The sequence below is a fragment of the Paraburkholderia fungorum genome (assembly GCF_003610895.1).
In the GTDB taxonomy this organism is placed as follows: Bacteria; Pseudomonadota; Gammaproteobacteria; order Burkholderiales; family Burkholderiaceae; genus Paraburkholderia; species Paraburkholderia fungorum_B.
This window is the reverse complement of record NZ_MCAS01000034.1, coordinates 56420-114090: the sequence shown is the minus strand read 5'-3', so window position 1 is coordinate 114090 and position 57671 is coordinate 56420. Positions and strand designations below refer to the sequence as shown.

45 protein-coding genes, 1 pseudogene and 2 riboswitches (1 of these 48 cut by a window edge) are annotated in these 57671 nt (G+C 62.3%); of the genes and pseudogenes, 23 read left to right on the top strand and 23 right to left on the bottom strand.

The genetic code is table 11. The annotated features are described in order from the left end of the window. Positions 1-35 precede the first annotated feature (35 nt). Genes BCY88_RS27120 through BCY88_RS27105 form a run of 4 tightly spaced genes read left to right on the top strand, consistent with a single transcriptional unit; the run spans position 36 to position 3535 of the window. Positions 36-800 (top strand): substrate-binding periplasmic protein, encoded by a 765-nt coding sequence (locus BCY88_RS27120; RefSeq protein WP_120347238.1) that lies wholly within the window; start codon positions 36-38, stop codon positions 798-800. Between the two features lie 34 nt (positions 801-834). Further along, positions 835-1491 carry an amino acid ABC transporter permease gene (locus tag BCY88_RS27115; protein ID WP_120347237.1) on the top strand — a complete coding sequence of 219 codons (657 nt, stop codon included), beginning with the start codon at positions 835-837 and terminating at the stop codon, positions 1489-1491. Next, positions 1488-2234: an amino acid ABC transporter ATP-binding protein gene (locus BCY88_RS27110; protein ID WP_120347236.1), complete on the top strand. Its 747-nt coding sequence runs from the start codon at positions 1488-1490 to the stop codon at positions 2232-2234. Before BCY88_RS27115 ends, BCY88_RS27110 begins: the two co-directional genes overlap by 4 nt. Positions 2235-2242: 8 nt before the next feature. Further along, positions 2243-3535, top strand: a complete 1293-nt coding sequence (locus BCY88_RS27105) for an NAD(P)/FAD-dependent oxidoreductase (RefSeq protein ID WP_120347235.1) — start codon at positions 2243-2245, stop codon at positions 3533-3535. Between the two features lie 49 nt (positions 3536-3584). Here BCY88_RS27105 and BCY88_RS27100 read toward each other — a convergent pair whose 3' ends face one another. Together BCY88_RS27100 and BCY88_RS27095 are read right to left on the bottom strand one after the other, a co-directional pair. Next, the gene (locus BCY88_RS27100) at positions 3585-4376 is read right to left on the bottom strand and encodes an SDR family NAD(P)-dependent oxidoreductase (RefSeq protein WP_220669699.1); all 792 of its coding nucleotides are present in this window, start codon (positions 4374-4376) and stop codon (positions 3585-3587) included. 133 nt (positions 4377-4509) lie between these two features. Further along, a complete protein-coding gene (locus BCY88_RS27095; RefSeq protein ID WP_120347234.1) occupies positions 4510-5409 on the bottom strand; it encodes an SDR family oxidoreductase in 900 nt (299 codons plus the stop codon). Between the two features lie 102 nt (positions 5410-5511). Here BCY88_RS27095 and BCY88_RS27090 point away from each other — a divergent pair, with 102 nt between their 5' ends. Further along, positions 5512-6366, top strand: a complete 855-nt coding sequence (locus BCY88_RS27090) for a helix-turn-helix transcriptional regulator (RefSeq protein WP_120347233.1) — start codon at positions 5512-5514, stop codon at positions 6364-6366. A gap of 33 nt (positions 6367-6399) precedes the next feature. Here BCY88_RS27090 and BCY88_RS27085 read toward each other — a convergent pair whose 3' ends face one another. Continuing rightward, positions 6400-7305, bottom strand: coding sequence for a LysR family transcriptional regulator (locus BCY88_RS27085; protein WP_120347232.1), 906 nt, complete (start codon positions 7303-7305; stop codon positions 6400-6402). 110 nt (positions 7306-7415) lie between these two features. Here BCY88_RS27085 and metE (BCY88_RS27080) point away from each other — a divergent pair, with 110 nt between their 5' ends. After that, positions 7416-9707, top strand: coding sequence for a 5-methyltetrahydropteroyltriglutamate--homocysteine S-methyltransferase (metE, locus tag BCY88_RS27080; RefSeq protein ID WP_120347231.1), 2292 nt, complete (start codon positions 7416-7418; stop codon positions 9705-9707). 51 nt (positions 9708-9758) lie between these two features. Here metE (BCY88_RS27080) and cobF read toward each other — a convergent pair whose 3' ends face one another. Together cobF and BCY88_RS27070 are read right to left on the bottom strand one after the other, a co-directional pair. Continuing rightward, positions 9759-10523 carry a precorrin-6A synthase (deacetylating) gene (cobF, locus tag BCY88_RS27075; protein ID WP_120347230.1) on the bottom strand — a complete coding sequence of 255 codons (765 nt, stop codon included), beginning with the start codon at positions 10521-10523 and terminating at the stop codon, positions 9759-9761. Between the two features lie 88 nt (positions 10524-10611). Next, complete coding sequence (locus BCY88_RS27070; RefSeq protein ID WP_120347229.1) at positions 10612-11535, bottom strand: LysR family transcriptional regulator; 924 nt, start codon at positions 11533-11535, stop codon at positions 10612-10614. A 143-nt stretch (positions 11536-11678) separates the two neighbouring features. On the opposite strand from BCY88_RS27070, the gene metE (BCY88_RS27065) reads away from it, so the two are divergent. Both metE (BCY88_RS27065) and BCY88_RS27060 read left to right on the top strand, forming a co-directional pair. Next, a complete protein-coding gene (metE, locus tag BCY88_RS27065; protein WP_120347228.1) occupies positions 11679-13958 on the top strand; it encodes a 5-methyltetrahydropteroyltriglutamate--homocysteine S-methyltransferase in 2280 nt (759 codons plus the stop codon). A gap of 18 nt (positions 13959-13976) precedes the next feature. Continuing rightward, a riboswitch (cobalamin riboswitch) is annotated at positions 13977-14173 on the top strand. Positions 14174-14498: 325 nt separating this feature from the next. Then, on the top strand, positions 14499-16430 hold the full coding sequence (locus BCY88_RS27060) for a TonB-dependent receptor domain-containing protein (protein ID WP_120347227.1): 1932 nt from the start codon (positions 14499-14501) through the stop codon (positions 16428-16430). Positions 16431-16549: 119 nt separating this feature from the next. Here the strand turns inward: BCY88_RS27060 and lpxA are convergent, their stop codons facing one another. Beyond that, positions 16550-17344, bottom strand: a complete 795-nt coding sequence (gene lpxA, locus BCY88_RS27055) for an acyl-ACP--UDP-N-acetylglucosamine O-acyltransferase (RefSeq protein ID WP_220669698.1) — start codon at positions 17342-17344, stop codon at positions 16550-16552. A gap of 390 nt (positions 17345-17734) precedes the next feature. On the opposite strand from lpxA, the gene BCY88_RS27050 reads away from it, so the two are divergent. The 3 genes from BCY88_RS27050 (at position 17735) to BCY88_RS27040 (ending at position 23664) form a co-directional block, all read left to right on the top strand. Further along, positions 17735-19240, top strand: coding sequence for an efflux transporter outer membrane subunit (locus BCY88_RS27050; protein WP_120347226.1), 1506 nt, complete (start codon positions 17735-17737; stop codon positions 19238-19240). 206 nt (positions 19241-19446) lie between these two features. Beyond that, positions 19447-20598: an efflux RND transporter periplasmic adaptor subunit gene (locus BCY88_RS27045; RefSeq protein WP_120347452.1), complete on the top strand. Its 1152-nt coding sequence runs from the start codon at positions 19447-19449 to the stop codon at positions 20596-20598. Positions 20599-20610: 12 nt separating this feature from the next. Then, positions 20611-23664, top strand: coding sequence for an efflux RND transporter permease subunit (locus BCY88_RS27040; RefSeq protein ID WP_120347225.1), 3054 nt, complete (start codon positions 20611-20613; stop codon positions 23662-23664). A gap of 142 nt (positions 23665-23806) precedes the next feature. Here BCY88_RS27040 and argH read toward each other — a convergent pair whose 3' ends face one another. Both argH and BCY88_RS27030 read right to left on the bottom strand, forming a co-directional pair. Then, a complete protein-coding gene (gene argH / locus BCY88_RS27035) occupies positions 23807-25327 on the bottom strand; it encodes an argininosuccinate lyase (protein WP_120347224.1) in 1521 nt (506 codons plus the stop codon). A gap of 240 nt (positions 25328-25567) precedes the next feature. Next, positions 25568-26983: a Na+/H+ antiporter NhaC family protein gene (locus tag BCY88_RS27030; protein WP_220669697.1), complete on the bottom strand. Its 1416-nt coding sequence runs from the start codon at positions 26981-26983 to the stop codon at positions 25568-25570. Between the two features lie 326 nt (positions 26984-27309). Between BCY88_RS27030 and BCY88_RS27025 the strand changes: the two genes are divergently transcribed. Beyond that, on the top strand, positions 27310-28218 hold the full coding sequence (locus tag BCY88_RS27025; RefSeq protein WP_120347223.1) for a LysR substrate-binding domain-containing protein: 909 nt from the start codon (positions 27310-27312) through the stop codon (positions 28216-28218). A 25-nt stretch (positions 28219-28243) separates the two neighbouring features. Here BCY88_RS27025 and BCY88_RS27020 read toward each other — a convergent pair whose 3' ends face one another. Then, a complete protein-coding gene (locus BCY88_RS27020) occupies positions 28244-29047 on the bottom strand; it encodes a lipid II flippase Amj family protein (protein WP_120347222.1) in 804 nt (267 codons plus the stop codon). Positions 29048-29164: 117 nt separating this feature from the next. Here BCY88_RS27020 and BCY88_RS27015 point away from each other — a divergent pair, with 117 nt between their 5' ends. Beyond that, positions 29165-30466 (top strand): UDP-N-acetylglucosamine 1-carboxyvinyltransferase, encoded by a 1302-nt coding sequence (locus tag BCY88_RS27015; RefSeq protein WP_120347221.1) that lies wholly within the window; start codon positions 29165-29167, stop codon positions 30464-30466. Between the two features lie 18 nt (positions 30467-30484). Here the strand turns inward: BCY88_RS27015 and BCY88_RS27010 are convergent, their stop codons facing one another. Continuing rightward, a complete protein-coding gene (locus tag BCY88_RS27010) occupies positions 30485-31798 on the bottom strand; it encodes an MFS transporter (RefSeq protein WP_120347220.1) in 1314 nt (437 codons plus the stop codon). 466 nt (positions 31799-32264) lie between these two features. Between BCY88_RS27010 and BCY88_RS27000 the strand changes: the two genes are divergently transcribed. Next, positions 32265-32513, top strand: coding sequence for a DUF1488 family protein (locus BCY88_RS27000; RefSeq protein WP_259461525.1), 249 nt, complete (start codon positions 32265-32267; stop codon positions 32511-32513). Positions 32514-32729: 216 nt separating this feature from the next. Further along, positions 32730-32957 carry a hypothetical protein gene (locus BCY88_RS26995; RefSeq protein ID WP_120347217.1) on the top strand — a complete coding sequence of 76 codons (228 nt, stop codon included), beginning with the start codon at positions 32730-32732 and terminating at the stop codon, positions 32955-32957. 143 nt (positions 32958-33100) lie between these two features. Here the strand turns inward: BCY88_RS26995 and BCY88_RS26990 are convergent, their stop codons facing one another. Together BCY88_RS26990 and BCY88_RS26985 are read right to left on the bottom strand one after the other, a co-directional pair. Continuing rightward, entirely contained in the window at positions 33101-34138 is a 1038-nt protein-coding gene (locus BCY88_RS26990) for a threonine aldolase family protein (protein ID WP_120347216.1), read from the bottom strand. A gap of 108 nt (positions 34139-34246) precedes the next feature. Continuing rightward, a complete protein-coding gene (locus tag BCY88_RS26985) occupies positions 34247-35056 on the bottom strand; it encodes an AraC family transcriptional regulator (RefSeq protein ID WP_120347215.1) in 810 nt (269 codons plus the stop codon). A gap of 260 nt (positions 35057-35316) precedes the next feature. On the opposite strand from BCY88_RS26985, the gene BCY88_RS26980 reads away from it, so the two are divergent. Beyond that, positions 35317-36447, top strand: coding sequence for a ParB/Srx family N-terminal domain-containing protein (locus BCY88_RS26980; RefSeq protein ID WP_120347214.1), 1131 nt, complete (start codon positions 35317-35319; stop codon positions 36445-36447). Between the two features lie 50 nt (positions 36448-36497). Here the strand turns inward: BCY88_RS26980 and BCY88_RS26975 are convergent, their stop codons facing one another. From BCY88_RS26975 to BCY88_RS26945, 7 genes are all read right to left on the bottom strand, one after another. Further along, entirely contained in the window at positions 36498-37151 is a 654-nt protein-coding gene (locus BCY88_RS26975) for a response regulator transcription factor (protein WP_259461524.1), read from the bottom strand. A 37-nt stretch (positions 37152-37188) separates the two neighbouring features. Continuing rightward, positions 37189-38124 carry a S1C family serine protease gene (locus BCY88_RS26970; RefSeq protein ID WP_120347213.1) on the bottom strand — a complete coding sequence of 312 codons (936 nt, stop codon included), beginning with the start codon at positions 38122-38124 and terminating at the stop codon, positions 37189-37191. A 189-nt stretch (positions 38125-38313) separates the two neighbouring features. Then, a complete protein-coding gene (fhuB, locus tag BCY88_RS26965) occupies positions 38314-40371 on the bottom strand; it encodes a Fe(3+)-hydroxamate ABC transporter permease FhuB (RefSeq protein ID WP_120347212.1) in 2058 nt (685 codons plus the stop codon). Then, positions 40361-41380: an ABC transporter substrate-binding protein gene (locus tag BCY88_RS26960; RefSeq protein WP_120347211.1), complete on the bottom strand. Its 1020-nt coding sequence runs from the start codon at positions 41378-41380 to the stop codon at positions 40361-40363. The genes fhuB and BCY88_RS26960 overlap by 11 nt, the downstream gene beginning before the upstream one ends. After that, positions 41377-42201 carry an ABC transporter ATP-binding protein gene (locus tag BCY88_RS26955; RefSeq protein WP_120347210.1) on the bottom strand — a complete coding sequence of 275 codons (825 nt, stop codon included), beginning with the start codon at positions 42199-42201 and terminating at the stop codon, positions 41377-41379. The genes BCY88_RS26960 and BCY88_RS26955 overlap by 4 nt, the downstream gene beginning before the upstream one ends. Before the next feature lie 57 nt (positions 42202-42258). After that, entirely contained in the window at positions 42259-44001 is a 1743-nt protein-coding gene (locus BCY88_RS26950) for a cyclic peptide export ABC transporter (protein WP_120347209.1), read from the bottom strand. Between the two features lie 47 nt (positions 44002-44048). Beyond that, a complete protein-coding gene (locus tag BCY88_RS26945; protein WP_259461523.1) occupies positions 44049-46202 on the bottom strand; it encodes a TonB-dependent siderophore receptor in 2154 nt (717 codons plus the stop codon). A gap of 223 nt (positions 46203-46425) precedes the next feature. Here BCY88_RS26945 and BCY88_RS26940 point away from each other — a divergent pair, with 223 nt between their 5' ends. Beyond that, the gene (locus tag BCY88_RS26940) at positions 46426-47217 is read left to right on the top strand and encodes an AraC family transcriptional regulator (RefSeq protein ID WP_120347207.1); all 792 of its coding nucleotides are present in this window, start codon (positions 46426-46428) and stop codon (positions 47215-47217) included. A 102-nt stretch (positions 47218-47319) separates the two neighbouring features. On the opposite strand, the gene BCY88_RS26935 is transcribed toward BCY88_RS26940, so the two are convergent. Continuing rightward, positions 47320-47682, bottom strand: a complete 363-nt coding sequence (locus BCY88_RS26935) for a translation initiation factor Sui1 (RefSeq protein ID WP_120347206.1) — start codon at positions 47680-47682, stop codon at positions 47320-47322. Between the two features lie 145 nt (positions 47683-47827). After that, positions 47828-47932: riboswitch (SAM-I-IV-variant riboswitch) on the top strand. A 44-nt stretch (positions 47933-47976) separates the two neighbouring features. Here BCY88_RS26935 and BCY88_RS26930 point away from each other — a divergent pair. Then, complete coding sequence (locus BCY88_RS26930) at positions 47977-48366, top strand: hypothetical protein (RefSeq protein WP_120347205.1); 390 nt, start codon at positions 47977-47979, stop codon at positions 48364-48366. Positions 48367-48391: 25 nt separating this feature from the next. Beyond that, positions 48392-49462, top strand: a complete 1071-nt coding sequence (locus BCY88_RS26925) for a helix-turn-helix domain-containing protein (RefSeq protein ID WP_259461522.1) — start codon at positions 48392-48394, stop codon at positions 49460-49462. A gap of 106 nt (positions 49463-49568) precedes the next feature. Here BCY88_RS26925 and BCY88_RS26920 read toward each other — a convergent pair whose 3' ends face one another. Together BCY88_RS26920 and BCY88_RS26915 are read right to left on the bottom strand one after the other, a co-directional pair. Continuing rightward, on the bottom strand, positions 49569-50252 hold the full coding sequence (locus tag BCY88_RS26920) for a class I SAM-dependent methyltransferase (protein ID WP_220669696.1): 684 nt from the start codon (positions 50250-50252) through the stop codon (positions 49569-49571). Positions 50253-50276: 24 nt separating this feature from the next. Then, positions 50277-51173 (bottom strand): NAD(P)-dependent oxidoreductase, encoded by an 897-nt coding sequence (locus BCY88_RS26915; protein ID WP_120347203.1) that lies wholly within the window; start codon positions 51171-51173, stop codon positions 50277-50279. A gap of 299 nt (positions 51174-51472) precedes the next feature. Here BCY88_RS26915 and BCY88_RS26910 point away from each other — a divergent pair. Continuing rightward, a pseudogene (locus BCY88_RS26910) lies at positions 51473-52441 on the top strand (D-2-hydroxyacid dehydrogenase family protein); the annotation flags it as partial. Positions 52442-52786: 345 nt separating this feature from the next. On the opposite strand, the gene BCY88_RS26905 reads toward BCY88_RS26910, so the two are convergent. After that, complete coding sequence (locus BCY88_RS26905) at positions 52787-53443, bottom strand: GntR family transcriptional regulator (protein WP_120347201.1); 657 nt, start codon at positions 53441-53443, stop codon at positions 52787-52789. Positions 53444-53475: 32 nt separating this feature from the next. Here BCY88_RS26905 and BCY88_RS26900 point away from each other — a divergent pair, with 32 nt between their 5' ends. The 3 genes from BCY88_RS26900 to BCY88_RS26890 all read left to right on the top strand — a co-directional run. After that, on the top strand, positions 53476-54633 hold the full coding sequence (locus BCY88_RS26900; protein WP_120347200.1) for a pyridoxal phosphate-dependent aminotransferase: 1158 nt from the start codon (positions 53476-53478) through the stop codon (positions 54631-54633). A 337-nt stretch (positions 54634-54970) separates the two neighbouring features. Next, entirely contained in the window at positions 54971-56368 is a 1398-nt protein-coding gene (locus tag BCY88_RS26895; protein WP_120347199.1) for a glutamine synthetase family protein, read from the top strand. A gap of 24 nt (positions 56369-56392) precedes the next feature. Beyond that, a protein-coding gene (locus BCY88_RS26890) for an aldehyde dehydrogenase family protein (RefSeq protein WP_120347448.1) crosses the window boundary here: on the top strand, positions 56393-57671 show its 5' portion. Its footprint extends 113 nt past the window's final position; 1279 of the gene's 1392 nt are visible here — the first part of the coding sequence; the start codon lies at positions 56393-56395; its stop codon lies beyond the right edge, outside the window.

The window sequence follows — 57671 nt, the reverse complement described above, 5'->3', positions numbered from 1 at the left end:
TTCGATCGGCCGTCGTCAACTCGTGGAGAGACCTCATGTTCCAGTTCGCCAAACGCTTTGCCAGTGTCTTTGCAACAGGATTGCTGCTCGCCGGTGCCCCGGCCTTGTCGGTGGCCGCCCCCACTTACGAGATTGGAGCGACGGCCACCGGCGTGCCGTTCACCTTTCTCGATGTGAAAAGCAATTCGATTCAGGGTCTGCTGGTCGATGCGATTACAGCAACGGGCAAGGCTGCCGGCTTCGACGTGAAGATCCAGCAGACCACCTTCTCTTCATTGATTCCGTCGCTGACCACGAAGAAGATCGACATCATCTCGGCGGCCATGCTGAAAACACCGGCGCGCCAGCAAGTCGTCGATTTCTCCGACACCGTGTACTCGTATGGCGAAGGTCTGATCGTGCGCGCCGACGATAAAGGCCAGTACACCTCAATGGACGATCTCAAAGGCGAGGTGGTCGGCGCGCAGGTCGGCACCGCGTTCGTCGACGCGTTGAACAAGAAAGGCATCTACAAGGAAGTGCGGACCTACGATTCAGTCGCCGACATCATGCGCGACGTCGCACTCGGGCGCATCAAGGCAGGCTTCGGCGACCAGCCGATTCTGGCCTACCAGCTTCAGCACAATCCGAATCCGCAATTGCGTCTTGTCGCGGGATACCAACCGTCGGTGAAAGGCCAGTTGTGTTTCGTCGTGCGCAAGGGTGACACGGCGATGCTGGAGCAATTGAATACCGGCATCAAGAAGATCAAGGCGGACGGCACGCTCACGCAGATCATCAAGAAGTGGCAGGTGGAATGACGTGACGTCGTTTTCAGAATAAGGACGGTTCGCCATGTTCTTCCAGAACGCCATCGAGTTTCTGCCGATCCTGCTGAAAGGCGCGGTCGTCACGATCGAGATCACCTTTTGCTCGTTCATTCTGAGCACCTTGCTCGGCCTGGTACTCGCGCTGATGCGCGTGTCCCAGAACCGCATCGTATCGAACGCCGCCGCGACTTTCATCAATGTGATTCGCGGGCTGCCGATCATCGTTCAGCTCTTCTACATTTATTTTGTGCTGCCCGATCTCGGCGTGCAGTTGTCGGCGTTCCAGGCGGGCTTCATCGGTCTCGGCGTCGCCTATTCGGTGTATCAGGCGGAAAACTTCCGGGCGGGCATCCAGGCAATCGATCACGGGCAGATCGAAGCGGCGCAGTCCATCGGCATGCGCGGCGCGATGATCATGCGGCGTGTGGTGTTGCCGCAGGCGTTCCGGATCGCCTTGCCGCCGTATGGCAATACGCTCGTGATGATGCTTAAGGACTCCTCGCTCGCGTCGACGATCACCGTCGCCGAAATGACGCGCGCCGGGCAGCTTATCGCGTCGTCGACGTTTCAGAACATGACGGTATTCACGCTGGTGGCGCTGCTTTACCTGGCGCTCAGCCTGCCGCTCGTCTACGGCTTGCGGCGAATCGAACGCCGCCTCGGATTGAAGGGAAAACGATGATCAAGGTCGACGCGATTCACAAGCGCTTTCACGATCAGCACGTGCTGAAGGGCGTGAGCCTGAGCGTCGAACGCGGCCAGGTGGTGTGTCTGATCGGCCCGTCCGGATCCGGCAAATCAACGTTGCTTCGATGCATCAACGGACTGGAACGGCATGACGCCGGCACGATCACCGTCGAAGGCAACGTCGTCGACGCGAAGTCGAAACAGATCCACAACTTGCGTGCGCAGGTCGGCATGGTGTTTCAGCGCTTCAATCTGTTTCCGCATCGCACCGCGCTGGAGAACGTGTTCGAAGGTCCCGTGTTCGTCAGGAAGGAAGCGCGTGCACAAGCCCGCGAACGGGCGCGGCATCTGCTCGACAAGGTCGGTCTCTCGCATCGGATGGACGCTTACCCGGCCGAAATGTCGGGCGGCCAGCAACAGCGCGTGGCGATTGCACGCGCGCTGGCCATGGAACCGAAAGCGATCCTGTTCGACGAGCCGACCTCGGCACTCGACCCGGAACTGGTGGGCGAAGTACTCGGCGTGATGCGCCAGCTTGCCGACGACGGCATGACCATGATCGTCGTCACGCATGAAATGGGCTTTGCGCGCGAAGTGGCCGACCGGGTGTGTTTTCTTCATGACGGCACGATCCATGAAGAAGGGTCGGCCGCCGATCTGTTCGAACGTCCGCGCAATCCTCGCACACGCGAGTTTCTCGGCAAGATGCCCGCGCTTACCGAAGCATCCCGGATCTGAATACCACTATGAGCCTGGTTGAAGTTGCAAAACCGCTGCCCCCTTCTCTCTGGGCGGCAACGGCGGAACCCGCTATCGACGCGCCACCGCTCGATAGCTCGGTCACGGTGGATGTGGCGATCGTCGGCGCCGGTTACACGGGTTTGTCGACCGCCTTGCATCTGGCGGAACAGGGTCTACGCGTGTGCGTGATCGACGCCAACGAGCCCGGCTGGGGCGCGTCCGGCCGCAATGGCGGCCAGGTGATCCCGGGCCTGAAATACGATCCCGACGAGCTCATCCGGCGCTACGGCCCACGCGATGGCGCGGCGCTCGTGCAGATGGCGGGCGGCGCCGCGGATGCGGTGTTCGACCTGATCGAACGCCACGGCATTCAGTGCCATGCAAAGCGCGCCGGCTGGATTCAGCCGACCCATTCGAGCAAGCTGCTCGGCACGCTGCACGCCCGGGCGAAGCAGTGGGAATCGCGCGGCGCGCCAGTCGAACTGCTCGACCGTGCGCAGATATCGAGGCGGCTCGGCACGGGCGCATTCGTTGGCGGCTGGGTCGACCTGCGCGCGGGCAGCGTGCATCCGTTGAGCTACGCGCGCGGCCTCGCGCGTGCGGCGCAAACCGCAGGCGCGGCGATCCACGGCGGAACCCGTGCCGCGAGCGTCGAGCGTGGCCCGGCAGGCTGGCGAATTCGCACGGCGCATGGTCCGCTCATCGATTCGAAGCAGATCCTGCTGGCAACCAACGGCTACACCGATGGACTGTGGCCACGCCTCGCCCAATCGGTGATCGCGGCGAATAGCTTCATCGTCGCAACGAAACCGCTGCCCGCCGATGTCGGCGCCACGATTCTGCCGGGCGGCGAAGTGGCCTCCGATTCGCGCCGCCTGCTGCTCTACTTCCGCAAGGATGCGCATGGGCGTTTGCTGATGGGCGGACGCGGACCGTTTCGCGAGCCTCGCAACGCGGCGGACTGGGCTCATCTCGAGCGTGCCGCCCAGTTGATGTTTCCGCAATTGAAGGACATCGGCTACGAATACCGGTGGGCCGGCCGCATCGCCATTACACGCAATTTTTTGCCGCACGTGCATCTGCCGGCAGAAGGCATGACGATCGCGCTCGGTTACAACGGACGCGGCATTGCGATGGCGACGACCCTGGGCAAGCATCTGGCCGCGTTGATCGGCGGGACGACACGCGGCATGCCGCTTCCGCCCACGTCGATCGAACCCGTTCCGTTCCACGCGTTGCAACGGTTCTATATCAGCGCAGGCGTGGCATGGTACGGACTGCTTGACGCGCTGTCGTGAGAGACTCGATGAGGAATGAGCGCGGACTCGCCGTGTATCTGCCGTGTAGTTAGCGCGCGGTCCATCCCCCGTCGATGACGAGATTGGCACCGGACATGAAGGCCGAGTCGTCGCTCGCCAGAAAGGCCGCCGCACCGGCAACCTCGTCAGGCGAACCGATTCGCCCCAGCACGGTGGCGGCTTCGAAAGAGCGCCGCAGTCCATCCGGATCGGGGCTGCTGGTAAACACATCCTCCAGCAGTTGCGTCGCGACAGGTCCGGGACAAAGGCAGTTCACCCGGATACCGCTGCGGCCATGGTCGATCGCCATCGCCTTGGTCAACATCACCACGCCGCCTTTCGAAGCACAGTAAGCGGCCACATTGGCTTCGCCAACAAGCCCCAACTCGGACGCAATGTTAATGATGACGCCCCGGCCGCGCCGTTGCATTGCCGGGATGATGGCTCTCGAACACAGGAAAACCCCTTTCAGGTTAACCGCCATCAGCCGGTCCCATTCCGCAACGGTGGTGTCGAGAACCGTTTTGGCGAATTCAATGCCCGCGTTGTTGACCAGGATGTCCACGTTTCCGAATCGGGCTTCCGCCTCGCGCACCATCTCGCTCACGTCGGATTCCACCGACACGTCCGCACGAACGTAGCAAGCTTCGCCACCGGAGGCGCAAAGGGCGTCTGCTTCGGCGCTCGCGTCCGTAACGTCGGCGAGCACGACCTTGGCGCCCTCGGCGATGAATCTTGTGGCGATTGCATGTCCGATGCCTCGCTGGGCGCCCGTAATCAGGGCAACACGGTCTTTCAGTCTCATGGCGTTCGTCTCTGGCGCAAACAGGGTGAGCGCCATGTTATCAGCCGGGATTTCGAACACACCTGAATTGGGTGCATACAAAACCCCGGCTAAAACGCCGCGTAATTCGTGTTATTGGCGTTGCAGCACGAGTACCGTCGACCACTCGACCACGCGTCGGTGCCGCACCTCAGGGATGCGCGAAATAGCCAGGCTGGCCGATATCGCTGAGAAGATCCGGGCCGGTCGGCGTCCAGTGCAACAGCTCTCGGGTTCGCGCGCTCGAGGTCGGCAGATCCAAGCCGATGAACATACCGAACCATCCGAAATGAGCCAGCGCCTCGTCCTGTGATTTAGCGACGACCGGTACGCCGAGCCGCTGGCCGATCAGCTCGGCAATCGCCTTGAACGGCACGCCCTCTTCGGCGATTGCATGATAGGTCCCGTCGATGGCGCCGCGCTCCAGCGCGAGCCGGAAGACACGGGCGGCATCCAGCCGATGCACGGCGGACCAGCGGTTGAGGCCGTCCCCCACGTAAGCCGACACGCCCTTCTCCCGCGCGATGCTGATGAGCCGGGGGACGAACCCATGGTCGCCTTCACCGTGAACGGACGGCGCCAGCCGCACCGCGCCCGCCCGCACGCCGCGCGTGGCGAGCGCTTCTGCCGCCGCTTCCGACGCCCGCGGAAAGCTGTCTGACGGCGTAGGATGACGATCCGCTTCGGTCGCAGCCGCGCCGCCATTTCTCAGCAACGCCGTGCCGGACGTGACGAGCAACGGGCGCTCGCTGCCTTCCAGCACGCCGCCGAGTATCTCGATCGCCTGCCGGTCTTCCGCCGAGCTCTGCGCAAAGCGGGAAAAATCGTGATTGAAAGCGGTGTGGATGACCCCGTCGGCCGCCGCCGCGCCCTGACGCAGGCTCTCGAAGTCGGTCAGCGACCCGTGGTGCGCCTCGGCGCCGGCTGCGACGAGCGCCGCCGCGCCTTGCGCCGAGCGGGTGAGGCCAAGGACCTGATGGCCGTTCGCGAGCAGTTCGTGAACGATAGCCGAGCCGACAAAACCAGTCGCTCCAGTGACAAAGACTCGCATGTGAAACGCTCCTGAATCCGGTTGATTGGGAGCAATGTACGAGGCAAAATCATCCTGTTAAAGTGGTGACATTATCCGGGTATACGTCTTAACAGGTTAAGCATGGCCCAAGTAAACGACGACGCAAGCGGCAACCGTCTCGGCAGCTATCTGAAGAACCGGCGGACCAAGCTCGATCCCGCGTCCTTCGGCATTTCCGGCGGCCGGCGGCGCACGGCCGGACTGCGCCGCGAAGAGGTGGCGCAGCGCGCCAATATCAGCGCGGCCTGGTACACCTGGCTGGAGCAGGGGCGCGGCGGCAATCCGTCGGCGGACGTGCTGGACCGCATTGCCAAGGCGCTGATGTTGACCGAAGTCGAGCGCGAACACGTGTTCCTGCTCGGTCTCGGCCATCCGCCCGAAGTCCGCTATCGCAGCGGCGACGCGATCACGCCGCGGCTGCAGCGCCTGCTCGACGCGCTGCCCCACAGCCCGGCGATCGTCAGGACTGCCACATGGGACGTGGTTGCATGGAATCACGCGGCCGCGGCCGTGCTCACCGACTACGCCACCCTCCCCCCTGAACGACGCAACATCCTGCGCATGATCTTCTGCGACCCTCGCGTGCGCGCCGCACAGTTCGATTGGACAAGCGTGGCGCGCCTCGTGGTGAACGCCTTCCGGATCGATGCCGCGCGCGCGGGCGCCGACGCCGAGGTGGCGCCGCTCGTCGACGAACTGTGCCGGGCAAGCCCCGAGTTCGCCGCCATGTGGCGGGACAACGACGTGCAGACTCACAGCGACGGCGTCAAACACCTGCGCCACCCCGTGCTGGGGCCGATCTCGCTGGAATACTCATCCTTCGCGGTGGACGGGCGGCCGGATCTGCGCATGGTGGTCTACAACCCGGCAACCCCGGCCGATCAGGAACAGATCCGCTCGCTGATCGAGGGAACGCCGGCAATCGCCGCGAAGTGAGCCGGGCGCATGTCCGATCGCTCGGCTCGCTGATTACCGTGGTTCGATCAGGGCCGCTTCCGGCTTGCGAGCCAGATCGACGAAGGCCTTGAGGTAGTCAATTTCAGTGTCGGTTTCGCGGGCGCCGAGGAAAATCTGCTTGGCAATGCCCTTGCGCCCGAGGCGCACAGGAACCACGTTCATCTTGCCCGCGTACTCTTCCACCAGCCAGCGCGGCAGCGCCGCGACGCCTCTGCCGCTTGCCACCATCTGCAGCATGATGTCGGTGGTTTCGATCACCTTGTGGCGCCGCGGCGTGACACCGGCCGGCATCAGAAACTGGTTGTAGATGTCGAGCCTGTCCGTCTCGACCGGATACGTAACCAGCACCTCGCGCGTCAACTGCTCCGGCTTCACATACTCGACGTCGGCCAGCGGATGCTCACGGTTCACCACGAGCACCTGCTCATAGTCGAATACGGGTTCGAAGCGCAAGCCCGGCTTGTAAAGCGGATCAGGTGTCACGAGCAGGTCGATTTCGTAGCCGAACAGCGCGCCGATGCCGCCAAACTGGAATTTCTGCTTGACGTCGACATCCACGTCCGGCCAGCGCGCGAGATAGGGCGACACCACCTTGAGCAACCACTGATAGCAGGGATGGCACTCCATACCGATGCGCAGCGCGCCACGCTCGCCCTGCGCGTACTGCTTAAGGCGCTCTTCCGCCAGGTCCAGCTGCGGCAGCAGGCGGTTGGCAACCGCCAGAAGGTATTGCCCCGCCTGGGTCAGGCGCAGGCTGCGGCCCTCGCGCAACCAGACATCCGTACCCAGTTGCTGCTCCAGCTTTTTCATGGAGTGACTGAGGGCGGATTGCGTCACGCACAGGATTTCGGCCGCGGCGGTAAGCGAGCCGTGCGTGTCCACCGCCTGGACAATCGCGAGATGAGTTCTCTCAAGCATGATGGTACATGAGCAAAACTAATGGTTCGTTGAATTATCACCATTTTACTTCATAAACCGCCCTGGATAGGATGCAGCGATCCGCAACCTGACCGAATCAAGGCGACACGATGGCAACGACACACAATCTGGGCTTCCCCCGCATCGGCGCGAAGCGCGAACTGAAGTTCGCGCTCGAGTCCTACTGGAAGGGCGAGTCCTCGCTCGGCGAACTGAAAGCGCTGGGCGCTCAATTGCGCCAGCGTCACTGGGTACACCAGGCCGATCTCGGCCTCGCCGCCGTGGGTGACTTCGCCTTCTACGACCAGGTGCTGGACATGAGCTTCACGCTCGGCAACCTGCCGGAACGCGTGCATGGTTTCCATGGCGATGCCCTCGACAACACCTTCCGCGTCGCCCGCGGCCGGACCGCCAAGGGTGCCGAAGACCACAATGCGTGCTGCGGCGGTGTTGCCGCCGGCGAGATGACCAAATGGTTCGACACCAACTATCACTACATCGTCCCCGAATTCAGCGCCAGGACTGAATTCAAACTCGACCCGTCGCGCCTGCTGGAACAGCTGGCTGAGGCCAGGACGCAAGGCGTCAAGGCCAAGCCGGTGATCGTCGGCCCCGTGACCTACCTGGCGCTCGGCAAGGCCAAGGACGACTCCGACAAGCTCGCCCTGCTGCCGCGCCTGCTGCCGGTCTACGCTGAACTGCTGGCCACGCTCGCGGCGCACGGTGTCGAATGGGTCCAGATCGACGAGCCGATCCTCGTCACCGAATTGTCCGCTGAATGGCAACAGGCGTACGTGACGGCGTACGAAACGCTGGCGAACAGCAAGGTGAAACTGCTGCTGGCGACGTACTTCGGCCAGTTGCTCGGCAACCTGCCGCTGGCTTGCAAGCTGCCGGTGCAGGGCCTGCATGTGGATGCGATCAATGCGCGCGCTGAAGTCGCTGCAGTCATTGCACAGTTGCCGCAAGACCGCGTGCTGTCGCTCGGCGTGATCAACGGCCGCAACATCTGGAAGACGGACCTCAACGGCGTGCTGGACTGGCTCGAACCGGTCGCGAAGCAACTGGGCGAGCGTCTCTGGATCGCGCCGTCGTGCTCGCTGCTGCATGTGCCGGTGGACCTGGAAAGCGAACAGAAGCTGGATGCGGAAGTCCGCTCGTGGCTCGCCTTCGCATTGCAAAAGCTGGGCGAACTGCAGGTGCTGGCGAGCGCGTTGAACCAGGGCCGCGACGCCGTCAAGGCAGAGCTGGCCGCTAACGGTGCGGCCATCGCCGCCCGTCGAGCCTCACCGCGTGTGAACAACCCGGCAGTCAAGGCCGCGCTCGCGAAGATCAGCCCCGCCCTGGGCCAGCGCAAGAACGCGTATCCTGCGCGCGCCGACAAGCAGGCCGCCCTGTTGAAGCTGCCCGCTTATCCGACCACGACCATCGGCTCGTTTCCGCAAACCGGCGAGATCCGCCATGCACGCAGCCAGTTCAGGAGCGGCGCGCTCGACGAAGCCGGTTACAGAAACGCGATGCAAGCCGAGATCGAACGCAGCGTGCGCGAGCAGGAAGCGCTGGGGCTGGACGTGCTGGTGCACGGTGAAGCCGAGCGTAACGACATGGTGGAATACTTCGGCGAACAGCTCGACGGCTACGCCTTCAGCCAGTTCGGCTGGGTGCAGTCGTATGGCTCGCGTTGCGTGAAGCCGCCCATCCTGTTCGGCGACATCAGCCGTCCGAAGGCGATGACGGTGGAATGGATCAAGTACGCGCAGTCGCTCACCAGCAAGCCGATGAAGGGCATGCTGACCGGCCCGGTCACGATCCTGAACTGGTCCTTCGTGCGTGACGACCAGCCGCGCTCGGTGTCGTGCTACCAGTTGGCGCTGGCAATCCGCGAAGAAGTGCTGGACCTCGAAAAGGCCGGCGTGCGCGTGATCCAGATCGACGAAGCAGCCTTGCGCGAAGGTCTGCCGCTGCGCAAGTCGCAATGGCAGGAATACCTGGATTGGGCCGTGACGTCGTTCCGTATCACCGCCAATGGCGTGGACGACGAAACGCAGATCCACACGCATATGTGTTATTCGGAGTTCAACGACATCATCAAGTCGATCGCCGACATGGACGCCGACGTGATCACCATCGAGACCTCACGCTCGGATATGGAGTTGCTCGACGCGTTCGACAACTTCAACTACCCGAACGAAATCGGCCCGGGCGTGTACGACATTCACTCGCCGAACATCCCGAGCGAAGAACATATCGTTCAACTGATGAAGAAGGCCGCTGAACGCATTCCGGCGCAGCGCCTGTGGGTGAACCCGGACTGCGGTCTGAAGACGCGCCAGTGGGAAGAAGTCATTCCGGCGCTGACCAACATGGTGGCGGCTGCCAGGACGCTGCGCGCGTCCGTCTAAGGAAGCCGGCAAGCCGATTGTGCGAGATGGCCACCTTCCGGTGGCCATCTCTCATTTTCCGTCACGCCTACGCAGCAGATACGTGTCCATGATCCAGCCATGGGTGCGGCGAGCCTCCGCCCTGACACGTTCGATTTCATCCATCACGTCGCGCAGCTTGCCTGCAATCAGAATTTCGTCAGGCGTGCCCACATACGCCCCCCAGTAGATGTCCAGGTCTTCATCCGTGAGCTGCCGGTAGGCATTCTGCGAGTCCAGCATCACGACAACGCTGTCGACATTCTGCGGGAACCCTTCGGCAATTGAGCGCCCGTTGGTGATTTCGATCGATCGGCCAATCAGGTTCAGCGGCACCCTGTGCCGTGCCGCCAGCGCCTGAACGCTGCTGATCCCAGGAATCACTTCGTAGTCGAACACATGCCGGCCGCTCTCTGCAATCGCCTCGACGATGCGGATCGTGCTGTCATAGAGCGAAGGGTCGCCCCACACCAGAAAGGCGCCGACTTCGCCGTCGTGCAGCTCGTCGGCAATCAGGCGTTCGAACAGGCGTTGCTTGTCGCGGTTCAGTTCGTCAACCGCCGATCTGTAGTCCGGGTCGTCACGCCTGCGTTCAGGGCTGGTGGCCTCGACAATCCGATAGTCGTCACCGTCGATAAATCGCTCGATGATCTGCTTGCGTAGCGCGATCAGCTTTTCCTTCGCGACGCCTTTATCCATCACGAAGAATGCGTCGACCTGATTGAGCGCGTTGATCGCCTGAACGGTCATGTAGTCAGGATCCCCTGCCCCGATTCCGATGATCAGGATTTTTTTCATCACTTCAACTCCTGGCTAAGGCCGCGGGCGTCTCAATCGAGCACGCCCGCCGCTGATGTCAATTTATGCTGGGTGCGCCTGCGGGCGCTCACGGATTGCCGGCTATCAGTTCAATACTGTCCAGTTGAGCCGCGCAAATGTCCCGAACGATCCTCACAAAATCGTCGAAGTACGGCCGCCCCGCAATCCCTCTGGGCGCGACAGCATAGAGTTCGCTCCAGAGTCCCCCGGCACCGACGCGTTTGGCGAGCACATAGTCGTGGTCGACGTAGTTCTTCACGCCCCAGTTCGGCAGCGCCGCAATGCCACGGCGACTCGCCACCAATTGCATGATCGCGATGGTCAATTCCGCGGTCCGCCGTTCGAGCTTGATCCCCGCCGGTTCCAGAACCTCGCGAATCAGATCGATACGCGATTCCGGCACAGGATAGGTGATCAGCGTCTCGCCTTGCAGGTCGCCGGGACCGACGCGCCGCTTGTTGCGCAACCGGTGTTCATTGGCGATCACCACCTGTATCTCGAAGCGGAACAGCGGTGCAACGTGCAGATTACGCCTCGTGGCGGGCTTCGAGCCGATCACCACGTCTGCCTTGCCCTCGTTCAACAGTTTCATCGGGTCGGCATGGAACCCGGCCACCAGATCGACTTCGACCTCCGGCCAGCGCCTGCGAAATTCATCCATGACCGGCATCAGCCAGTCAAAGCAGGTATGGCATTCCAGCACGATTCGAAGCTCGCCCCGCACGTCGCCCTTCAGGCGCACGAGATCGCGCTCAGCGCCGGCAACCGCGGCCACCGTTTCCCGGGCGAGAACAAGCAGCCGCTCACCGGCAGCCGTAAAACGCAGACCGTACCGGGTGCGCTCGAAGAGGGACACCTCGTAGTGAGCCTCCATATCGCGGATCTGATGCGACAGCGCGGACTGACTGAGATTGACCCGCTCGGCGGCGCTCACCAGTTTGTCGGATTCGGATATCGCAATGAGCGAACGGAGATGCCGCAGTTCAAGCATCGCACCGCCCGCGCCGGCCGCGACAGTACAGAAAAGAGGGGAAATTCTTGATATGAATATGGTTCATATGATGATGAAAACATGTCGCTTGATGAATCATAGCGTGACTTGCACACTACGCGGCATTCACTCAAGGATTCCGCATGGCCCGCACTCACATATCCGGCTTTCCGCGCATCGGCGCGCATCGCGAACTCAAGTTCGCACAGGAATCTTTCTGGCGCGGCGAATCCGACGATGCCTATCTGCGTGGCGTCGGAAAGGAGCTGCGCGCCCGTCACTGGGAATTGCAACGCGCCGCCGGGCTGGATTTTGTCGCGGTCGGCGATTTCGCATGGTACGACCCGATGCTGAACCTGACTGCCCTGCTCGGTGCGCTGCCGGAGCGATTCGGGTTCGAGCCGAAGACCCTGTCGCTCGCCCAGTATCACGAACTGGCGCGGGGCAACAAGGCGCAGCCGGCCATGGAAATGACCAAGTGGTTCGATACCAACTACCACTACCTGGTACCCGAGCTCGGTCCCGACACCACATTCGACGGCGGCGTGGACTGGTTCTTTGAGGAAATCGACGAGGCGCTCGCCCTGGGTCTGGCCGTCAAGCCGGTGCTGATCGGGCCTATCACCTATTTGTGGCTATCCAAAAGTCGCGCTGCGGACTTCGACCGGCTATCGCTATTGCCCAGGCTGGTCATCCGCTACCTGCGCATTCTCGACACGCTGAAAGCGCGCGGTATCGAATGGGTTCAGCTTGACGAACCCGCGCTCTGTCTCGATCTCGAAACCGATTGGCTCGAAGCGTTTTCCGCCGTGTACAACGTGCTGGGCGACTCGGGCGTCAAGGTGCTGCTGGCGACCTATTTCGACACCGCCGCCGATCACGCGCCAAGCGTCGCAAAACTGCCTGTTCACGGCGTGCATATCGATCTGGTCAAGGCACCGCAGCAACTGGAGACGTGGCGTTCGGCGCTGCCGGCGGACAAGGTCCTGTCGGTGGGCGTAGTCGATGGACGCAACATCTGGCGCGCCGATCTGGGCGCCATTGCGGGCTCACTTGAAAGTCTTCACGCGGAGCGCGGCGAACGGTTGTGGATCGCGCCGTCCTGCTCGCTGGTCCACGTGCCGGTCACGCTCGCCACCGAACAGAAGCTCGATGGTGAACTCAGGTCGTGGCTCGCTTTCGCGACCGAAAAACTCGATGAGCTCAGCACGATTGCACTCGCGCTGCACGATCCGTCAGCAGCCCAGTCGGCGCTCGCGGCCGCGGATACCGCACTCGCGTCGCGCCGCAACTCAGGGGCGGTGTTCAACGTACTGGTGCAACGGCGTGTCGCCGCTGTCACCGAGACGATGGCCAACCGTAAGAGTCCGTTCGCCGATCGCAGCCGCGTGCAGCGCCACTCACTCAAGCTGCCGCTCCTGCCTACCACGACAATCGGTTCGTTTCCGCAAACGCCGGCGATCCGGCAGGCGCGCGCCGCCTATCGGCGAGGCGAGATGCGCGCGCTGGAATATCTCGAACGTATGCGCGCCGAAACGGCAACCGTCGTTCGGCGACAGGAAGAGCTCGGGCTCGACGTGCTGGTGCACGGCGAAGTCGAACGCAACGACATGGTCGAATTCTTTGCGGACAAGCTCTGGGGATACGCGCTCACGGAAAACGGATGGGTCCAGAATTACGGCTCGCAGTGCGTCAAGCCGCCGATCATTTACGGCGACATCTACCGGCCCGAGCCGATGATCGTGGATGCGGCCTGCCATGCGCAGTCTTTGACCGACCGCCTGGTGAAAGGAGTACTAACCGGACCGGTCACGATGCTCGAATGGTCATTTGTTCGCGATGACCAGCCGCGCCCGACCACGGCGCTCCAATTGGCGCTCGTCATTCGCGACGAAGTCGTGGACCTCGAAAAGGCCGGCATCCGCATCATTCAGATCGACGAACCCGCCTTCCGCGAGGGGCTGCCACTGCGCAAGGCAGACTGGTCCACTTACCTCGACTGGGCGACCCGGACCTTCAGGATTTCAGCGGGCGGCGTCTGCGACGCCACGCAGATCCACACGCATATGTGTTACTCGGAGTTCAACGACATTCTGCCTTCGATCGCCGCGCTGGATGCCGACGTGATTACGATCGAGACATCGCGCTCGTCGATGGAATTGCTCGATGGCTTCGGCGAGTTCGCCTATCCGAACGGAATCGGGCCCGGCGTATACGACACTCATTCATCGCGCGTCCCGAGCGCCGAAACGATGCAACGCCTGCTGGAACGCGCATGCGAGGTCATTCCCGCCGAACGCCTGTGGGTCAACCCCGACTGCGGCCTGAAAACCCGGGGCTGGCCGGAGACGGAAGCCGCCTTGTCCAACATGGTGCTGGCGGCGAAGACGTTGCGTCAAAAGCTCACAGCACATAGTGATTGACGGCGACCACGACGCATCGGTACGCTTCGCGCTGATGGTTCCCGTTACCGGGATCAAAAGGGAACGCAGTACGAGCAGCCATGCTCCGAGTCTGCGGCTGCCCCCGCAACTGTAAGCGGCGAGTCTGTGCCACTCATGACCACTGGGACACCGGGAAGGTCGGCACCAGACATTGACCCGCGAGCCAGGAAACCTGCCATCAAACCGAGGTCTGCGCAGCCGCACCGGGCGGGGTGTCCCGATGCGCAAGCACCGCCCAGGCGGTTGCCTGTTGCAAAGACAGCCCGACCCTCAGGATCTGTCATGTCCACTGCTGTTCAACCCGGTTCCCCGCGAGGAACCTTGTACCTACACGTCCCGGCATCGAGAGCGTGCCCGCCGTCTTCCATACGGAGGCCTGGATTGGCTCGTTCGTCCGCCATCGCGTGAAGCGTTACGGCGAACTGGAAGCCTGCCCGGCCAGGCGCTAAACCTTGTGACTGCGCCCACGCGGCTCACTCTCTACCCGCAAGAATCGACAAGACACAGCTCATCTCCATCATGAAGTTCCGTCATTTCATCATCACGTCTGCCCTGAGCGTCTCGGCATGCCAGGTTGCGCAGGCCGCGGACGACACGTCGTTGCCGCAGCCGGTGCAAAACCCGGCTGAAACCACGCTGCCGAATATTCTCGTCACCGGCGACACGCAGCATCTGCCGCAATCGTTCGACCAACGCTTCGCCACGACCCAGGTCCTGACGCGCGCCGATCTCGACCGGCTGTCTCCGATCGACCCAAGTATCACGCAGGCCCTCGCCACCCTGCCCGGCGTCACCATTGTGCAAAATGGCGGCCCCGGCTCCACCGCTTCGGTCAGCATCCGGGGTTCGTCCGCCAGCCAGGTCGCCGTGTTTATCGACGGTGTCCGGGTGGGTTCCGCGACCAGCGGGCAAGCCGAGTGGGCGGATCTGCCGACCTCCGCGTTCGACCGCGTCGAGGTCATCTCCGGGCCGGCGGCCGCTTCGTTCGGTGCGAATGCGATGGGCGGCGTCATACAGTTGTTCACCAACCATGCGGCCAATCAGCCGAACCGGACCACGATCTCGATAGGCGGGGGTTCGAACAAGACCTTCGATACGCAAATCCGCACCTCAGGCAGCATCCCGTCCACAGGTCCGCTTTCGACGCTCTCCGGACTGACCTACTCGCTCGGTCTGCACGACTACAACACCGCTGGGATCGAAGCGACGCAGCCCTACGCCTATGGTCACGAGGATGGCCGCAATCCGTACCACGCGCAGGATGTGGATGCGCGACTCGGCTATGCGCGCGACAACTGGTCGCTCTCCGCATTTGCCCTGTATCACAGGTCCGATCTGTCTTACGACAATGCAGGCGGCGCCGACCGGCAACTCGATCATCAGTTGACGACGGGCCTCGCGTTTCATCTGGACATCACGCCGTCCACGCAGTTTGACCAGTCGGTGGGCTACGCGACGGACCGCCAGTTCGTCTACGCGAACAACCCGGCTATCCCCACCGATGAATTCGACTCGACGCGCTTAAGCACCACGACCTCGCTGACGCACCAGGAACGCGGCGTAACGCTGTTCGGCTTGCCGCTGTCGGGCGAGACAAAGCTTGCCTACGACTTCAGCCGCGAACTGGCGTTCCTGCCGGTGGATGCTCCTCAAGGATTGCCGGCGCGCAACGATTCGTCTTTCTCGCTCCATCAGTCAGCCACGCTCGGTGCGCTGACGGTGTTCCTCGCGGGACGCCACGACGTTGTTCAGGGCCTGTCGGTCAATACCGGCAATGTCGCCGTGGCCTATGCCATTACGCCGGTTTATACGGCGCGGCTCTCGTATGGCAATGCTTTCCGCCTGCCGACTTTCAACGATCTGTACTATCCGGGCTACGCCAACCCGAATCTGTTGCCGGAGCGCAGCGACACGGTCGAAGCGGCACTGGACGCCTCGACGTCTTTCGGCACCTTTACGGCCGCCGTATATGACACCCGGGTGCACGACCTCATCTCTTTCAACGCCGCGACCAGCATGCCCGTGAACATCGGGCGGGCCCATATCCAGGGTATCGATCTGTCCTACAAGGGCACCATCGGCAAATCGACGCCCGTCAGTGTCGCTGTCGGCATTCTGAATCCGCAGGACGTCACCGATCAGACGTGGCTTCCCCGCCGTCCGCGCCAAACGGTCGCGCTGAGCGTCGATCACATGTGGGACGAATTCCAGCTGCACGCGCTCAGCACCGGCGTCTCGCTGCTCTACGGCGGCTCGACCTTCGACGACCAGTTCAACACGACCTATCTGCCGTCGTACACGAGAGTCGATCTGCGCGCCTCGTACAAGATCAACTCGCACCTCACCGTGTCCGCCAGTCTGTCGAACCTCTTTAACCGGCAGTACGTCACCGCATACGGCTATAACTCGCTCGGCCGCACGGCATTCGGCAAGGTGGCGTACACGTTCTAGGCGGCTCCAGGCGGTAGCGGGTCCACGCGCTATGCCGTCGGGGAAGCATTCACCCGACGGCATAGCGCTATTTATTGGCAACCAGTGCGCGGGATCGGCGCGTATTGCGGGAGCGCACCTTAGCGGATCAAACCGCGAGTCGAGCGCGCAAGAAACTCGTAAAACGGCTTGACCTCAGCATGAGCGGACGCGATCTCCGCAATCTCCGGCTTCGCTTCATCAAGGGTCATGCCGCTTCTGTAGAGCAGCTTGTAGGCATGTCGAATGGCTTGTATTGCCTCTTTGCTGAACCCGCGGCGTTGCAGCCCCGTGGTGTTCACGCCAATCGGCGAAGCGTGATTGCCTTGAGCAATGACAAACGGCGGCACATCCTGAGCGATGCCGGAGCAGCCTCCAACCATGACGTGCGCGCCGATAATGCAGAATTGATGGACCGCGCACATACCGCCGATGATCACGTGGTCGTCCAGAATTACGTGACCGCCCAGCGTTGCGTTGTTTGCCAGAATGCAATGGTTGCCTACGCTGCAATCGTGAGCAACGTGAGCGTTGACCATCAGAAGATTGTCGTTTCCAACCCTGGTGATACCGCCGCCCTGGACCGTGCCGCGATGGATCGTGACGCTCTCCCGGATTCTGTTCCGATCGCCTATTTCCACAAGCGTTGGCTCGCCGGCGTACTTCAGATCCTGGTTGTCCTCTCCAATCGTGGCAAAGGGGTAAATGATGTTATCCCGGCCAATGCGGGTATGCCCGCTTACGACGACGTGAGACTTGAGCACGGTGCCCTCGCCGATCTCGACCTCGCCGCCGACGCAACAGTAGGGACCAATGCGAACACCAGCGCCGATGACAGCGCCCTCTTCAATCACCGCGGTTGGATGGATGACAGCCGTTTTATCGATCACAAACATAACCTCTCAGGAATGCCACTTTTGTGGCCTTGCAGTTCACATTCAATGCCGGAGCAGCGAGCCCCAATTCATTTCAGCGGTCGATTATATGGGTCTTTGTTCTCACTCGCCGTTGACCTTTCAACTCGTTACCACCGGCTGAATGTCCGCTCGCCGGCCGCACGGAAACACCATTTCTTACAAATTACTGTCTACGAAATCGCAGAGCGAACTGCCTACGTGATCTCGTGCGTCACGCGCAGCAATCGAGCATGCTAGGCTACGCGTAGATTTCTTGCCGCATGGTATAAATTCCTGCGTCAGGACAGGAAACATCGAAGTTCGGGTGGCTCGAATAGTCCCATCCGCTCCCCTCGCTTAAGCTCAACGCAGGCGATATAAGGTGGATCGATGATCGACGTGAACCAGCGTATTGTCGGGCGGCTGCGCTTATGGGTTGCGCTTTGCGGCTGCGCCGCAGTGGCCGGCTGCATGGTCGGTCCCAACTACCGCACACCCGCCGCGCCTGCCACCGACACCTACACCGCCGCGCCGCTGCCCGAGCAGACAGCCTCGGCTCCCGGGGCGGCCGGTTCGCCCCAGCGCTTTGTGCCGGGACAGGACATTCCCGCCGCCTGGTGGGCCCTCTTTCATTGCGAGCCGCTCGATACGCTGATCCGCCAGGCGCTCGTCAACAGCCCGAACATCGCCGCCGCGCAAGCCGCCTTGCGGCAGGCACGCGAAAACTTCAAGGCGCAGGCCGGCGGCACCCTTCTGCCCAGTGTCGATGCGCAACTCGGCGCCACCCGAGAAAAACTGAACGGCATCTCATTCGGCGAGCCTGGTGTGGTCGATGAGTTCAATCTCTACAACGCATCCGTGAACGTGTCGTACAAACTCGACGTGTTCGGCGGCGCACGACGCGAACTCGAAGCGTTGCACGCGCAAATCGACTACCAGGACTTTCAGTTGCAAGCCGCCTATCTCGCGATGTCAGCCAACATCGTGACAGCGGCGGTCAAGGAAGCATCGCTGCGCGCCCAGATCGAGGCCACCGAGCGGATCGCCACGGAAGAAGACGAGCAGCTCGGCGTGCTCGGCAAACAATTCGAACTGGGAGGCGTGGGCCGCACGGCGGTACTCGCGCAACAAACCCTGCTGGCGCAGACCCGCGCCACGCTGCCGCCGCTGCAGCAACAACTCGACCAGGTGCGTCATCAGCTCGCCGTGTTGGCCGGCAAACTGCCCAGCGACGCCAGACTGCCCGAATTCAGGCTCGAGATGTTTTCGTTGCCCGAGGCGCTGCCGGTGAGCTTGCCGTCGGCACTGGTACGTCAGCGGCCCGACATCCTCGCCGCCGACGCCGTGCTGCATCAGGCCAGTGCGCAAGTCGGCGTGGCGACCGCGGCGATGTATCCGCAGATCACGCTGTCCGCCAGCTATGGCGCCGAGGCCCTGACGCCCGCCCAGGTGTTCAAAGCCGGCAGCACGATCTGGAGCCTGGGCGCCGGCCTGCTGCAACCGGTCTTCCACGGCGGCCAGCTGAGCGCGCAGAAGCGCGCGGCCGAAGCGGCATACGAGCAGGCCGACGCGCAATATCGCGAAACGGTGCTGCTGGCGTTCCAGAACGTCGCGGACTCGCTGCGCGCACTCGATCACGACGCAACCGGCCTGAAAGCGCAGACGGACGCCTGGCGCTCCGCCAGCGATTCGTTGGACCTCACGCGCGGGCAGTATCGCGTGGGCGGCGTGAGCTACCTGTCGCTGCTCGACGCCCAACGCCAATATCAGCAAACGGTGGTAAGCCTCGCGCAGGCGCAGGCATCCCGCTACGCCGACACCGCCGCCCTCTTCCAGGCGCTCGGTGGCGGCTGGTGGAACGCGCCCGCACCGGCCACGGCCGCCACGGCGCATTGACGCATTGACGCATTGACGCATTGACGTAACCCGCTCGCTCGCCCGGCCGGCCGGCCAGCCAGCCAGCCAGCCAGCCAGCCAGCCAGCCAGCCAGCAGAATGCCCGCTTCACCGCTCTTTGTTTGCAACAACACGCGCAGTCAGAAACGAAGGAACGAAGCAACCAGGCCTCCGGCGCTTCGCCCCATGCCGTGCAAGGACACAAAGATGACTGAAAGAAAACCGATGACAAAGCGGATGGTGATCATGCTGATCTGTGTCGGCCTGCTGCTGGCGGCACTGGTCGGCTTCAACCAGTTCCGCTCGTACATGATCGCCAAGTTCATGGCGAGCAACGCGGCGCCGCCCTCCACCGTCTCGGCGGTCGTCGCCGGCTATCAGTCATGGCAACCGCAGCTTGCGGCAGTCGGCAGCCTGCGCGCCGTGCGCGGCGTCGACGTCACCACCGAAGTCGCAGGCCTCGTGCGCGAGGTGGCGTTCAGCTCGGGGCAGGAAGCGAAAGCCGGGCAAGTCCTTGTCAGACTCAATGCCGACAGCGACGTGGCGCTGCTCCAGTCATTGCAGGCCACCGCAGAACTCGCACAAACGGTTTACACGCGCGACAAGGCCCAGTACGACATCAAGGCCATCGCCAAGGCGCAGCTCGATGCGGACGCCGCCGACCTGAAGGGCAAAAAGGCGCAAGTCGCGCAACAGGCTGCGCTCGTCGACAAGAAGACCATCCGTGCGCCGTTCGCGGGGCGTCTCGGCATCACCACGATCAATCCGGGGCAGTACCTCAATCCCGGCGACGCAATCGTCACCTTGCAAGCGATCGATCCGATCTACGCCGACTTCTACCTGCCGCAGCAGCAGCTCGGCCAGCTCGCCATCGGTCAGACCATCGTGGTCGATACCAACGCGTATAGCGGGCAAACCTTCGTGGGCAAGATTCTGTCGATGAACCCGCGAGTCGACAGCGCCACGCGTAACATTCAGATCGAAGCCACCGTGGACAATCATGAGCGCAAGCTGCTGCCGGGCATGTACGCGAACGTGAAAATCGACGCGGGCGCCGGGCAGCGCTACCTGACGCTGCCGCAAACCGCGATCACCTACAACCCGTACGGCGCAACCGTGTTCGTCGTCAAACCGGCCGCGCAAGCCAACGCGCAGGGCAAAGCGCTGCCCGTCGCGCAACAGGTGTTCGTCACGCCGGGGCCGACGCGCGGCGATCAGGTGGCAATCCTGAAAGGTGTCGAGGCCGGCATGCAGGTCGTGACGAGCGGGCAACTCAAGCTCAAGAACGGCACGCCGCTCATCATCAACAACAGCGTGCAGCCGGCGGACAGTCCGAACCCGGCGCCTCAGGAACAATAGAGAGACCGCGCGATGACATTCACCGATCTCTTCATCCGGCGGCCCGTGCTTGCATCGGTCGTCAGCCTGCTGATTCTCGTGCTCGGACTGCGCTCGCTCGCTGCCCTGAAAGTCAGCCAGTATCCGCAGACCGAAAACGCCGTGGTGACGATCAGCACGGCTTACTATGGCGCGAACGCCGACACGATTGCCGGATTCATCACGCAGCCGCTCGAGGCGGCGATCGCCCAGGCGCAAGGCATCGACTACCTGTCCTCGACCAGCACCACCGGCGTGTCGACGATCACTGCTACGCTGCGGCTGAACTACGACTCGAACCGCGCGCTGACCGAAATCAACACGCAGATCCAGTCGGTGCGTAACCAGTTGCCGCCGCAGGCGCAACAGCCGGTGTTGACGGTGCAGGTCGGGCAGACCACCGACGCGATGTATATGGGCTTTTACAGTGACGTACTGCCGAGCAATAACGTCACGGATTACCTGCTGCGCGTCGTCAAGCCCAAGCTCGATTCGATCGAAGGCGTGCAGACGGCCGAAATCCTCGGCGGGCGGCAGTTCGCGCTGCGCGCGTGGCTCGATTCGACGCGGCTCGCCGCACACGGCGTGACGGCAACCGACGTTTTCACGGCGCTCGGCAACAACAACTACCTCGCGACGCTCGGCACGACGAAGGGGCAAATGGTCAGCGTCGACCTGAACGCGGGCACGGACCTGCATACCGTCGACGACTTCAAGCAACTCGTCATCAAACAAAAGAACGGCGCGATCGTGCGCCTCGAAGATGTCGCGAACGTCGTGCTCGGCGCCGACAGCTACGACTTCAACGTCGCGTTCAGCGGCAAGCGTTCGGTGTTCATCGGCATCAAGGTCGCGCCGGACGCCAACATCCTCGATGTGGCCAAGCGCGTGAAGGCCGTCTTCCCCGGATTGCAGAAGCAGTTTCCGACCGGCATGACGGGGGATATCGTTTATGACGCGACCGATTTCGTCAACACGGCGATTTACGAAGTCATCAAGACACTGGTCGAGGCGTTACTGATCGTCACCGTGGTAATTTTCCTGTTCCTCGGCAGCTTGCGCGCGGTCATCATCCCGCTGATCGCGATGCCGTTGTCGCTGATCGGCACCTTCTTCGTGATGCAGCTGCTCGGCTATTCGATCAATCTGCTGACCCTGCTCGCGCTCGTGCTGGCGATCGGACTTGTCGTGGACGACGCGATCATCGTCGTGGAAAACGTCGATCGTCACATGATGGAGGAAGGCAAGTCACCACTCGATGCCGCGCTGATCGCCGCGCGCGAACTCGGCGGCCCGATCCTCGCGATGACGGTCGTGCTGATCGCCGTCTATGTGCCGATCGGTTTTCAGGGCGGCCTGACGGGTGCCCTCTTCACCGAATTCGCCTTCTCGCTCGCCGGCGCGGTGACGGTGTCCGGAGTGATCGCGCTGACGTTGTCGCCGATGATGTGCTCACGCTTCTTCCGCGCGGAGCAGGAGTCCGGGCGCTTCGCGCGCTTCGTCAACCGCCAGTTCGAGCGCGTTCATCGTGGCTATGGCCGTCTGCTGCATGCGACGCTCGACACGTGGCCCGTATTTATCGTGATGGGTGCACTGCTGCTCGCCGGCACGGTCTACCTGTTCATGACGTCGAAATCGGAGCTCGCGCCACAGGAGGATCAGGGGATCGTGCTGTCGCAGATCCAGGGACCCCCGAACGCGACCATCCAGCAAATGCAGACGTACGCGGACCAGGTATTCAACATCTCCAAAGCGTTGCCCGAATACTCGCAGATGTTCCAGCTCACTGGCGCGCCGACCCTCAACCAGGGGATCGGCGGCGTGCTGTTCAAAACATGGGACCAACGCAGCAAGGGCGCAACCGCCTTGCAGCAGGAATTGCAGCAGAAATGGAATCAGATTGCGGGGGCGCGCGTCGCGGCGTTCCAGTTTCCGCCGCTGCCTGGATCGCAGGGTTTGCCGGTGCAGTTCGTCATCAGCACGACCGAGCCTTTCGAAAACCTCAATGAAGTATCGCAAGCCGTCCTGCAAAAAGCCCGTGCGAGTGGGATGTTTTTCTTCGTCGACAGCGATCTCAAGCTCGACAAGCCGGAAGCCACACTCGTTGTCGACCGCGACAAGGTCGCTTCGCTCGGGCTCTCGCAGAGCGACGTGGGGCAAGCGCTCGGTTCGGCGCTCGGCGGCGGCTACGTCAACTACTTCTCGATCGCCGGGCGCTCTTACAAGGTGATCCCGCAGGTCTTGCAGACCGACCGCCTGAACCCTTCGCAGGTGCTCGATTACTACCTGCGCACGCCGGACGGCAGTGTGATTCCGGCATCGACGATTGCGCATATCGAACACAACGTCGTGCCGGAATCGATCAACCACTTCCAGCAACTCAACTCGGCGACGATCTCGGGCGTGACGGTACCGGGCGTGTCGCAAGGCGAGGTGCTCGATTTCCTGCGCAAGGCAACCGCGCAAGCGGCGCCGGCCGGATATTCGGCGGACTATTCGGGGTTATCGCGGCAATTCGTGCAGGAGTCCGGTGGTTTCGTCATCACGCTGCTGTTCGCGACGATCATCGTGTTCCTCGCGCTCGCGGCACAGTTCGAAAGTTTCCGCGACCCGATCGTGATCCTGGTTTCAGTGCCCATGGCGCTATTCGGCGCGCTCATCTTCATCAACGTGGGCTTGACGACGCTGAACATCTACACGCAGGTCGGGCTCGTCACGCTGATGGGGCTCGTCAGCAAGCACGGCATCCTGATCGTGCAGTTCGCCAACGAACTGCAACACGCCGGCAGATCGAAACGGGAAGCCCTGGAAGAAGCGGCCGGCGTGCGGCTGCGCCCGATCCTGATGACGACGGCAGCGATGGTGCTGGGCGTCGTGCCGCTGGTGATCGCCTCGGGCGCGGGCGCGGCGGGCCGCAACGCGATGGGGCTCGTGATCTTCACGGGGCTCTCGATCGGCACCCTCTTCACGCTGTTCGTGGTGCCCGCGATGTATATGTTCCTCGCCGCCGATCACCATCGGGAAGCCGACGCGCCGCAGGCGGGTTAGCGTGCGGCGTGCTCCTGCCGAGCGAGCCATTGCAAGATGCGTTGCGTGGCTGTTTCTCCCGGGAGCACGGCTCAGATTCGAGGCTCATGAAACGACCGACACGAAACGAACCCAAGCCGTGATGGATTGCCTGAACACGCAACTAGACCAATATCCGGTCCCGATTGAAAACTAGCGCCTCGGCGCGCGTTTTCAACAGATTTTCAGCATCGCTCAAACGCTTCGACGTTGCCTCAAATACTTGCCTTTGTTTCAGCAAACTTGCCTTCTGCACTTCGATGCGCGTCAACACCAGGCTGGGAGCCGGGCCTCCATAAGACCGCCGCGCGGCGACGTTCCGGACAGGATCCATGCACGCTCGCACTTCATCTTCGTCGAGAGATATCTCGCGTTCAAGCTGCTGGCTCGCCGCCACATTGATCATGGCGGGCGTGATACTGCCGGCGGAACGTCCCTGATCCAGCACATCCCGGACGACGCTGCCAATGATATGGTGAGCATCGCGAAACGACGTGTCGGCTCTGCGAACCAGGAGATCCGCCAGGTCTGTCACCGTTGAAAAATCCTCGGCCGCTCTTGTCACCATGCGATCCCGATTCGGCTCGACATCCAGCACCAGCAACTTCATCAGTTCGAGTGCTTTCAGCGCCTCTTCGCAACTCTCCCAGCAGGTTCTCGTGCTCTCGCGGCTACTGTCCCCCGCGTGACTAAAATGCGTCGACTTGACGGTTGTAAAGGCGGCTGAAGTCAGGCCGATCAAGTGACCCGTCTTGCCTCGCAGATATTCGAGCACGACCGGATTCTTCTTCTGCGGCATGATGCTCGACGTGCTCGCGACGCTATCGGGAAACGACAGATAGCCGAACTCGGGGGTCGACCAGACGTAAAAATCCTGGACCATCCGGCTGCAAGTGATCATCATGATAGAGAGCGTAGCGCTCAGTTCCAGCGCGAAGTCTCGCGACGCAACCCCGTCGAGCGAGTTCGCCAACGGGTAACTGAACCCCAGCATCTGGCTCGTCGAAACACGGTCGATGGGAAAGGAGGTGCCGGCCAACGCGCACGCTCCCAGCGGAGAGCCGTCCGTCGTATCGAGTACATGCACAAGCCGCTCGATATCCCGCGACCATGCATCCACCAGTGCCGACAGATAGTATCCGTAGGTGATCGGCTGGGCGGCCTGCATATGGGTATAGCCAGGCATCACGTAGCCGGCGAACTCCTGAGCTCGCCCCAACGCGGCCTCGGCAACGTCGGCTAATGCCGTGCCAAGCCGCAGGCAGAAATTTCGTGCGCGGATTCGATCGATTGTCGCGCCCATGTCGTTGCGGCTGCGGGCGGTATGCAATCGGCCACCCAGATCGTGCCCGACCAGCTTCATAAGGTGAGCTTCGTAGTTGAAGTAGGCCTCCTCTCGTGCGGGATCGAGCTCGACTGCACTCGGGCCGTCCTGCTGCATCTTCAGCACTGCGCCCGCGAGCCGTTTCGAGGCATCCTTCTCCAGAATCCCTTGTTCGTCGAGCATGACCAGATGCGCCAGATTGATCTGATTCAACAACTCGAAATTCGCGAAGAATTCACGATTCAGACGCGGCAAGAAAATATATTGAATGACTTCTTCTGCGAGCGGCTGTTTTAGCCGGCGACTAACTTTTGATTCCATTTTTCCAGATCCAATAGTGCAGAAATGATTCTCGTCGACGAGCGCGCGCAATCGAGCGTCGGCATCGATGAGAAGGTGAAGATGTGGCCAGACCTTGATCGAGGCCCGTTAGCTATTCCAGAGCGGGCGATAGAGGTGATGGAGGTGCTTGACGGTGAGCCTCCGCTAATCAACAAAGGCGATTTGCCAATTCACATAAACGTGCCGTGTTGCGATTCGATTAAAGATGACTGTCTCGTCTCAGCCTCCCAAAGCGGTCAGCAGAAAAAGCGCCGCAAAGCCGACAACACATAAAACAATGAACAGTGGCATGACGAACCTGATCCAGGCGACGTAGTCCACCTTGGCGGTAGCGAGGAAAGCCAGAAGCAGGCCGTTGGTCGGCGAGATGACGTTGATCAGGCCGGAGCCGAGCAGCATGGCCGTTACCGTGAGTTGCCCGCTGACGCCAGACAGATGCGCGATCGGCGCCAGAATCGGAATGCTGACCGCTGCCTTTGCGGAGACGGAGTGGATGAGAATCCCAAACATCATTTCCGAAATCATCAAGCCGGCCGTCACCGCGGCGTGAGGTTGACCCTGTATCAGGCTTGCCAGGTTCTGGACGATACTGTCCTGAATCTGGCTCGACTCCAGAATCACGCCTACGGCGCCGCCAAGGCCGATCATGGTGATCGGTAGCGCCATGCTTTTCATGCCATCGATCAGCGCGTCCGCTGCGTGACTCAAGCGCATTCCACCCGAGAGGGCGATGAACAGGCTCAACGCGAGGAAAGCGGCTGCCTGTTCGGTATGTTTCCATGACCACAGGCTTGTGCCCACGACCAATGCCATTCCGCCAAGCACGAGCGCTAGCAGTACCCTGATCTGATGCTTCGTCAGCCGCTTTGCTGCCGGGACGTAGTCGGCCTTCGGCAGACGACGCAGATAGAGCATCACGTAGCCCAGCCCCAGTCCTAGCATAACGATGAAAATCGCCAGTCTGGGAAGAATGCCGCTGAAAATCGGCACCCCGGCCAACGGTTGCGCAACGGCGAGCGCATTGGGATTGGTGACCGAAGCGATATAGCCGATGTCTGCTCCGAGCACCACGATGGCCGCCGCGACGAGGTTCGGGAATTTAAGGCGCTTGGTCAGCGACAGGACAATGGGCATGATCGCCACATATTCAGAACTAAACCCCATAAAGGTCGCCCCGAATGCGATCAACAAGATTGCGCCCGTCACCAGAACATATGCATTGCCGGAAGACACATGCAGCAAGTCGTCGATCGCCGCATCGATTGCGCCTGTGGCACGTAGTACGCCAAACGTGCCGCCGGCGAACATCAACATGAAGATCAGGGGCGCCTGCGCAACGAAGCCTGAGGGAATGGCCGCAAACAGGCTGACCACGCCGGCCGCATGAGCAGGAGATTCGTTCGCCTTCGGAACGCCCGGCGACAGAAGCGCCGCGAGACCACTCTCCTTTGGTATGACCTGATACGTGCCGGCGACCACGTGTTTTCCATCGCGTTGAAATTTGCCCGCCGGGATCAGGTGGGTCAATAAGGCGGCAGCCAGCATCACGGCCAATGCGATCAACACTGGATGCAAACGGCCGTGCGACTTCGATCCGGGCGCATCCGCCGTGTTCGTCATTTCGGTCGTACTCATCGCGTAGCCACGTTATGAAGTGAAATGAGACAGGCGCGAGATGTCCGCTCCTGACTTACCGTGTTCCTGAACATGCATCCACCGCCGTAAATATTGAATGAAACCCTTTTGCCTGAAAGTCGCTTGTCTCCGAGCGACGCAACGCTGACGAAGAGATGAGCTGTTGCCTTGTGGGTAAACCCCTAGATATGGCACAGAATGCTATAGCTTTATCTCTCGCCACAACACCTTTATGGCATTGGATTCACTGTAGATTACGAAGCCGAATGTGCGCTGTACAATGCTTTCTGTTTCAACATCGATAGCATTTTGTTATAGAGCCAGATATGAAGATTCGCCAGCTAGAAGCCTTCAGGGCGGTGATGCTCTACCAGACCGTTACGCTCGCAAGCGAGATGCTCCATATCTCGCAGCCGGCAACAACACGGCTGCTGGCCGATCTGGAACGCTCGGTCCGGTTCAAACTGTTTGATCGCGTTAAAGGGCGCCTGCATCCAACGGTAGAAGGGCAAGCGCTCTTTGAAGAGGTGCAGCGATCGCTGGCAGGTGTCGATCGAATCTCGCGCGCGGCGGACGACATAAGAAACCTTCGTCGAGGCACGCTGCAGATTGCGGCTGCGCCGTCGATTTCGCTGTCCTTGCTACCGCATGCAATCGCGGATTATCTGAAGTCCAAGCCGGACGCCCACGTGTCTCTCGCCTCGCATTCGTCGCGCACGGTGGTGGACATGGTGATGGGACAGCGCTGCGATATCGGTTTCGCCGTTCTTTCGATGAACCACACCAGCTCGCATGGAGAGCGCCTGATGTCCACGCGTATGGTTTGCGCATTACCCGCAGGACACCGGCTATGTGCGATGGAAACAGTCACACCAACCGATCTTGCAGGGGAGCGTTTCGTTGTGCATCCACGCAGCGTTACCTCGCGTCTGCAAATAGACGCGTTGTTTGCGGCACATGGTGTCGAACTCAACGTTCAGATAGAGAGCCCGGTTGGGCATGCGATCTGTTCTTTTGTGGAAGCGGGCGCGGGGGTCGCCGTCATAGACGCAATCAGTGCGTGGGGCTATCGAGGTACAGGTGTAGTCTTCAGACGCTTCGAGCCGACGCTCGTCACCGACTTTGCGGTGCTGACGCCTGCTCAACGGCCCGCTCCATTGCTGGCGAAATCCTTCGTATCCCATGTACGGGAGTTCGCTTTAGCGAAGCTCGGCCCGAGTATCGTGTTGCCGTGACGGCGAGCTACCACCGCGCGCCGTGCTAGATGAGCTCCGCGACGCGAACAATGAGAAATGCCGCTGGCACAAGCACCGCTTGCGCGCATAGCGTTCCGATAACGCGCGCCCCCACCAGCGTAGTGATCGCTCGCCGGAAGCTGTTTTCCGAAACGCGGCCTTCGATCACATCGTCTGTCATGACTGAAACTTGCGGGTCGATCACCACCGCCAGGACGACAGTCGCAAAACCGTTGATCACCGAGGACAGATTCGCACATGTCACTCGCAATTCCGGCTTCAGGTATCCCGCATAGAGTGACGCAAAAACGCCGACCGTCCAGATTGCCATGGCGAAAACGTTCAGCCCGATGACCTTCCAGGAAACGCCGGCGCCAGATGCCAGTTGGGTGACGTTGTGGCGGGACGGGAGCCGCGCGCCATCCCGGATATAGTTGACGCCGCCACGGCTGAAGACGTGGAGCAGCAGACGAGGGATCGAGCGGTTGGCCTGAAAATGCTCGACCGCCCGGCTGAAATAACGCTGAAACGTGGGGATCAGGCAGGCTCCCACGATGCTCGCCAAGGTGGCGGACAGCAGGAAAAAGCGAAAGTCACCGAGCAAACCACTCTCCGTGTGCCGGGCGATATCGAGCTCCACCCGCTTCGCTATAAAGGGTCCCTGAAAGGAATTCGCCGTCCGGGAGACTAAGGCGATGATCCCGAATAGAGAAAACGACACGGCTATCCGGCGTGTGCGAACACCCGCGATCCGCACGGCATATGCCAGTGTCGCGATCACATGAATGACGAACGTAAGCCCGCAGATGATCAGAAGCTGAGTGTCCATGCTGGCGTGGCGAGTTGGGCGAGCAGATAGTTTACCGGAGGGGGAGTGGCCAGCACATACAGCCGCGCAATGGCATGATATCGGCCTCACGTCCTCCTTTCTCGAGCCCTCCCGAACATGTCCAACCTGATCGTCCACGGCGGCGTCCCGTTACGCGGGGAAATCACGCCATCCGCCAACAAGAACGCTGTTCTGCCGATCCTTTGCGCCACGCTGCTCACCGATCAACCGGTCCGCCTGATCGGCGTGCCGGAGATTACCGACGTCAAGAAAATTCTCGACATCTTCCGCGCGCTCGGCAGCGAGGTGTCGGTGAATTTTTCAACCGGCATGCTCGACCTGCATCACCACGCGACCACGTTCGATCCGGCAACGCACAAGCTTCCCGAAGAGATGCGCTCGTCGATCATGCTGGTTCCCCCGCTGCTCGCGCGTTTCGGCGTGGCACGCCTTGAAAGTGATGTGAAGGGCTGCACGCTCGGTGTCCGCGAGATCGACCCGCACGTCGAAGTGTTCGAGCGGTTTGGCGCGCGCCTCGAACGCACCGACGATTCGTTGATCGTACGCAACGACCAGCGCATGGCCGCAAACGATCACTGGCTGGATTACGCATCGGTTACGACAACCGAGAACTTTGCGCTGTGCGCGGCGGCCGCGCAAGGAACGTCGACGCTCGTCAACGCGGCCTCGGAACCTCATGTGCAGGAGTTTTGCCGCTTTCTCGCCATGCTTGGCGTCGGCATAGAGGGGATCGGCACATCGCGGCTCAGCGTGACGGGCGGCCAACGGCTTGGCGGCGGCGAGTTCCGCTTCAGCGAGGATTTCCACGAGATCGCCACCTTTCTCGCGCTGGGCGCCATCACCGGCGGCGACATCGCGGTCAGGAATTCCGCGCCCGAGCAGTTCCCGCTGATCGACAGGACATTCGCGAAGTTCGGCGTCAACGTCGAGCATCGAAACGGTTGGTCGCGTGCGTCAAGCGACGGCCCACTGCAGGTGCGCCGCCCGTTCACGCAGAATATTCTCACCAAGGTCGAAGCCGCGCCGTGGCCTTATCTGCCGGTCGACCTGCTGCCGATCTTTGTCGCGCTCGGCGTGAAGGCCGAAGGCAGTGCGATGTTCTGGAACAAGGTCTATGACGGTGCAATGGGCTGGACCAGCGAGCTGTCGAAATTCGGCGCGCATGTGTTCCTGTCCGATCCGCACCGGCTGATTACCTTCGGCGGCCTGGCACTGAGTCCGGCACGCGTCGAGAGTCCGTACATCATCCGCGTGGCGATTGCCTTACTGATGGTCGCGGCCAGCATCGAAGGACGCTCCGAGATCATGAATGCGCTGCCGATCCGGCGCGCGCATCCGCGCTTCGTCGAAAACCTGCGCTCGGTAGGCGCAAATGTCGAGTGGACCAGCAGCGAGTGAGTGGCTCCAGCAGCCGCCTCAGTCCGCAACCGACCGGGGCGCTGCATACCTCGACACCTGCTCGCGTGACGTGCCCGCCAGCAGCGTGATCGAAGCGAGCAGCATGAGTCCGCCGAGATACAGCGTGCCCAGAAACACAGAACCCGTCACAGATGCGATCCAGCCGACAACGATCGGGCTTGCAAGACTGCCCAGACTTCCGAGGCTGGAAACGGTCGCGTAAGCGAGCGCCCGCTCGTTCGGAAAGTACAGGGGAACGAGCGACCAGAAGCACGCCAGCGTGCCGAGCGTACCCGCCGTTGCGATCGTGACAAGCAGCATCGCCAGAACAGGCGAATGCTGGACAGCGGGAAGCAGCAGCCACCCGCCCGATGCCAACCCGAGACTGAGCGTTGCATGCCAGCGTCTTTCGCCAGTGTTGTCGGAATGGCGGCCATTGCAATACAGCACCACCGCGCCAAGCGCGTAAGGAACCACCGCGATCCAGCCAATTGTTGCGGGATTCTTTACACCGAAGCTCCGTATGATGGTTGGCAACCAGAATGAGAATCCGCCGATGCTGCCGTTCATTGCAACGCAAAAGAACGCGAGCAAATAGAGCTTCGGGTTACGTGCGATGCGCCAGCCCCCGCTTGCGTGAGACGGTTGTGGGTCGCGATATTCGTCACGCAACGATTTTTCCAGTTCAAGCTTCTCGTCGCCGGAGAGCCACGGCGCTCGCGCTGGACCGTCCGCCAGCACGAACCAGGCGACGATTCCGAGCAGGACGGCAGGCGCGCCTTCGAGAATGAACATCCATTGCCAGCCGTGCAGGCTTGCCACGCGCTCCATCGACTGCATGATCGAGCCCGAGATCGGCGAGCCGATCACACCCGAAAGCGGAATTGCGAGCATGAACAGGGCGATAAATCGCGCTCGCCTCGCCGCCGGGATCCAGCAACTCAGATAGAAGAGAATGCCCGGCATGAATCCGGCCTCAGCCGCACCGAGCAGAAATCTCACCAGGTAGAAATGGCCCGGTGTCTTGACCGCGGCCATCGAAATGGACAGAAGCCCCCACAACACCATGATGCGCAATATGGTGCGGCGCGCGCCCGTTCTCTGCAGAAGCAGATTGCTCGGGACCTCAAACAGAATGTAGCCAACGTAAAAGAGACCCGCTCCCAAGCCGTAAATCGCATTGGAGAAATTGAGTTGCTCTTTTAACGCGAGTTGGGCAAAACCAATGTTCGTCCGGTCCACGAAGTTGACGATATAGCAGACGAAAAGAAACGGAATCAGGCGCCAGGCAATCTTTCGATACATCGCGGCACGCTTTGCTGGGTCAAGCATTCCGACATTCCCCCGAATTCGATATTGACGGTTAAACAATCAGTCAAAATTACTATGATGTTAGTGTATTTATGAAATTGACGGCAAGCGGGTTAACACCAACTGCACGGGCGGAATGCCGTATCAGGTGAGCCCCGCGGACAGGATCGTTGTTTCGGAAAACTGAACGCCAGAGCGCTCAGGCAAATAAAGGCGTCGGGGCCGGCCAAAGGGTATACAGTGGGGGAAGTCGGTCGCTAACGAGCGGCCTCTTGCTTCGAGGCCCCATTATGCAATCACCACTCAAACGTGCTTCGACTGCGGTTAGCAGCGAGAGCGAATACGTCGTCGAACGCAGAACGCGCGCTAGTATCCTGGACACCGCGGATGCTCTGAGAGCAGAGAAAAGACGCGCGGATTACGCCACGATCGATTCCAACGCCAGTAAGTGGCGCTACTCGGCCGGGTCCGAGAAAAGCTGATCGCCGTGCTTCAGTTCCCCAACCCCAGCCGTAGCTACGACGCCGCCCGGCATTGCGTGTGCTTCTGGGGGTACGACGATTCGCGCGAAATCACCTTCATGGTCGACGACGCCATGCTCAGAAATCTGCAACCCGACGTTGGGTCCGACGAGCGGTCTGTGCTGGGCGCCTTTGACGAGCTTCGCGAAAAGGTTCTCGAAATCGCGAAGAAGCAGTATGTCGGCGGTCCACAGAATCGATATCTGATTTCGTAAGCCGTAGTCCTGCCGCGAGAATGCGCCCATATCTGCCATTTCCCGGCCTTGTGAAGCGCCCTCCTGCACGCCCTTAACGGCGCCGGCGCCGGCTGGGGTCCCAGCGATTCTTGTCAGACCGGCCACCGCCGGTGAACACAAAACACGATTCGACGCACCCCGCACGGAAAGACAATCCCGTGCGGGGACCGATTCCTTTAGAAGTGGGAGAGCAACATGATCGATGATCAAGTGGACAAGGAAGAAATTGAGGAAAACAGAAAACGCAGAGAGGCAGCGGCGCTTGCACCGGAGCATGACGAGGCTGTCGTGCCGAAGCAGGAAGCGAAGGACATGAATCCGGAGGTGGCGCCAAAGCCGAAGCCTTGGGGCAGACGTGTCTGGACGTCGTTAGGAACATGGAACGCTCGCACGCGTGTTCGTCACCCCGGCGCGCATAGTTAAACCGGCGTAAACCAGTAAGAACAGAACGACCGGCACAGTGCCGGTTTTTTGTTGTCAATCGATAGGGGCCGCCCTGCCCGGGATGGTAAGGGCCTGCCAACGCTTGCCCCTCGGCAAGCGCAGCGGCAATTGTTGGCGTGACTTCAAACTTGGGCGAGCCGCGTCAGAAAGGCGTCAACCTGGTGTTCCTGCGTGGCCCACGACGTTACCAGGCGAATCACGGAATGATCGTCATTCGATTTTCGCCAGACGTAGAAAGCAAAGTGCTGCTTCAAAGCGGAAATGACGGAATCGGGCAATATTGGAAAGACCTGATTCGTAGCCGTCTCGGCTTCGAGAGCGTAACCGCAGGACACGATCCCAGCGGCAAGTTTTGCCGCCATGGCATTGGCGTGCTTCGCATTTTCGAAGAACAGGTCCTTGACGCCAAATAACACCTGAAACTGGATACCCAGTAGCCGTCCCTTGGCTAACATGCCGCCGCGTTGCTTGACGTGAAAAGCAAAATCTTCCGCCAACGCCGGATTGCAAACAACAATTGCTTCACCCAGAAGCGCGCCGGCCTTGGTCCCACCGATCCAGAAAATGTCGACGAGAGACGCAATATCGGCCAATGTCACGTCGCTCTTGCCGGATGCGAGTGCCGCACCCAATCGCGCGCCATCGAGAAATAGAATCAGGCCCCGCTGCTTTGCGAGCGCCGATATCTCCCGCAGTTCCGCAAGGGAGTACACGGTGCCTATTTCAGTCGCATTCGACAGATACATAAGTCGAGGCTTTGCCATGTGCGGGAAATGAGCATTGCCGGCAAGCGCGGCCTCGATATTGGCGGGTGTGAGCTTCCCGTCTACGGCAGGAACGACGATGAGCTTGTGGCCGGTTGCCTCAATAGCACCCGCCTCCCTGACTACGATATGCCCCGACTCCACTGCAATGACAGCCTCATGCGGACGCAGGCAGCTGGATATCGAAACGATGTTGGCCATGGTCCCGCTGGCGACGTAATGGATCGCGCCATTGAACGTGCGCCCCAGGCGGGCCTTGAGCAGATCTGTTGCCTCGGCAGAGTAGGCGTCTTCCCCGTAGGCTGCCTGCTGAACGTAGTTGGATTCGGTCAGGGCGCTGAGAATGTCGGGATGTGCGCCTTCGCTGTAGTCGTCAAGAAAGCTGAAAGTAGTCATTCGGTGCTTCTGCCTTGGATGGGGGCCGCCCAGGACGGGTGCGAGGCCAGAAACCGAAGGCTACCGATCCGCTACCAGAATGCCTTGTAAAAAATTGCCGCGCCGCCGTCAGAAGCGAGCGGGCGTAATACCGTAAGCCTCACGAAACGCCCGCGTGAAATGGCTTTGATCAAAGAAGCCGACGGCGTGTGCAATCTCAGTGATCGGCATGTTCCTGTTCGCGTTGATCAACGCCACCGCCTTTTCCAGCCTCATGCGCAGTAGCCAGGCATGTGGTGTCATGCCGATAGCGCGTTTGAAGAGTTTCAGGAACCGGAATCGGCCGAGGCCAACCAGAAGAGCCAGATCTTCCAGAACGATTTTGTCGGCGATATGCGCTTCGACGAATTCCCGAATAAGCCGCAGTTGCTGAGCCGATAAAGCGCCGGCAATGGTTTGGGGAGATGGCTGCTTCAAACGGGCGAACAGTGACTCCAGCAGTTCCAGAACGTAGGTTTCGTTCCTGACCGGATCGTTCATCCCCTGCTGGAGGGTTGCGTGCATGTCGAGCAGTTGGTCTGCGAGGCGGCTATCTTGCAGCACCGCGGCGGCCTGGGACGGGAAGTAGTGCCTGCCCGTGATTTCCTCGCCCAGGCCATCGAGCAACGCGGGCGACAACCGGAATGTTCGAAGCGTGTACGACTCGTCGGCACCAGCAACCCCGTCATGAACCTCGCCCGCGGGCATAAGCTGGATTGCGCCGCGCGTGAGCAACAGGGACTCCCCACGAAACGACTGACGTTGCACCCCGCTGGTCACGAGTGCGATATGGCAGTCGAGATGATAGTGCGGCTCAAAGCGAAACTCGGCAAACCGGGCCGTGCCCAGGATCAGACCGGGGATGTCGGTGGAGTGACTGTACTGGACTTCTTCGGGCATAACTCACCTCCGGTTCGACGCCGGCACCTTGGAGACCAGCCCCCGAAAGTTGCGCTGTGAGGGCTTCATTATCCCAGCTTCCTTTTGGTTTGCTCCGGCTGGCCGCAGCCAACCTCCAATCATCCGGGAACATAAGCGGCGCTGATTCAAGCAAGCTTTGTTTTGCCATTCAGTTTACTTTCAATTTACTGTCATAAATTATCGGCAGACTGGCGGACTTTCGCGCTCGGCGCGCCTCTTCCTATCCGACCGATTCCTCGATGCCCCACACGCTTGCCCGATTTACCCTAGCTGCGACGCTGTCGTCGTTACTCGGCCTTGCTGCCTGCGGTGGCGGCAGCGTGTCGTCCCCCACGCCGGTCAGTTCGTCGGATGAGGCATCAAAACCAACACCGACGCCAACACCGACGCCGACGCCCGCGCCAACCCCCACGCCCACACCGACCCAGCCCGGCAAATGGCAAACGGCGGCGACAGGCGACATGCTCGACGTGACGCTCGGCGATCTGCATCCCACTCAAGCCGCACTCGGTTACGACCAGATCTACTACAAGCTCGGCCGCTACGAGCTCAAGCCGAACAAGAAGTTCGACGATTTCTGCGCGGACGAAGGTCTGGGCGGCGTGGCGACGACCGGCTATTCGGCGACTTCGACGCTGATCGACTCGACCAGCTTCACCTGCACGACGACGGATCTCACGAAGCGCGACACGACCGTACTCAACCCGGTCGTGATCGGCCCGAACGGCGACTCGCTATACCTGACGGACGGCCATCACGGCCTGTCGACCTACTACGAGGTGCCCGACGGCGGTCCGAAGCTACACGTGCACGTGGTGGTGAAGGCCAACCTGAGCGCCTACTCGGGCGACACGTTCTGGGCAGAGATGCAGAACCGCGGCTACACGCGACTGAAGGACGGCAACGGCGCCGCAATCAAGCCGGCGCAGCTGCCCACGGGTCTGGGGCTGAAGCTCGGCATGCAGAACGACAAGTTCCGCTCGCTCGTCTACTTCACGCGCGACGTCGGCTACAGCAAACCAACGCCGTCGACGGACTTCCTCGAGTTCTACTGGGCCGACTGGCTGCGCGCATCGTTCCCGCTGTCGAGCTACACGCTCACGAATTTAGGCGCGACCGATCCGGACCCGGCGACAGCCGACACGGGCTACCTGAACGCGGTATGGATTGCCTCGCAGCAGATGGTTGCGTCGACCGACCCGGTGATCGACGGCAAGACCGGCGCGGATCTCGGCCGGCTCGCGCAGATCAATGGCGGCAAGAAGTATACGAAGGGCACCTTCGGCGATCTGCTGCTGCCCATGACCGCGTCGAGCCCGGGCAAGGTTGCCTACGCGCTCGATTACAAAACGCGCCATAGCATTCCGTAAGGACTTGTGTGCCGCCAGGCTCCGCATGCGCGGGGCCTCGCCCGTTTGCGCTACACCATGATGAAACCGTGCCGCATGCCCAGCATCACCGCTTCGGTGCGGCTTGTTGCGCCCAGCTTGCCGAAAATCGAGGAGAGGTGGAATTTCACGGTGTTCTCGGAGATGGCGAGTTGGCGCGCGATCTCCTTGTTGCCAAGCCCTTCGGCAAGCATCGTCAGCACTTCGATCTCGCGCGTGGTCAGGGTTTCGACATGCACCGGGGACGCCATCGAACGAGACGGTTTGCGCCCGTTGAGCAGCCTCGCGAGGGTCTCGGGCGACAGCACGCAAAGACCCGCGGCGACGGCTTCGATCGCGGCGACGATCTCGCCTGGTGTCGCGTCGCGCGGCAGGATCGCCATCACGTTGCCCGGCAACGTCTCGTCAATCCAGTCGCTATCCGCCTCGTCGGTCAACAGAACAAGCGCGGGTGGCGCCTGATCCGCGTCGAATCCGGACCTGAGCGCCTCGCCCGTCTCTTGCTCCAGATCGATGACGATCACATCCGGCAACGAACCGGTCAAGCTGTGAGCGAGCGTTTCACCATCGGCCGCACTGCCCGCCAGCCCGAGTGCAGGCGTCGCGCCGACAAGCGCTTGCAGGCGCGCGCGCACCCGCGGCGCATCGGCGATAACCGCGACCCGGACCGGGTTCATCTGTGCCATCTGTCCACCCGACGCTTGACTGCCTGGCCTAACCTCATCAGCACGCGTTGCGTTGCGAGCGCTCGCCAAGAATGACGGCGCACTCGTGACGCTCCCCGCCGCGAATCAGCACGATTTTCAACGGCTGTCCAATCCGCCCGGAACTGAGCGCGGCGTGCAGATCCTCGATGTCCCGGCACGGCTCGCCATCTGTTTCGATCAACACGTCGCCGATGAGCACGCCTGCCTGTTCCGCAGGACCGTTCGCCGCGAGCGAAACGATCAGCAAGCCGCGATCGGACGACAGGTTCATCTTCTTGATCCATGCCTCCGACAGGTTCACGGGCTGCGTGCCGACACCGAGATAGCCGCGCGAGACGTGCCCCTTGGTCAGCAGTTCGTCGGTGACGCTCGCCACGGTGGTCGCGGGAATCAGGATGCCGGTGCCACGCGCGAGCGCCGACGTGCAGATCCCCATGACGTGTCCGCGCATATCCGCGAGGGCCGCACCCGAGAAACCCGGGCGCAGACCGCCGTCGAGCCGCACGAACGCGTCCAGTTGTCCGCCCCGCCATGTGCGCCACGAACCGCCGACGGCGCCGACCACGCCGAAATCCGCACTGGCGCCGAGCCCGTCGGCCCGCGCGACCGCGACTACCAGATGGCCGGCCTTGAGCGAGCGCGCATCGCCGGCTTCGACCGGCTCGATGTCGACATCGTCCAGTTTGAGCACGGCGAGGTCGGTGCCCGTGTCCTGCCCTGCGAGAACCGCCGGGACGGTCCGGTTATCGGCCAGCGTGACCTTGATGCCGTCTTCGTGTCTGAGCGTGTGCGCCGCCGTGACGACGATGCCACGCCGCCAGATTACGCCACTTGAAGGAATGCGATGCCGGCCGTGAACCGCGACAACGCGTTGCCCCACGCGCTCGACGATGCCTGCCAGGTTATCGGAAAGATCCTGCAATGGATTTCCGCCGGAGGTTGACGTTTCCATGTGGTTTCTCCTGCCAGTTGAAACGCGCTACGTTCGGGCATCGCGCCACATATTGACGCGATGCGTCGCCCGCACGATGCCGGCGAGCGCATTCAGAATGACAGGATGACAACGGAAGCACACCACCCGAACGGGTAGTTAGCCAGGTAGTCAGCCAGGCGCGGTGCGCATAATTGCGTCGGTTCCCGCTCACCGCGCCGACGGTGGCGTCCGCACGATCGCCCACACGAGATACGGGCCGCCTATCAGCGCCGCCATCAACCCGGCGGGCATCTCGTTCGGGAACATCACCATGCGCCCGCTCCAGTCCGCGAGCACCATCAGCAGCGCGCCGATCGTCGCGGACGCCAGCAACTGTCCACGCGCGCGGCAAAACCCCAACGTGCGCGCGAGATGCGGCGCCATCAGGCCGATGAAGGACAACGGTCCGACCAGCAGCGTCGAAGTGGCCGTCAGCAGCGCCGCGAGCAGGAGTACGACGAGACGTGCCACGCTTACGCGCACGCCCAGCGACCGGCTCGTGCCATCGCCCAGCGACAGCACCTCGAGCCAACGCGCGAGCAGTGGCGCGCCAACGAGTCCGGTCAGCGCGACGGCGGCCGCGATCACAGCGGCAGGCAGTTGCACGTAATACGTCGACCCGATCACGAAATTCAGCAGCAGCGCGGCGCGTGGATCGCCGCTCGCCATGACGGTGCCATTGACCGCCTGGAAGAGCGCGCTGATCGCCACGCCGATCAGCAGCAGGCGCTCCGGCGCATACATCGCGCGCCGGCCGAACCACAGCAGCAGCCCGAGCGTGCCGATCGCCCCGCCAAGACACGCGAGGAACAACTGCAACGGCCCTGGCGCGGCGAATGCGAACACCGCCGCGACGATGCCGAGCGCGCCGCCCGAACTCACACCGATCAGATCCGGGCTCGCAATCGGGTTGCCCGTCATGCGTTGAATCAGCGTGCCAGCGAGGCCGAGCATCGTCCCCGCAGCCAATGCCGCCGCGAGATGCGGGCCGTGCCAGAACGACAGCGCCCGCAGCTGCGCGAGGTCCACAAAATGCCAGCCGTTGAGGCCGCGGCCGAACGTCAGCGACGCAACCGAGGCGAGCGCCGTTAGCAACGCGAGTCCGCCGGTCAGCCGCAGCGGATGCTTGCTGCGAAACGACGCAATGGCAGCCGGCGCATCGGCCCGCAAGTCCGGGCGCGATTTCAGATGACGCAGCAGCCACAACAGTATCGGCGCGCCGAAGAGGGACGTCACCGCGCCCGTCGGAATCAGTTGCGAGCCGAACACGCCCGAGAGCGCGACGACCTGCACGACTTCATCGGTAACCCACAGCAGCAGCGCGCCGAAGAGCGGCGCCCAGACAAGGCGTTGCTGAAAGCGCCGCGCCCCCGCGAGGCGTGCGAGCGTCGGCGCCGCGAGGCCAACGAAACCAATCACGCCGACAGCGCTCACCACGCAGGCAGTCAGCGCAACGGCAATACCGAGCGCGGCAAAACGCGTGCGCATCAGCGAAACGCCGAGCCCCCGCGCGGTGCTCTCACCCGCATCGAACAGCCCGAGCGGACGGCGCAGCAACAGCACCGCGGCGGCCGCCACGACAAGGCGCATCAACAGCGCTGCGCTCGCGTTCCAGCCCTGCTGGTCGAGCGCCCCGCCGCCCCAGATCATCAGGCCCGAGAGCAGTTGGAAGTGCGAGATCGCGAGCGCGAGGCTCAGCGACCCGCAATAGAGGCTCACGATCATGCCCGAGAGAATCACGGCGAGGGAGGCGAGCCGCTGCCGCCAGGCAAGCGCGAACACCACCAGCATCGCGAGCCCGCCGCCCACGAGCGCGACGGGTTCACGGTACGCGGCAAGCCACGCGGGCGCCCAGAGCGCCGCGAGGGTCAGCGCCAGATATGCGCCAGGGAAGATGCCGAGCGTCATCGGCTCCGCCAGCGGATTGCGCAACACCTGCTGGGAGACGGCGCCGGCCAGCGCGAGCGCGGCCCCGCAGATCAGCGTCATCGCGATGCGCGGCAACGTGCTCTCGTGCACGATCAACTGATGCAGGTTGCCCGGTTCGGGGGCGATAAGCGCGCCCCACAGGCTCGCACCCTCGAGTTGCGCGTGGATCACGCAAACCGTCAGCACGAGCGCGGCAATCGCACCGGTCACGCAGACCGCCCACAACAGGTTGCGCGGTTGCGCGCGCGGCGATCGTCCACGGCGCGCAAGCGCGTCCGGCAGGAAATCAGAGGGCATGGCTGTTTTCCATCGAAGGAAGCGCGTGGGCGACGGCGCGCGCGAAGCGCTGCACGGAAACGAGCGCGCCTTGCGCGGAGATGACCGGGAGCGTCGCGGCACGCCCGGGCTGGGCGAACGGCAGTTGCCGCCAGACGGGATTGCGCTGCAGCCCGGCAAACGCGCCGTGCGCGCCGCCGTCGATCCACAGGAGATTCGCATCCGGAATCTGCGCGAGCCGCTCCAGTTCGACGACGCTCGCACCCGTCCCGCTCGAGATCAACGGGCTTCGTGTGCCAGCGGTTTGTTCCGCGGCGGCGTTGCGCAGTCCGAGCGACTGTAGGATTTCGTCGAACATGCTGCCTGCGCCATACACGCGCAGATGCCGGTCGTCCACGATCTGCGCCACGCAAAGCGGCGCATGGGCGCCCGCGAGTGAAGCGCGGGCCTGGGCGATGGCGGCTTCCGTGCGTGTCAGCAGCGCCTCGGCTTGCGCCGTGCGGCCAAGACGCTGGCCGAGCGTCAGCACCTCGCCGCGCATCGCGCGATACGGCTGCGGATCGGTCATATACGCGCCGAGTGTGAGCGTCGGCGCGATGCGCTCGAACGAGGCGCGTACGCTCGCGTGCGCCGGCGTGATCAACATCAGGTCGGGGCGCAATGCGTAGAGCAGATCGTAGTTTGGCTGGAACAACAGCCCGACGTCGACGATACCCGCCGGCAGCGGCGGCTCGACGATGCTGCTCGTGTACCAGACCGGCGCGGGCAAACCGACCGGTGCGACACCCAGCGACAGCAGCATTTCGGTCAGCGGCCAACTGAGCACGACGATGCGCGACGGTGCCTCGGCTGCGGTCTGGTTCTTCGCCGCCGTCGTTGCCGTTACCGCCGCCGTTGCCGCCGCCGTTGCCGCGTGCGCCGCCGCGCCGAATCCGGCCGCGCCTAGCGTGGCGCTCATCGCACCAAGCGCGCGCAGCACCGCACGGCGCGTCGACGCGCGTGGCGTCAACGGACGATCGCCAGCCTTCATTGCGGCACCCCCACCGGGTGGCCGCTTGCCGGATCGCGCAACACATTCATCGGCACACCGTAGATCGCTTCGAGATTCGACCCGGTCATGATCTCGTCGGGCGCGCCCTGCATCAGGATGCGTCCGTGCCGCAACGCGACGATGCGATCGCAAAAGCGCGCCGCCATGTTGACGTCGTGCAGCACGATGACGGCCCCGATGCGGCGCTGCTCGCACAGCGTCCGCACCAGATCGAGCACTTCCACCTGGTGCGCGATGTCGAGCGCGGAGGTTGGCTCGTCGAGCAGCAGACAGCGGCTGTCCTGCGCGATCAGCATCGCGAGCCAGACGCGCTGGCGCTCGCCGCCCGAGAGACTGTCCACCGTGCGCTCCGCGTACTGCTGGACGTCGGTCAGTTGCATCGCCTCGGCCACGCACGCGTGATCTTCCGCGCCGAACACGCCGAGACTGCCGTGCCAGGGATAACGGCCGAGCGCGACCAGCTCGCTCACCAGCATGCCGTCGGTGGACGGTGTGTACTGCGGCAGATGCGCGACCCGGCGCGCGAACTCGCGCGGCCGCCATGACGCGATCGGCTTGCCGTCGAAGCGGATCGCACCCGCGCACGGCACGTGATGACGCGCGAGCAGACGCATCAGCGTTGTCTTGCCTGAGCCGTTGTGGCCGATCAGTGCCATCACGCGCTCGGGCGCGATCGAGAGATCGATGCCGTCGAGGAGCGCCGTCGCGCCAACTTCGAAGCGGACCTTCTCCAGTTCGAAGAGCGGCGCGGCGCTGACAGGTTCGGTCGAATAGGGGCGATACGGGCGAGTGGTGGCCATGAATTGCAATCGGTTATCTGCCGGTCTGGCCGGCGCTGAAAAAAACGGCGGGTAACGTCAGGCTTGCGCCGACGCGCCCGGCATGGGCGGCAAGTCCTGTGGCAAATCCCGCGGCAAATCCGCTGCGCCGCCGCCCGCACCGGTGCTCGATCCATGCGCCGGGTGCGGCGCGAGCGCTGCGTCCGTTCCATGCGCTGCGCCCGCTTCGACCACCTGGCCGAAATCGAGCTTGATGCAACGGTCGGCGAGATGGAAATAGCGGTCGTCGTGCGTGATGACGAGCACCGTCTTGCCTTTCGCCTTCAATGCCGGCAGCAGCCGGCGATAAAACACTTCCTTGAAGTGCGGGTCCTGGTCGGCGGCCCATTCGTCGAACAGATAGAACGGCCGGTCCTCGAGATACGAAACGAGCAGCGCGAGCCGCTTGCGCTGGCCCTGCGAGAGTTCGAGCGTCGAGAAGACGCCGTTCTCGATCTTCACCTTGTGCGACAGTTGCAGGTCTTCGAGCAGCGCATGCGCGGCGGCGTCGACGTTGTCGAAACGGATGCCGAACAGCGAGTCGAACAGGTAGAAATCGCTGAACACAACCGAAAAGTGCTGGCGATAAGCGTCCCGCTTCGCTTCGGTCACTTCTGCGCCATCGAGCAGAACGCGCCCGTTTTCCGGCGTATAAAGTCCGACGATCATCTTCGCGAGAGTCGTCTTGCCGCTGCCGTTGCCACCGATCAGGTAGACGAGTTCGCCCGGTTTGAAGCCCAGGTTCACGGGGCCGAGCGTAAAGACCTCGTTCTCCTTCTCGCGGTAATAGCGATGCGTGACGCCATCCAGCACGATGCTGCGGAACGACGCGGCCTCGCTTGCGGCCACGGTCTCTTCGACAGGCAGCTCCGCGTTCAACTGCTCGACGCGCTCGAGCGCGACGCGCGCGGTGCTTAGGTTCGGGATGGCGGACAGCACCCCTTCTATCGGCATGATCATGTACAGAAAGATCATGGCGTAGCCCGACATGACGTGCGGCGTGACCGGCAAATAGCGCGTCAGCACAAACAGCACGCAGCCGATAAAGGCGAAAAACACGAAGCTGCCCCAGCTCGCCGCCGCCGCATAGAGCACGTAACCGCGTGTGCGCTGCACGCGCACCGCTTCGATGTTCGTCGCCAGCGTTTCGTCGACGAAAGCGCGCATGCGCGCGCGATGCAGCTTCAACTCCTTAGCGCCGTCGAACAGCGCACGAAAGTGGCGCACCAGTGCGTCCTCGCGCCGGCGCGAACCGCGCAGGTGATACAGGCCACGCGAGTTCGCGACATGAAAACCCGCCGCGCCGATCAGCACCGTCACGGTCGCGAACGCGAGGACCTGCCAGGACAGATAGCCGAGGTAGACGAGACAGCCCGCGATCACCGCGCTGTTCATCACGAGGCCGGGCAGACCGACGAACAGCATGACGATCGCGTCGAGATCCTGCGTCAGCACGCCGAGCGAGCGTGCCGAGCCCTGCCGTTCGACATGCGCGAACGGCGCGCCCGAAATGCGCTCGATGGTCCGCATGCGCAGACTCGCCTTGGCGTTCTGCCCGAGGCTCATGAAGAGCGTCTGCGACGCCGTGCGCGTGATCAGCACGCCCACGCCGATCGCCAGAAACCGCAGGCCGAGCGTGATCAACGCCTCGCGCGACGCCACCAGCGCCTGATTGATGAGCGCGACGAGCGCCGCGTTGCCGAAACCGCTTGCGAGGCTCATCGCAACGGCTAGCAGCAGCCGTTCGCGCGAGCCTTTAACCAGGAACCAGAGCGTATGCATCGTGGGGAAATTTTTTATTGTGGGGAGCGTCGGTAATCAGTCCAGCATCACCACTGATAGCGGACCGTGCCGATAACCGAACGATCGGCACCGTAATAGCACTGCGTTCCGCTGTTGCAATAGGCGATGTACTGACGATTGAACAGGTTGCTGGCGTTGACCGCGAAATGCCAGTTGCGCACATCGTAGTGCACCACGGCATCGACGAGAAAGTGACTCGGTACCTTGAACGTGTTCGCATCGTCTCCCGCCGACGCGCCGATATAGCGCATGCCGCCGCCGAAACCAAGCCCACGCAGCTCGCCGCTGTGCAGCGTGTAATCGAGCCACAGCGAAGCCATGTTGGTCGGAGCGCCGGTAGGCGGCGTCTTGCCAAGCGATGGATCGTTCGGCGAGGCCGACGTCACCGTCTGGTTCAGATACGCATAGGAACCGATCAGGTCGAGGCTGTCGGTCAGGCTCATGCGCGCTTCGGCTTCGAAACCGCGCGAGCGGATTTCGCCGGTCTGCGTCATGAAGCCGGGGTGCGCGTCGTCCGACGTCGCGACGTTTTGCTGGCGCAGATCGAACGCCGCGAGCGTGAAGAGTGCGTTATAGCCCTTCGGCTGGTACTTCACACCGACTTCGTACTGCTTGCCGCGCGTCGGCTCGAACGGCGTGCCGTTGAAGGTGCTGCCCGCATACGGCTGGAACGAAGTCGCATAGCTCACGTACGGCGAGATGCCCGAATCGAATGTGTAGTTCAGGCCGGCACGCCATGTGAAAGCGTGCTGCTGGCTGCGCGATTCGTTGCCGTTGAGGGTGTCGGAGGTGCGTGCCCAGTCCTGGCGGCCGCCGATCGTCAGTGTCCATTTTTTGTAGCGAAGCTGATCCTGCGCGTACACGCCATACTCGGTCTGCCCGATGTATTCCTTCGTCGTATCGGACACGTAGGGCACGTTGCTGTAATCGGGATCGAAGATGTCGATCGTACCGAGCCCGTAGCCGCGGCTGATGCGGTTTGTCACGCGTTGCAGGTCGAAGCCGAACAGCACGGTCTGGCTGACCGGGCCTGTGTTGAATTTTGCCTGGGCCTGCGTATCGACGGTGAAGTTGCCCAGATGCTCGTCGTTGTTGTTGGTGTAGAGGCCGGCCGTGCGCTGGTCGGCGGCAAGCGAGCCGAAGATCGAATCCTGGTAGTACTGCATATCCTGGTGCAGATAACGCAGGTTCTGGCGGACCGTCCACGTCTCGTTGAACGCGTGCTCGAACAGATAGCCGATCGAGAACTGCTGGCGCTTGAAGCGGTCGCGCTCGGGATCGCCGAGATAGTCGTGCGACGAGATATGGCCGTTGATATTCGGCAGGATTGTGCCGGCGGCCGGCACCGGATTGAACAGGCCGCCTTGCGGGTCGTACTGGTAGCTGCCGAGCAACGTAAAGCTCGTGTCGCGGTCGGGGCGGAACGTCACGGAAGGCGCGATGGCGATGCGCTGCTCCTTGACGTGATCGGTCTGCGAGTCGGCGTCGCGAGCCAGGCCCGTCACGCGATAGAGGATCGTGCCGTTCTGGTCGACCGGCCCGCTCAGATCGAACATGCCCTGATAGCGGTTGTTGCTGCCGATCTGCGCCTGCACCTCATGGAACGGATAGTCGGTCGGCAGCTTGCTCGTCATGAGTACCGCGCCGCCCGGACTCGCCTGTCCGTAGAGGACCGAGACCGGCCCACGCACCACGTCGATACGATCCAGGAAGTACGGATCGATGCGCGGGTCCGCGTACCAGGTCGTGCGCATCAGGCGCATGCCGTCGAGGTAGGTGGCGTTGTCGAGGCTGAAGCCGCGCACGGTGATCTGGTCGAAGCGCACGTCGTTGTCCTGCGTCGTCACGCCCGGCACGTAGCGGATCGCGCCGTCGATGGTCTGGGCAGCTTGCGCATCCATCTGGTCGCGCGTCACGCTCGAAACCGACTGCGGAATTTCGGCAACCGGCGTATCGGTCTTCGCACCCGCGATGCTGCGTTTAGCGACGTAGCCTTGCGTCCCCGATTTATCGTCGCGCGTGGCCGACACGACCACCGGCGCCAGCGTCCCGGATGGCGCGCCGGTCGTTGCCTGCGGCGCGTTGCCGTCCTGTGCGGCGTTGTCCCCGGCAGCCTGTGCGTGTGCGCCGGCAGCGGCCGCCAGCCACGCTACCGTTACTGCCCAATGCATCCGTGTCATGCGATTCGTTCCCCGGTCGCGCATCCCCAAACCCTTCCCAAAATGGTCAAAAAATTATGAACTAATAACAAACGTAATAAGAATCGTTACTATTTCGATTCGTACTTATGTTGCGAAAACCCGAAAGACGTGAAAGGATAGCGCCCGTGATAACGCGCTGTCTTGCCATCAAACACGTCAAAACGGACATGTTTTGGCAATTTAAAGCCCAAGGACGGGAAACATGGATCCGATCTGGAGAGCGCAGTTCGGCTTCGATTACAAAAGGCAAGCGCGGCCGGTCATGGCGCGCGGCTCGAACTATCCGAACGGATATCGCGAGATCTGGCACTCGCACGAACAGGTACAACTGTTCTATCCGATGAACGGCGCGGCCCGCGTGCTGACCCCGATGGGCAGCTGGATGCTGCCGCCCATGCGCGCGATCTGGCTGCCGCCTGGCGTCGATCACGAGTTGCACATGATCGGCGGGGTCGACTCGTACAGTGTCTATCTGGAGCCCGACGCGGCGCCGTGGCTGTGGCCTGCATGCCGCGTGCTGTTCATCACCCCGCTGCTGCACGAACTCATCATGGCGCTTGCGCAGCAGCCGCGCGAGTACGCCGAGGACGGTATCGGCGCGCACATCGCCGTGCTCCTGCTCGCGCTGCTGCGCGATGCGGAGTCGACCACGCAGGGCGGCCTGCCGCTGCCGAGCGACCGGCGTCTGAGAACGATCTGCAGCCGTCTGCTTGCCGAGCCCGACAACGACGACACGCTAGACGAATGGAGCCACACGGTAGGCGCGAGCGCGCGTACGCTGGCGCGTCTGTTCCGCCAGGAAACGGGGCTTACGTTCGGGCAATGGCGCCAGCAGTTGCGCCTCGTCGAGGCGATGGCGCGGCTTGCGCAGGGCGACTCGGTCGCGCGGGTCGCGGATCAGTTGGGCTACCAGAGCAGCAGCAGCTTCATCGCGATGTTCCGCCGCTCGATTGGAGAAACGCCGCAGCGCCTGCTGAGGCGTCCCGCGGGTTAGCTCCGCGGCATCTGTGGTTGGGCTCAGCGCGCTGGTTACGCGAAGCGGCCATACCCGGACCTGGAATAGCGGCGGTGTCGGAATCGCCGCCCAAAGACGCGCTTACCCGCCGGCCCGCTTCGCGCTGTGGCCGTACTTCTTGAGCGCTTCGACGACCCGTTCGCAGTGGTCGCCCTGCACTTCAATCACGCCATCCTTGACCGTTCCGCCAGAACCGCAAGCCGTGCGCAGCTGCTTGCCCAGCAAGGCCAGAGCCAGAGGATCGAGCGCCAGCCCTTTGACGAGCGTCACGCTCTTGCCGCCGCGGCCTTTGGTTTCGCGACTGACCCGCACCACCCCATCGCCCACCGGCCGTGTGGCGGCAGCCGTCTTGCAGACACATTCCGCGAGGACCTGCCTGCATTCGGGGCACATCCGGCCGCCATCGGTGGAATAGACGAGGCCGCCTTTTGAACTGCTCTTCATGATTGGCTTATTGAAAGACACAAAGGTCGGGGATCGGAACGAGTTTAGCAAATGCGTCCTGGCCGTTGCCAGGCCAGCTCAGGCCAGGCATCGAACGCCGGGGGGCGCGGCCGATTGGCTGATTTGCCGACTTTTGCTATCATGTCCCCTGCATCCAGAGTCGGACGAGTCCGACGCCAACCTGCCTTCCCGGGCAAGGTGGAAGCCTTCAGGGCGATGCGGCCGATTAACGGCAACGAAGCGGGAGCGGCATAGCTAGCACCGGTTCGAACACCATTACTTTCCGGAGCTTGTATGCGCGAAGATATCTCATCCCAACCCGCGGTAGACCACGCAGAAAACTGGTCGCGACACCTGCCGGGTTTCCAGCTGACCCATGTCATCCACCTCGTCTCCATTGCAAGCATGGATGTCGTATCACGGGTCGCCGCACATCTGAAAGACCAGCAGGTCTGCGTCAGCAATTTCGTGGTGCTACGAAGCGGCAACGTCCTCGATCAGAGGATCGTTCTGGACGATATCGGCGAGCGCCAGGCAAAATTGCTGCGCGAGAAACTCCTGATTCTTGACGGCGTACTACGTATTCGCCTGGAACACCTTTTTGTCCGACCGGACTCAAGCAAGGCGATGGCAAATGATCGTCCGTCCGATCGATCCGCGCGCGCGTCTCACTGTCCGTGCTAGTCAAAAATCAGCAGCAGACACCGTATTGAACGACGATCCGCTACACACCGCCCCGCCGCCAGGCCGCTTGCTGCTGCCGGAGCCGCCAAAGCTTGCTGCCGGCATCGTGCACAGCACGTTCGGCGTTCAAGGCGACGCCCGGCAAAGCCTGCTGGCCTGGCAGGAGCGGATGAGTCCTGTGTACGACATACGGCCTTCCTCAAGGCACGCCGAGGACACGTTCGCAGCATCGCTGTCCCGTTACACGATCGACAATCTGAGCTTCTTCGACTTCCACACTGGGCCGAACGTGGCCGTGCGGTCGCTGGGCCGGGTGTCGACCGAAAGCATTCGCGACATCAGCTTTAGCGTGTTCCTTGAAGGGCAGCCGGCGCAGTTCCTGGGCGGCAAGCCGCGCGCCGACGCGCCGCCTATAGCGCAGGTGCCGAGTATCCTCGCGCTGGACATGGATCAGCCGTGCACCATCCAGAGTTTTCAGGGCCGGCTGCTGCTTCTCTTCGTGCCGCGCGCTCTGGTGGAAAGCTCGTTCCCGGACGCTGCCTCGTTGCATGGCCGTTCGGTTCACGCCACCACGCCTCTCACACGCATGCTGATTGATCATCTGGTGGCGCTGAAGCGGCAAATCGTCGGACTGAGCAAGGAAGAAGCGCATCAGTCGTTCCTCACCGCGGTGGGGCTGCTCGCCGCAGCGTTCAGCCGTCAAGCGGGTCTTTCCGGCAACGGCCGCGCAGCGGTGCGTGCGGCCGTCTACGGACAGATACGGCGGTATGTGGAAGCCAATCTGCACGATCCGGATTTGTCGCCTGACAGCGTGTTGGCGTCGCTGCATCTCTCTCGCGCCACCGTGTACCGGCTCTTCGAGCATGAAGGCGGCCTCGCCGCTTATATCCGCAGCCGCAGGCTGCGCATGGCGGCAGACGAGCTCGTGCGCTTTCCCCATCTCGAGGTACAGGACATTGCCGCGGGACTGGGTTTCAACGACGCGTCGAGCTTCACGCGTGCATTCCGTCGCGCCTTCGACATCGCGCCTCGGGAGTTGCACGCGTACGCGCCCTTGCTCCAGCGCGGGCACGCAACGCAGGAGCGCTTCAGATAGATAGCACTGACGGACAAGGACAAGGGCAAGGGCAAGGGCAACGACCATGGCATGGCGCGCTGCGATTCACGCCGGGCTAACAAAGCCTGACGCGCGCGACCACCCGCTAACCTCGTCCCTGCGCGCGAAAGATCACTGACGCCGGCCTGCCGATTTGCGGATGCAAAGGCTCGAGCATCTCGCGAAGCGTCAGCCCGCTGGTCCATATCAGTTCGAGCCAGCTCTGCAAGGTCCGGAAGTACCAGGGCGGGGCATCGCTAAACGCTTCGTCGAAGCCCGCCCACGAGCCCGTGCGCCAACCGTCGACGTACGGCACATCACCGCATGCAACCAGGGGATGCAGCGTTTGCACGATCAGGGACCCACCGGGATTGAGCAGCGTTGGAATCGCGCGCAACAGACCGTCCACCGACTCCTTGCCGAGCAGTGAAAAATTGCAGACCACGACGTCGACGCTCAGTTCGAGTTGCCCCGCCGCGATCTCTTCATAGGACAGAACCCGGCCGTCGATCACACCGGCTTGCGTCGCGGCGAGCACCAGCGCCGGCACCACGTCTACCGCCGTCACGCCGACTCCATGCTGCTGAAGCGCGCGAGCCAGCCAGCCTTCGCCGCAGCCCAGATCGACAACGGTGGCTGGCTTGCAAGCCAGCACCGCATCCAGCACGGCGCGATCGGTGACCAGCCGCCTGCTTTCGATTTCCGCGCCGCGCACCGCTTTCGTCCACGGCGAAGCGTTGCGCTTCCATGACTCGACGATCTTGCCGTCGCTAAGCGGTTCGATGTGCATTGCGCGCTCCACCCGATGTGTCGATTACTCCGCGCCGCCGGCGTTTTTTCTCGCCTCGGTGCGCGCTTCGATCGCATGCACGACGGCCGCCATATCAGCCTGGCCGTGGCCCAGCTCGACAGTCTCGCTATAGAGCTTAAAGCACACATCCAGCAGCGGCGACGCGAGGTTCGCGTTGCGCGCCGCTTCAGCCGCGAGCCGGTTGTTCTTCAGCACGTCGAGGATAGACGCCTGCACCGAGAAATCCTCGTTCACGAGCTTGTCGACCTTCACGCGCGAGACGTTGCTCGCCATCGGACCCGCGTCGAGCACAGCCTGAAACTGCTTCATGTCGAGCCCATAACGCCGCGCCAGATGCGACGCCTCGGCAATCGCGGTCACCATTGGAATCAGAAACGTGTTGACCGACAGCTTCATCAGAAGCCCCGTGGGCACCGCCCCGCAGATCACCGTTTCGTGGCACATCGGCTTGAGGAGCGGGCGCACTTCTTCGAGCGCGGTGGGCTCGCCCGCCAGCATCGCCACCAGTTGCCCCGCTTCGGCCGGCTTGCGCGAGCCCGACACGGGCGCTTCGACATAGCGTCCGCCCGCCGCGCGGATGTCGGCTTCGAGGCCACGCGAATAATCTGCCGAGGTCGTTCCCATGTGCACGATCGTGTGCTGCGCGACGTTCGCTGCAAAATCGGCGGTGTGACGGCCGAGCACCGCGTCGAGCGCCGTATCTGTCGCCATCATCAAGATGACGATGCGGGCCTGCCTGAAAACATCGCCCGCGCTCTGCGCTACCTGCGCACCCGCGTCGCGCAACGCGGCGCAGCGTTCCGGCGTGCGGTTCCACACGATCAGTTCAGTGCCCGCACGCGCGAGGTTGAGCGCCATGGGTTGTCCCATCACGCCGAGGCCGATGAATCCTGTTTTCATGAGTGTCTCCGTTTCTTATCCATGGCTTGTGGCCACGGTTGGGTGGATCGGGTGCGCGTGCGGATGCAGCGCGCATGCGCGTCAGAGGGTAGCCGTTTTGGCCAGCCTGTGACGCGCGCTCCGGACGGTGTCGATTGAGCCGAGCGACGCCGCTCAGTCTATCCAAATCGTCACAATCATGCCTGCACGCCGGGGGTGCCGATTTTCATAAGAAAAATGCAGCAATTCCTCAAATAATTTCATTTTACGGTTCGCTCCATGAGGCTCAGCATAAGAGGATGGCAAGAGAAGGGGTCAGCATGAACATCACGATTCTGGACGATTATTTCGACACGCTGCGGGGCCTGCCTTGTTTCCACAAGCTGGACGGCCACGCTGTCACCGTATGGAACGACCATGTGCAGGACGTGGATGCGCTGGCCGAGCGCCTGCGCGACACCGAGGTGCTGGTGCTGATTCGTGAGCGCACCCAGATCCGCGCGCCGCTGATCGCCCGGCTGCCGAAGTTGCGGCTCATCAGTCAGCGCAGCGTCTTTCCCCATATCGACGTCGGCGCCTGCACGGAACACGGCGTGATCGTGTCCTCGAATCAGCATGCCGGCAGCCCTTCCTATGCCGCGGCCGAACTGACCTGGGGTCTGGTCATCGCGGCCATGCGCCAGATTCCGCAGCAGATGCAGGCACTGCAGGCCGGCCGCTGGCAGACGGGCGTGGGCCGCAGCCTGCGTGGCCGCACGCTGGGCATCTACGGGTACGGCCGCATCGGCGCCGAGGTGGCGCGCTACGGTGCTGCGTTCGGCATGAAGGTGCTGGTCTGGGCGAGAGAGGCCTCGCTGCAACGGGCCCGCGAAGACGGCTGGGACATCGCATCGGATAAGCCGGCTTTCTTCAAGGCGTGCGACGTGCTCTCGCTGCACATGCGCCTCGTGAACGACACTCGCGGCATTGTGACGGCGGAAGATCTCGGCAGGATGAAACCCACCGCCCTGCTGGTCAACACCAGCCGCGCGGGGTTAATCGCGCCGGGTGCACTGGAGCAGGCGCTGCATGCTGGCCGGCCCGGCATGGTGGCGGTCGACGTCTATGACGAAGAACCGTTGCGCGATCCTGAGCATCCGCTGCTGCGCATGCCTAACGTTGTTTGCACGCCGCATATCGGCTATGTCACGGAGGACGAGTATGAGATCCAGTTCTCCGACATCTTCGATCAGATCGTGTCCTATGCGGCCGGACAACCGATCCACGTGGTCAATCCAGAGGTGCTGAAGAGCGCCGTATCGCGCGACGCCGCCAGCACGGGAACCGACACGCACGACCCAGTCGAACCGCTGATTCTCGATCTGCTGGAATGGATCGGGTCTGGTAGCCGCCCTTACAGTGAAGCGATGGAAGTCTGGCGCACCTCATGTCCCCGCCTGCCGGTTTGGGAGGATGCCTGCGCGCGCGGTTATCTGACGCGCACTCATTCACCCGGCAGCGTGGCCGAGGTAGCGGTCAGCCCGGCCGGCACCGCTTATCTGCGCGCGAGCCGCGGCACGCCGGGAACGGATTCGCCGCCGGCCAACTGACAGCGGGCACGGCCCGATCCGGCTAGCCCGAACCCTCTCGCCGCCTCAGCCCTGCCGGGCGTCGCGCAGCGCGTCCTGCATCACGACGCCGGCCGCTTCGATATGCGCTTTCGTCAGGCGCTTCGCGGCGCGCCGGTCACGGGCGAGCACCGCGTCGAGGATCGCATGATGCTCGGCGAGCGAGATGCGTTGGTAGCGCTCCAGTTGCCAGACGAGCCGCAGATAACGGTCCATCTTGCGCCAGATGGTTTCCAGCGTCTCCAGCAGATGCCGCTTGCCGCTCGCCCGATAGATGGCGCGGTGAAATGCCCAGTTGTCGATCGACCAGTGCTCGACCTCGTGCTCATGTTCGTCGCGCTCGAGGATGGCGCGGACCGCGGTTTCGTCGTCCGCGCCGAACGCGTCGATCGCGGCATCCAATGCCAGTAACTCAAGCGCGATGCGCATTTCCGTCAACTCGGCCGCTTCGAGCCTCGTCATCGCGGAGACGAATGCGCCGCGGTTCGGCACGATCGTGACGAACCCGCTCGCCTGCAACTGCACGAACGCCTCCCGCACCGGAATGTGGCTGGTGCCGAATTCCTTCGCAATCAGATCCTGCCGCAACTGCGTCCCCGGCACCAAAGTGCCGTCCGCGATGCGCTCGCGCAGGCGGTCGGCGAGCGAAGTCAAAGAGAGCTTGCCATCTGCAGATTTTTTCACTTTAATATATTAAAACCATATTGGAGGCCCAGGTGACAGTATCTCGCTTGAGAAATATTCCCGGCATTGGAGTCGATCGCATCGGCGACGCCGCAGATTCCCTGCACGACGCGGACATTCTAAGGCTTGAAAATCTCGATACCGACCTGCGCCCGCCGGTGCAGGCGCTGGCTCGCACGCACGAGGCCGTCGACGACGACGCGGCAAACAGCTACCTGCCCTTTACCGGCCAGCGTGCCTTGCGCGAGGCGGCCGCCGGGCGGGTCGGCCGCGCGGCGGGCGTCACTTATGACGCCGCGAGCGAATGCATCGTGTCGGCCGGCGGTCTTGCCGGGATTTTCAACGTGCTGCTGTCGATTCTCGAGCCGGGCGACGAGGTCGTGCTGACGGATCCCACCTACGCCGGGCTGATCAACCGGGTGCATCTAGCCGCGGGCGTGCCGAAGTTCGCGCGGCTGCAGCCGGGGGCCGACGGCTGGCGGCTCGATCTCGATAGTCTTGCCGCGGCGATCGGGCCGCGAACGAAAGCGCTGCTGATCATGTCGCCTTCAATGCCAGGCGGCTACGTCGCGTCGCGGGACGAATGGCTTGCGATCGCGGAACATTGCAAGCGCCATGGCATCTGGCTGGTCTATGACGCGGCGATGGAGCGCATCCTGTTCGACGGACGCGAGGTCATTCATCCCGCCGGTTTGCCGGGCATGCGCGAACACACCATCACCATCGGTGCGGTATCGAAGGAGTATCGGATGATCGGGTGGCGCGTCGGCTGGATCGTCGGCCCCGCGTCGATCATGAACGACGTGCGTCTCGTGAGCCTGTCGAACGTGGTGTGTCAGGTGGGAATCGCGATGCCCGGCGCCACGGCTGCGCTGACGGCAAGCGACGACGGCGTGGCCGCCGCGGTCGCCGAGTGGGAGCGCCGCCGCGACTTTCTGATGAGCGCGCTTGCCGACCTGCCCGTGATCCGCCCGCATGGCGGCTGGTCGATGCTCATCGACACGCGCGAGCTGGGTCTGGAGCCGCCCGACGCGTCGAAGCTGCTGCTCAAACACGGCAAGGTCGCGGCTACGCCGATGACGAACTGGGGGCCGGGTGCGGACAGCTATCTGCGTTTCGTGTTTTCCAACGAGTCCATTTCGCGCCTGCATGACATTCGCGAACGCATACGACGTTCATGGCAGACATGAACGCCGTCAGTCGATGTATCGGCGATCCTCAAGAGCACACGCCCCCCGGCACCCTGTCGTTCTCTTAAGTCCTCAATCAGTCAGACCCCAGACCGCACCCGAACCCGGCCTTGTTCTTCAAGGCCAGGAAGGGTATTGCCGATTTTCGATAACACTCGGTTTTTCGTCCTCTTACTATCTTCTGGACCCCTCGCCGGCTCAGGCATTCACGGCCCCAGGTCAGCGAGTATTACCCCAGCCGATCGTCAACATAATGAATTCCGATTGTTGTTGATCTCGAATTTTCTCGTTCCTAAGATGGCCCAACCGTCAGAACGGTAAAGCGGAGACACTGAATATGGATGCGCATGCGAAGCCCGAACGGGCGATCAAAACAGTAGAAGACGCGATTGGCCTGGTAGAGGCAAGCGGCCTGACGCATATCAAAGTCGGTGTGTCCGATGTCGACGGCATTCTGCGCGGAAAATATTTACGCAAGGATAAATTCCTTGGTGCGCTGCGTGCCGGCTTTGCCTTCTGCAACGTCGTTCTGGGGTGGGATTCGAACGACCAGATGTACGACAATACCAGGTACACCGGTTGGCATACGGCCTACCCGGACGCCATGGTGCGCATCGTGCCGGAGAGCTGCCGGCGCTTGCCGCTTGAACAGAGCAACGGCGAAGACATGTTGTTCTTCCTCGCCGAGTTCGTTGAGGATGCCGCAGCAATTTGCCCACGGAGTTTGCTGCAACGCGTACTGAAGCGCGCCGACGAAATGGGCTTCGAAGCCTTTGCCGCGCTCGAGTATGAATTCTTCATGTTCGACGAGACGCCGCATTCGGTACGCGACAAGAATTATCGCGACCTGAAAAACTGGACACCCGGCAATTTCGGTTATTCAGTGCTGCGCAGCACGGTCGAAGGGGATTTTTACCGGCAGTTGCTCGATATGTGCGAGCAGATGGACATGCCGATCGAAGGTCTGCATACCGAAACCGGTCCGGGTGTTCTGGAGGCTGCGCTTGCGGTCGACAGCGCGGTCGAAATGGCGGACAAGGCCATGCTGTTCAAAACCTTCACCAAGGCGCTGGCCCAGAAGAACAATCTGATGGCGACCTTCATGGCGAAATGGTCGCACGACCACCCAGGACAAAGCGGTCATATTCATGTGTCGCTGCGCGAAACGCGCACGGGCAAGTCGGTGTTTTACGACGAAAGCCGTCCGTACAATATGAGCGCCAGGCAGGCCAATTTCATGGCGGGAGTGCAACGCTACCTGCCCGAATTCATGTCGATGTTCGCGCAGACCATCAACAGCTATTCGCGTCTGGTGCCAGGCTACTGGGCGCCGCTCGATGCAACATGGGGCGTCGAGAATCGAACCACGGCCTTGCGCCTGATCCCGGGTTCCGAAAAGTCCCAGCGCGTGGAAGTTCGCATCGGTTCGGCCGACGCGAATCCCTACATTGCATTGGCGGCCGCATTGGGCGCCGGTTTGTACGGTATCGAACAAGGTCTGGAACCGGGCCCGATCGTTCAGGGGAACGCCTATACACAGGAATTTCCGGCCCACCTGAAATTGCCTTGCACCTTGTGGGAATCCGCACAGCGGCTTCGCGATTCCGAAGCAGCGAAGATCCTGTTTGGCGAACCGTTTGTCGAGCACTTTGCGGCGACCCGCGAATGGGAAGAACGGCAGTTCCGCCGGCATGTGACCGATTGGGAATTGGCCCGGTATTTCGAAATCATTTGAGTCCAAGAGTAGAAGCCCACCATGATGAAACAAGAACTGGTTACGATTAGCCCGATCGACGGCAGCGAATTCGTGCGCCGCCCTTATGCGAGCGATTCGCAGATCGAGCAGACGCTGCAACGCGCGCACGCCGCCCAGAAGGGATGGGCCGCCAGACCGCTGTCGGAACGTCTGGCGCTGGTTGGCCGCGCCGTCGAGCACTTTGTCGCGAACAAGGCCAATATCGCCGAGGCGATTACGCACCAGATGGGGCGTCCGCTGCGCTACACCGCCGGCGAGGTGGACGGCTTTGCGGCACGCGCGCGCCATATGATGGCGATTGCCGAAGACTCGCTGAAGCCTGTGCAAGTGGCGCCGCAGGATGGCTTTACCCGTTTCATTTCGCGTGAACCGGTCGGCGTGGTGTTGACCGTCGCGCCGTGGAACTACCCTTTGCTGACCGCCGTGAATAGCATCGTGCCGGCCCTGCTGGCAGGCAATGCGGTCATTCTCAAGCACTCCGATCAAACGCCGCTGTGCGCCGAACTCATCCACGAGGCGTTTGTTCAGGCCGATCTGCCTGAGGGCGTGTTCCAGTATCTGCATGTGGATCATGAGCGGGTGCGTCGCCTGATCCAGTCGAAGGAAATCGGCTTTGTCTGCTTTACCGGTTCGGTGAACGGAGGGCGTATCGTCGAAGAAGCCGCAGCCGGGCGTTTTATCGGCGTTGGACTGGAGCTGGGCGGTAATGACCCGGCTTACGTGCGAGGCGATGCCAACCTCGACCATGCCGTGGAAACGCTGGTCGACGGCGCATTTTTCAACTCGGGCCAGTCGTGCTGCGGTATCCAGCGTATTTATGTGGCTCAGCCCTTGTACAAGGATTTTGTCGAGCGTGCCGTTGCGCTGACGAATCAGTACGTGCTGGGCAATCCGCTCGATGCGCAAACCACCCTGGGTCCGGTCGTGCGGACCGCGGCAGCCGACGGCGTGCGCGCCGTGATTGCCGACGCACTCGCGAGAGGCGCCACGAATCTGATCGACGAAAGCGGGTTTGCGCTGTCACGCGCCGGTACGCCTTATGTTGCACCGGGCATCTTCGTGAACGTCGACCACAGCATGACGCTGATGAACGACGAGTGCTTCGGACCGGTGGTCGGCATCATGCTCGTGTCCGGCGACGAACAGGCCATCGAGCTCATGAACGATAGCCCCTACGGTTTGACGGCCAGCGTGTTCACCAGCGACGAAGACGCCGCGCTATCGATCGGCCAGCGCGTCGAAACCGGCACGTTCTTTATGAACCGCTGCGATTATCTCGACC

Excerpts from the sequence above, each read along its gene's own strand:
- BCY88_RS27020 (WP_120347222.1), bottom strand. The coding sequence starts at position 29,047 with ATGGACACTCAGCTTCTGATCATCTGCGGGCTTACGTTCGTCATTCAT.
- BCY88_RS27100 (WP_220669699.1), bottom strand. The coding sequence starts at position 4,376 with ATGGCGCTCACCCTGTTTGCGCCAGAGACGAACGCCATGAGACTGAAA.
- BCY88_RS27060 (WP_120347227.1), top strand. The coding sequence starts at position 14,499 with ATGAAGTTCCGTCATTTCATCATCACGTCTGCCCTGAGCGTCTCGGCA.
- BCY88_RS26970 (WP_120347213.1), bottom strand. The coding sequence starts at position 38,124 with ATGGAAACGTCAACCTCCGGCGGAAATCCATTGCAGGATCTTTCCGAT.
- cobF (WP_120347230.1), bottom strand. The coding sequence starts at position 10,523 with ATGAAAAAAATCCTGATCATCGGAATCGGGGCAGGGGATCCTGACTAC.
- BCY88_RS27030 (WP_220669697.1), bottom strand. The coding sequence starts at position 26,983 with ATGAGTACGACCGAAATGACGAACACGGCGGATGCGCCCGGATCGAAG.
- BCY88_RS27025 (WP_120347223.1), top strand. The coding sequence starts at position 27,310 with ATGAAGATTCGCCAGCTAGAAGCCTTCAGGGCGGTGATGCTCTACCAG.
- BCY88_RS26960 (WP_120347211.1), bottom strand. The coding sequence starts at position 41,380 with ATGAAGGCTGGCGATCGTCCGTTGACGCCACGCGCGTCGACGCGCCGT.
- fhuB (WP_120347212.1), bottom strand. The coding sequence starts at position 40,371 with ATGCCCTCTGATTTCCTGCCGGACGCGCTTGCGCGCCGTGGACGATCG.
- BCY88_RS26945 (WP_259461523.1), bottom strand. The coding sequence starts at position 46,202 with ATGACACGGATGCATTGGGCAGTAACGGTAGCGTGGCTGGCGGCCGCT.
- BCY88_RS27085 (WP_120347232.1), bottom strand. The coding sequence starts at position 7,305 with ATGCTTGAGAGAACTCATCTCGCGATTGTCCAGGCGGTGGACACGCAC.
- metE (WP_120347228.1), top strand. The coding sequence starts at position 11,679 with ATGGCCCGCACTCACATATCCGGCTTTCCGCGCATCGGCGCGCATCGC.
- BCY88_RS27050 (WP_120347226.1), top strand. The coding sequence starts at position 17,735 with ATGATCGACGTGAACCAGCGTATTGTCGGGCGGCTGCGCTTATGGGTT.
- BCY88_RS27115 (WP_120347237.1), top strand. The coding sequence starts at position 835 with ATGTTCTTCCAGAACGCCATCGAGTTTCTGCCGATCCTGCTGAAAGGC.
- BCY88_RS26985 (WP_120347215.1), bottom strand. The coding sequence starts at position 35,056 with ATGCCCGAAGAAGTCCAGTACAGTCACTCCACCGACATCCCCGGTCTG.
- BCY88_RS27090 (WP_120347233.1), top strand. The coding sequence starts at position 5,512 with ATGGCCCAAGTAAACGACGACGCAAGCGGCAACCGTCTCGGCAGCTAT.
- BCY88_RS26930 (WP_120347205.1), top strand. The coding sequence starts at position 47,977 with ATGCGCGAAGATATCTCATCCCAACCCGCGGTAGACCACGCAGAAAAC.
- BCY88_RS26895 (WP_120347199.1), top strand. The coding sequence starts at position 54,971 with ATGGATGCGCATGCGAAGCCCGAACGGGCGATCAAAACAGTAGAAGAC.
- BCY88_RS26955 (WP_120347210.1), bottom strand. The coding sequence starts at position 42,201 with ATGGCCACCACTCGCCCGTATCGCCCCTATTCGACCGAACCTGTCAGC.
- BCY88_RS27105 (WP_120347235.1), top strand. The coding sequence starts at position 2,243 with ATGAGCCTGGTTGAAGTTGCAAAACCGCTGCCCCCTTCTCTCTGGGCG.
- BCY88_RS27070 (WP_120347229.1), bottom strand. The coding sequence starts at position 11,535 with ATGCTTGAACTGCGGCATCTCCGTTCGCTCATTGCGATATCCGAATCC.
- BCY88_RS26915 (WP_120347203.1), bottom strand. The coding sequence starts at position 51,173 with ATGAAAACAGGATTCATCGGCCTCGGCGTGATGGGACAACCCATGGCG.
- BCY88_RS26920 (WP_220669696.1), bottom strand. The coding sequence starts at position 50,252 with ATGCACATCGAACCGCTTAGCGACGGCAAGATCGTCGAGTCATGGAAG.
- metE (WP_120347231.1), top strand. The coding sequence starts at position 7,416 with ATGGCAACGACACACAATCTGGGCTTCCCCCGCATCGGCGCGAAGCGC.
- BCY88_RS27095 (WP_120347234.1), bottom strand. The coding sequence starts at position 5,409 with ATGCGAGTCTTTGTCACTGGAGCGACTGGTTTTGTCGGCTCGGCTATC.
- BCY88_RS26950 (WP_120347209.1), bottom strand. The coding sequence starts at position 44,001 with ATGCATACGCTCTGGTTCCTGGTTAAAGGCTCGCGCGAACGGCTGCTG.
- BCY88_RS26935 (WP_120347206.1), bottom strand. The coding sequence starts at position 47,682 with ATGAAGAGCAGTTCAAAAGGCGGCCTCGTCTATTCCACCGATGGCGGC.
- BCY88_RS27110 (WP_120347236.1), top strand. The coding sequence starts at position 1,488 with ATGATCAAGGTCGACGCGATTCACAAGCGCTTTCACGATCAGCACGTG.
- lpxA (WP_220669698.1), bottom strand. The coding sequence starts at position 17,344 with ATGTTTGTGATCGATAAAACGGCTGTCATCCATCCAACCGCGGTGATT.
- BCY88_RS27015 (WP_120347221.1), top strand. The coding sequence starts at position 29,165 with ATGTCCAACCTGATCGTCCACGGCGGCGTCCCGTTACGCGGGGAAATC.
- BCY88_RS27010 (WP_120347220.1), bottom strand. The coding sequence starts at position 31,798 with ATGCTTGACCCAGCAAAGCGTGCCGCGATGTATCGAAAGATTGCCTGG.
- BCY88_RS27045 (WP_120347452.1), top strand. The coding sequence starts at position 19,447 with ATGACTGAAAGAAAACCGATGACAAAGCGGATGGTGATCATGCTGATC.
- BCY88_RS26995 (WP_120347217.1), top strand. The coding sequence starts at position 32,730 with ATGATCGATGATCAAGTGGACAAGGAAGAAATTGAGGAAAACAGAAAA.
- BCY88_RS27040 (WP_120347225.1), top strand. The coding sequence starts at position 20,611 with ATGACATTCACCGATCTCTTCATCCGGCGGCCCGTGCTTGCATCGGTC.
- BCY88_RS26980 (WP_120347214.1), top strand. The coding sequence starts at position 35,317 with ATGCCCCACACGCTTGCCCGATTTACCCTAGCTGCGACGCTGTCGTCG.
- BCY88_RS26940 (WP_120347207.1), top strand. The coding sequence starts at position 46,426 with ATGGATCCGATCTGGAGAGCGCAGTTCGGCTTCGATTACAAAAGGCAA.
- BCY88_RS27120 (WP_120347238.1), top strand. The coding sequence starts at position 36 with ATGTTCCAGTTCGCCAAACGCTTTGCCAGTGTCTTTGCAACAGGATTG.
- BCY88_RS26990 (WP_120347216.1), bottom strand. The coding sequence starts at position 34,138 with ATGACTACTTTCAGCTTTCTTGACGACTACAGCGAAGGCGCACATCCC.
- BCY88_RS26975 (WP_259461524.1), bottom strand. The coding sequence starts at position 37,151 with ATGGCACAGATGAACCCGGTCCGGGTCGCGGTTATCGCCGATGCGCCG.
- argH (WP_120347224.1), bottom strand. The coding sequence starts at position 25,327 with ATGGAATCAAAAGTTAGTCGCCGGCTAAAACAGCCGCTCGCAGAAGAA.